Genomic DNA, 48,894 nt, shown 5'->3' with positions numbered 1-48,894 from the left:
TGCTATCATGAATATCAGGGTTATTACCATAAGATCTCTTGCTATCCTCTGGTTTGTGCCAAAAACTATCGGAAACGGGCCTATTACAAGGACTCCTCCTCCTTCTACCTTTCCTCCCTCTCTCAAGCTATGCAGAAAGAGGAGCAACATACCCACTGTTATCAGGAAAAAGGCAGCTATAATCAGAAGAAATGTTAGGACAGCTATCTCCATCTCACTTATTGATTCTTTCTCCCTTAAAAATCTTATGATCAGTTGAGAGTTCTCCGATGAAGCTTAAAATTCTAGAAAAATAAATGCAATTTTCTTTCCTTATATTAAAGTATTAGATTGAGCCGAAGATATATTCCAATAAAGCCAATCTCTCCGCGATCCTTATGCAAAATATTTTTAAAGAAGGATGAAAGTGCCGGCATCTGATGATAGATCCCGTCCTCAGCTTCGCTATATCTATAGCCTTACTCATAGGACTTCTGATAGCGAAGCAGGAAGTTCATATAGCTGTCCTGGCCTCAGCAATATCATTTGGAGTCCTAACGCTTGGAATATCGTTTCTTGAATCAACTTTCAGGGGTATATTCTCGAGAAGCACTCTCTCCCTCATAACAGCTTTCTCATCTGCCCTCTTTCTCTCATATATGATGAAGGTAAGTGGGATACTTGATAGAATCACAAATTTTGCCGTCAGCTTGGGCCCCAGGTTTGCCTCTATATTCATTCCAATCCTGATAGGTCTCATACCGATGCCTGGAGGAGCGCTGGTATCAGCAATGATGATGAAGGAGCACTATATGGAGAAGCAGAAGTTAGATAGCGACTTTGCTACTTTCATAAATTACTGGTTCAGACATGTAACTATACCAGTATGGCCTATATTCCAATCTATAATAATAGCATCAGTGATTCTCAAGACATCTGTAGTTAGGATAATAGAGGCCACATATCCTGCTGCTATAGCATCGTATGTTGCTGGTCTTCTCCTCTTTGCCTTGGGGATCAGGAAATTCAGCAGCTCATTTGAAAGAGAGAAGGTTAGCTACAGAGCTTTGATGAATCTCTGGCCCTTCTTGATTTTAGTGATCCTCATCTTCATAATCAGACTCTCAGTAGATCTATCTCTCCTTATATCCGCATTAATAGTGACCATATATACCAGGCCCTCGAAAAAGGAGGTAAAAGAGGGGCTGAAATTTGCCCTCTCCTTCAAGATATTAGCTGTGGTAGTTGCTGTGACTATGTTCACTCAATATGTGTACGATAGTAACGCTGCTCTAGCTCTATACAACTTCATGGTATCGAGGAGCATACCAGCTCTCTCGCTCTGCTTTCTGATAACCTTCATAATAGGGATAACAACTGCTGGAGAATACGTTTACACAGGCACAGCATTCCCATTGCTGAGCGAGATAATAGGAACTTCCTCTAATATAAAGGATATCTTTCTGCTGATAAGCTATACTGGTGGCTATCTCGGAGTTATGCTCTCTCCAGTTCATCTATGCCTTGTTCTAACGTTGGAGTATTATAAGGCGAGGTATTCCGGAGTGTACAAGTACTTAGTGCCTGCAGTGGCCATAAGCTTGATCCTCACTATCCTTATATCCCTACTGTAGCTCGTCCTAGGATGAATATAGTAAATCAAGTCTTTCTGGAGAATTTTTCGAGAGATCTAATGAATATCATTCAATAGCTCTAAGCTTAACAGCAAGTTTAATATCCTAGATAAGAGGAAAGCGAGGGTGAATTCGTGAGCTTAAGATCTTTAATTTCAATTTACATAGTTGTGTCATTTGGACTTGCTCTTATCTTGGATCTAATTCTCTACAACTCATTAATGACAGGAGGCCCTTATAATCCCCAGAATGCCCTTATGAGCAGCTTGGCTGCAATGGTATGGGGTCTCCTGAGGATGTATGCTCCCACTGCTGCAACAGCTTTATGTCTGCATCTCGAAGGACGAAGCATCAGGGAATCCATTAAAAGATATGTAAATTTCAGCAGGAGGACGATAAAGCACTTTCTTCTAGCCCCTCTTATAGTATATCTTGCATTTGGAATATTCCTCCTGCTATCGGCAGTTCTTGGCGTGCTATCCATCGAGAAATTTGTGAGAATAGCCGTAAAGGAAAGCGGAGGGCTTATAAATGAGGATTTTGCGAGGATTTTACTAATAGCACAGCTTATTGTTGGCTATCCAGCGGCTATCACGATAAACTCCATATATGCCCTGGGTGAGGAGATAGGATGGAGGGGCTATCTCTTCGACCTCATGGGCAGAAAAGATGACCTCAGGAGCACTGTTGTTATAGGATTCATATGGGGCCTCTGGCACTCAACAGCCATAGTTCTGCTAGGGCACAACTATCCCTCTATTAGAGCTGCTGGAATTCCCCTCTTCACCATCATGTGCATAGTTTTCACAACATCCATGCTCAGACTCACAGCCATATCCTCAAGCATCCTTCCTGCTGTCTCCCTTCACGGAGCTATAAATGCGATATGGGGAATGACGTTGTTCGTTGCCTTTCCCGGCGAGATGGTACCAAATTCCTTGGATGAGATCTATGGAGGTCTTGGATTAATTGGAATATTTTCATGGTTGATAACAGCAGCGATAGTGCTTCTAGCTACAAAAAAGAGATGAACAGAAAACATTCATCAAGATTTTTATATAACTTCTTTCTTTAAGGAAGGATGGAAAGCAAGCAGAAACTGAGAAGGGAGTTCATAGAGCTCCTAAGGACAGATGAGGAGTTTAGACTGGCAGTTAGAGGGCTAGTAGGACTAGATGAAATATTAAGCAGGCTTGAGAATATTGAAAAGAGGATAGAGGAGCATTCAAAAGTAATAGAGGAGCATTCAAAGGCGATAAAGACCCTATCGGAGAGAGTTGAGGAACTTGCTGTTGCAATCGGGGAGCTAAAGGTTGCAGTTGGGTTCCTTGGGAGGAGGTGGGGAACGGATCTTGAGAAGACTATCCTGAGAATATACAAACATGCTCTTCAGGAGAGGGGAATAGAGCCGGGAGAAGTGCAGAAGTTCACATACAAGGACATAGATGGCAGATATTGCAGAAAGGGCACGAGGCTCGACCTAGATGTTTATATACATGATGAAAAAACATACTTCATAGAAGTTAAATCTCATGCGCAGCTAGATGATGTCGAGTGGTTCAAGGAGAAATCCGAGATAGTTAAGAAAATACTGAGCAGAGAGCCTGAGAAGCTTATCCTGGTTGCTGTTAATCTGGACAGAGATGCTTATGAGAGGGCGAGGGAACTGGGGATTGATACAATATATGGCGGATTAGTAGAGTAGTCATAAGATAGAAATATTTATAAAGGAATTAAAATAAGCGTCAATTTTATTAAAAAGAACTCATAGTTCTGCTCCATAACCAGTTCATGGGGATGAACCTGTGCACTTTACGATAGTAGGCGATTTTCCAAGCTTTATGACTCCTGTCATAGATATACCGCTGAAAAAGCTGGAGAAGGTGGCTGATAAAGGCATTTTACCGCTGTGACATCTCCTCAGTTTAGCCATGACAGGTTTCACGGCTGCTAAATGCTCATCAACCGATGAAGTTCACTGGGATCCACCTTTCCGAGAACAGCGAATCTAATCAGGATTTTTGAGATTCAAGCAGGATTATGCAGTTGTTATTTTTACAAGCTGTTTCTAAACGAAAAGAATTTAAGGAAGTGCACTGAATTTCTGTAGATAATATGATGATGATTTCCAAGGCAACAAAATTTGCTATCCTCCTTCTTGTGATGATTCCGACAATTCTGGTTTACTCTCCAGATCTTAGCGGCAAAAACATAGTGCCACTTCCGGGGAAGGGATTTTACCTGCAGACAGGCCTGATAGATCTGCATGATGGAGCTGATGTAAAGATACCATGGCCCGGGTTCTCCCTCCATGTGCTGAAGGTGAACACCTCTCATGGCATGGGATATGCTCTTGTCAGAATGGATGGCCCAGGAGGAGCAGTTGCCTACATGAACATCTCAAGAGGGTTTGTGTTCAACGGAAGTCAGTATGGCAGCACCGGAAGTTTATATGTAATAATCACCGGAGATGTCAGAATAAGGGTGGGAGATCACCGGGGGATCCCTTACTTCAGAGTCGTGGACAGCAGCAATAACTGGATAAAACTGCCTGATAGAATACTTGCAAACATAACATCAGCTAATTTCACGGCAAATGCCACAACAGATGAGATAGCTTCATCCTACCCTTATTTCATTGCAAAGACAGGGGCGGCTGCTAGGCTTAACTCAACCACCTATCCTGTGAGAGCATGGGGTGTCTGGAATGTCTCTGGGGACTCAAGAGGATATGCATACATATGGTCCCCTGAGATATTCCCTTGGTTCAATGGGAGCGTTGTCTCCTATTTTCTCCCCAGTTATGACCAGATATATGTGTTCGGCTCATTTGAGAAGGCAGCTGAAGCAGTGGAGCTGCCATGCACATCAATTCTCAACTCGCCTTATTTTACAGTATTCTCTGCAGTTGATGCTAACAGCGCCAGGACGTACTTTCAATCACCTGCATTCTCACCGACTGGAAATGTGATAGTTGGAGGACCATTTGTCAATTATCTCAGTGCCAATGCTGCTTCATCATCGGGAGTTAGCTTTACAAAGGATAAGATGATCGTGAATGGATCTGTTTACGAGAGCAAATGGCAGAAGACAGATTATGCAATCATACTGCTGAAGAATGGGAGGATATATGCCATGGGAACACATAGGTATGGGACAAAAGCTGCCCTTCTTCTTTTATCGGAGAAGCCAGTTTTCAATTCCTACATTATTATTAAGTGGGAGGACTTAAACGGAAATGCGGATGTCGAGAGGAATGAGATAACCTTGATTGCCAAGGTCTGACATTAAGTAAATTTATATCTTAATTTACAATGCTTTTATCAAGAAGCATTGATAAAAGTTATTAAGTTGATCTAGAAGTTTCTTACCACCTACTAATTTTGAGAAGTTCAAGGAAGACCTACAGAAATAATTTAAAAATGCTAAAGAGCTTTATATAGAAATTGCTGTGTAAATTTAGCGTTGATTGGAGGAAGGCTTCTCATAGGCATTCTAGTGGGTTTTGTCCTGAACTCCCTCCTAGAGAGCGCACTTCCAGTGATCGGCAACTTTATCGCAGGATTCGTGGCTGGGTATATTGCAATCAGACCTATAAGGGGATTAATAGCAGGTTTTATCTCGGGAATACTAAAAGGCCTGATAATTGGACTTATCTTCGCTTTTGCCTTTCGATTGATATCTTTCATCCTGCCCTTTTTGGCACCATTTTTCGAAATGCTACAATATGTCTCTTTAATAGGTTTTGTCTCAGAGAGCCTGAGAAGCGCCCTGTTAAGCGCTATTGGTGGATTTATAGGCGGATTAATACGATCAAAGTATCCTTTATACATCCCCAAGATGAGGAGGTAGCGTTATTTTCGAGCGACTAAAGAATTTATTCGTAATATTTAATCGAATAATGTGAATTATTTCCCGAATAAATTTCCCCCTTAAAGGGTAAACTTTTAATTATAGTTTCCCCCTATATGGTACAATGGATCTGAAAAGATACATGCTAACTAAGAAGGAGAGCATAAGGGATCTGAGAGTTGAGAACAGAGATATAGAGGCTAAGGAGAACAAAAACTTCATAATATCGGTGATAGGGCCGAGAAGAGCTGGAAAAACCTACTTTCTTTACAACTTGATCGGAAGAAGAGAGCTCAGCGATGAGGACTTTGTCTTCCTGAACTTCGAGGAGCCTATAGAGATTAAGGAGCTCGATGAAGCAATAATTTCACATTATGAAATATATGGAAGGGAGCCTTCTTATATATTCTTGGATGAAATTCAGGGACTCAGAGACTGGGAGAGGCATGTTTACTCCCTTTATGAGAGAAAGAGGTATTACATCTTTGTCACCGGGTCATCGTCCAAGCTCTTGGGAAGGGAGATATCAACTCAGCTCAGGGGGAGGGCTCTACCTCTCTACGTATTTCCATTTTCAATATCTGAGGTATTAAGAATAAATGGAATAAAGATAAGAAAGCACTACAGCTCATATGATGTGGCTAAAGTTAGGCATATCCTATCCTCATGTCTGAGGAGGGGATTCTTTCCAGATATAGTTCTCGGAAACGTGGATCCTCTTAGGTTCTTCAGGGAATACATAGACCTCGTAATTTACAAGGACATAATAGAGAGGTTTGGTATAAGGAATAGACATGCGCTGGAGTTCTTCCTGAGGTCCTGCATTTCCTCCAATGCCTCCACATTCTCTGTGCACAAGGTTTTCAATTCTTTGAAATCTCAGGGAGAGAAAATCAGCAAGAAAACCCTGTATGCATTTCAGAGGATTGTTGAGGATGTGAACTTTGGCTTCTTCCTGAAGAAATTCGGGTGGAGCAGGAGGAAAATAGAGTTGAGCATGCCAAAATTTTACCTAGTTGACAACGGAATTTACTCCTTCATGGAGCGAGAGGAACTTGGTAAGCTTCTTGAGAACGTTGTGTTCCTCGAGCTCCTGAAGAGAGGGCTTTTTCCGAATGAAAACATATTTTACCTCAGCTTCAGAGGATATGAGGTGGACTTCTTGGTGAAGGAAGGGGGAATAAAACTGATGCAGGTCACTTATGCCTCAGGAAGGGATGAGATAGATAAAAAGGATGTTGAGGCCTTGATAAAGGCTGGAAGCATATTTAAATCGAATGAGCTGCTTTTTGTGACATGGGACTATGAGGATGAGCTCCTTCACGAGAACAGGAGGATAAGGCTTGTGCCGCTTCGGAAATGGGTTTCAGAAATTTGATGTGTACATTCCATGTTTTATCTAGAAAGTTTAGTCAAGAGTGCTCCTGTTGAACACCCTGGCCGATAAGAACGTAAATATTGTTGTGAGCAGCAGGAGCACTGAAAGGCTTACATATATGGGCAGCGATGAGATCCCAGTCATGAAGTATCTTGTCAGGTCCACGGAGTACGTAAGCGGATTTATGTAAAATATAGGCTTCACGACAGCTGGGAGGTTGTTTATTGGGTAGAAAGCACCGCTCAGGAATATCAAGGGGAATATGAGGATATTTGCTATCAGCTGAAAGCCCTCAGGACTCCTCATCTTTGATGCTATTGCTATTCCCAAGCTGTTGAACATTAGTGAAGTTATAAAGCACGATCCAAGTGCAAAGAGAAGTCCTTCTATTTTCAGCGATGGCACAATAGCATACATTAATATTATTATTAAAAATGATTGAATAACTGATGTTATTGAATCCCCTAGGGCTCTGCCCAGTATTGCATAAGTCCTGGATGCAGGAGCGACCAGAACTTCCTTCAGAAAGCCGAACTCCTTGTCCCATATCACTGATATTCCCCCTATGAAGCTTGAGGAGAAAGCCGTCATCACAGCTATTCCAGGCGCTAGAAAAGCAAGGTAGTCAACTCCTATCGCTGCTGACATCCCCCTCATAGAGGCGCTGAATCCCATCCCGAGGAAAAGGAAGAACATCAGCGGATTTATTATTGTGCCTAGAACCCTTGATCTAGCCCTAAAATATCTTCTCAACTGCCTGTACAGCATGGCATAAACTATGTTTCTCTCATTCATTCAGATCACCTCATCCTGTGCCTCATCCTGATTCCCTCTCTCCAATCGGCCTCCTCATCCCTTATCTCTCTTCCCGTGTAGTGAAGGAATACATCGCTCAGCGAGGGCTGGGTGTACTTTATCTCCTCTATTCTAATTCCCATCATGCTTGCTGCCTCAAAGACTGTTGGTATAACCTTGGAGGCATTGTTAACGCTGAGAGCTAAGACCCCATTCAGCTCCCTGTGACTTATTATCATTCCATTATTTTGAAGTCCTTCTAGCAGTCTTGCAGCACTGCTGTGATCCCCAACCCTTATGTAGATTACATCCCCTCCAATTTCCTGCTTCAGCTCATCAGGGCTACCAATTGCCACTATTTTTCCATGATCTATTATAGCTACCCTGTCGCAGAGCCTTTCAGCTTCCTCTATGTAGTGAGTGGTGAGAAAAACGGTGACTCCTGCCTCTTCCCTGAGCCTCTCCACGTACTCCCATATCTTCGCCCTGGTCTGGGGATCTAATCCTATTGTCGGCTCATCCAGAAAGAGTATCTCAGGCTTGTGCATAAGGCCTCTTGCTATCTCAAGCCTCCTTATCATCCCTCCACTGTAATTCTTGACCTCAACATCCCTGAACTTGGTGAGCTCGGCAAACTCCAAGCTCTCCTCAACCCTTCTCCTCAGCTCCTCTCCTTTCAGCCCATATATCAGGCCATGTATGTAGAGATTTTCCCATCCAGTGAGGTTCCTGTCCACAGAGGGATCCTGAAAGACTATTCCTATCTTTTCCCTGACCCTCACGGGATCTTCAACCACATTATAGCCGGCAACATATGCCTCACCGCTTGTCGGCCTCATTAAAGTCACCAGTATGTTTATCGTTGTGGTCTTTCCAGCTCCATTTGGCCCTAGAAATCCGAATATCTCTCCCTTTCTCACATCAAAGCTTATCCCATCGACAGCTGTCAAGTTGCCGAACTTCTTAACCAGATTCCTGACTGAGATGGCACTCATCTTACATCACCCAGTATCCTGCTGAGATCTTGGATAAGCCTCCAGAATGCCCTTTTCACCTCATCCCTCTGCTCCTCCGTCATCCTGTCGTACTTCGAGGCAAGCTCCTCGAGAAGAGGAAATATATCATGAGGGACCATCTTTTTCACTATCTTCATCCTACCAGCTTTCTCCATGAAGCACCTAAGCTTATCCTCATTTTCCTCAAGATACCTGATCCCCTCCTCTGTTATACTATAGATAGTCCTCTTTCCAGCTTTCCCCGATCTCACAAATCCCTTGTTCTCCAGAAATTGAAGAGTAGGATAAACAATTCCAGGACTTGGGGGATTACCTCCAAGCACATCCCCTATCCTCTTCATGATCTCATATCCATGAAGAGGCTCCTCTTTTATTGCATCAAGCACTAGAAGCCTGAAGAAACCCTTAACGGGAGGCTTGTGAAACATGATATCTACCGATACATCTGAAGACACACTTTGTATAAAAACCTTTTGTGGAGCATTAAGGGACTCAAGCCTAGCAAGAAGTCAGAGGCATAGTTCTACATGTAACACATAAAGGTATCTTTTGAGCTACCTATTACATAAAATATAAATATACGCTGATACAGTAGCCACAGGGTTAATGGTATGTTCAAGGGATTTTTATCAATAAAGCAGCTGCCACATCTCAAATGTGAAACAGGGTTAAAAGCCAGACTTTTACTGGAAAATGACGAGGCTGTAGAGGGCTGTGGCTTTGGAGCTAAAGGTGTTAAAGTGGGCGAGGTTGTCTTCTCAACAAGTATGACGGGATATACAGAGGCCTTGACGGATCCAAGCTATGCAGGTCAGATACTGGTTTGGACGCACCCCATGGTTGGTTGTTATGGTGTTCCAGCAGAAGATCATAGCTATTGTGGTGTTCCACTGAATTATGAATCAGATAGGATCCAAGTTGATGGCTTTATCGTAGCAGAGCTTCCACCGCCCAACCACCACCTTAGTGTTTGTGATTTGAACAAATGGCTTGCAAAAAGCAATATACCGGGAATGTACAGAGTTGATACTAGGGCACTTGTCAAGAAAATTAGAGAGAGAGGAGTTATGATGGGCGTTCTAGCGGTATTCAGTGAAAGAGATGAAGTAGGATGGGATGTTCTGGAGAAGAAGCTAAGAACTGCTGAAAGATATGACTCAAAGGACTTCACATGCAGGGTCTCACCAAAGACCGCTGTGGTACATGAGCCCCTGTCAAAGCCTGTGGCAACGATATCAGTCTTGGACTGTGGATTAAAGTATGGAATTTTAAGGTGGCTTCTGAGATATGGATTTAGAATAGTTAGATTTCCCTGCTGGGCCAGACCGGATCAGCTATTGGATGGTTTTCAGGGTATAGTAATAAGCAATGGACCCGGAAATCCAGCACTCCTGGTAAATCAGATAAAGACCGTGAGGGAAGTAGCGGAGTCAGGAGTACCCGTACTTGGAATATGCCTTGGGATGCAGTTGCTATCCATTGCGTTTGGTGCAGAGACATATAAGTTGAGATATGGCCACAGAGGACCAAACAAAGGAGTTGTTGATATGACCACGGGTAGAAGTTACATAACTACGCAAAATCATGGTTATGCAGTTGATGAGCAAAGCCTTAACGAGGCAGCTTTTATGCTATGGTTCAAAAATATAGATGATAAATCTGTTGAAGGGGTTATACATAAAAAACTGCCTATCATTGCAACACAGTTTCATCCGGAGGGTGGAGCAGGGCCTCATGACACAGCGTGGGTTTTTGAACTATTCAAAAAACTGGTGCAGAACCATGGAAACAGTTAGAAAGGTTCTTGTCATAGGTTCCGGTCCCATCAAGATCGCCGAGGCAGCAGAATTCGATTACAGTGGTAACCAGGCACTAAAAGCACTGAAGGAGGAGGATATTGAGGCTATATTAATAAATCCAAATATAGCAACTATTCAAACTAGTTATAAGTTTGCCGAAAAGATCTACTTGGTGCCGCTTAGGCCAGAGTTCGTGGCTAGGGTGATAGAGGCTGAGAGGCCTGATGGAATCATGATTGGGTTTGGTGGGCAGACAGCATTAACTATTGGTGTAAAGCTACATGATAATGGTATTTTGAATAAGTATGATATCAAAGTTCTAGGAACACCCATAGAGGGCATTAGGAGGGCTCTGTCTAGATCTTTATTCAGGGAGACTATGACCAAGAATGGTATACCAGTACCTCCAAGCAGCGCCGCTACCTCAATAGATGGAGCTCTAGAAATTGCCGAGAAGATAGGCTATCCTGTCATGGTTAGAGTAAGCTTTAACTTAGGAGGAGCTGGGAGTTTTGTTGCATGGGGGAAAGAAGAGCTTGTAAAGAGACTTAGAGCTGCATTTTCCCAGTCCGAAGTCGGAGAAGTTCTCATTGAGAAATATCTGCATCACTGGAAGGAAATAGAATTTGAAATTGTCAGGGATTCCCATGACAATGCGGCTGCAGTTGCATGCCTCGAGAACTTGGATCCCATGGGCGTCCACACAGGAGAATCGGTGGTAGTTGCACCCTGCCAAACTCTCACAGACTTTGAATATCAGCTCTCAAGAAATTTGTCTATAGCTACAGGGAGAGCGATTTTTCTAGTTGGTGAGGGCAATGTTCAGGTAGCCCTAAACCCTCAGAATAGCGAGGAAGTTTATGTGATCGAGACAAATCCAAGGATGTCGAGGAGTAGTGCTTTAGCCAGTAAAGCAACTGGATACCCTCTAGCTTACATAGCTGCGAAACTTGCCCTCGGTTATAAGCTATATGAAGTCCTGAATAGGGTTACGGGCAGGACATCTGCATGCTTTGAGCCAAGCTTGGACTACATTACTGTAAAGATATCCAGATGGGACCTGGATAAGTTCTCCTGCATAGATAGATCCCTAGGGACTGAGATGAAGAGTGTTGGTGAGGTCATGGCGGTGGGCAGGACATTTCTAGAGGCTGTGCAGAAAGGCCTGAGAATGCTCGACATAGGAGAGCCGGGTCTGGTAGGTGGGGAGATATATGAAGATGATTCCATCTCACTCAATTATGTCTTGGAGAAGATACAGAGGAGAGAACCCTACTGGCCTATTTGGATAGCTAAAGCAATGAAATATAATGTTGATATCGATACACTCTACAATATGACGGGCATTGACAAACATTTTCTAAAGCAGATAAAGATTGCAGTACAATTCTATGAAAATTTAAAGAGACTTAGAAAGCATCCCAGCAAAGTGAATGAAGATCTGCTCAAGCAGTTAATCGCCGAAGGAAAGAGGATGGGGTTCAGCGATGAGCAGCTGGCAAATGCCCTAGGTGTTGATGTAGACAGGCTTAGAAGGATGAGGAAAGAATTCAGCATAATACCTGTAGTCAAGCAGATAGATACGCTTGCGGCCGAATGGCCCGCCCAGACAAACTATCTCTATATGACATACAATGGCTGGGAACATGATGTAAGCTCGGTAAGCGAAAAGCCCAAAATAGTTGTACTTGGCGCTGGAGGTTTTAGAATTGGCGTAAGTGTGGAGTTTGACTGGAGCACTGTGGCGTTCGCTGATGAAGCGAGAATGCTAAATTACAAAGTTGTAGTGGTTAATTGCAATCCCGAGACCGTCTCAACGGACTGGGACATGAATGAAAGATTGTATTTTGATGAAATAACTATGGAGAGAGTCCTAGATATATGCGAGTTTGAGAGACCTTTTGGCGTTGTCGCATTCCTAGGTGGGCAAGTATCAAACAATATTGCATGGGAATTAGAAAAGAGAGGTGTCAGATTGCTGGGCACAGCCGGTTACAGTGTTCACAGGGCTGAAAACAGGGTGCTTTTCAGCAAGTTACTGGATGAGCTCGGGATAAAGCAGCCTCCATGGACAGAAGCATCAAACATCGATGAAATTCTGAAGTTCACTGAAGAGGTAGGCTTTCCTGTGCTTGTGAGACCAAGCTATGTGCTTAGCGGTTCTGCTATGGGTATTGCATGGAGCAGGAAGGATCTCTTGGACTATATAACTAAGGCCACTAAGATATCACCGAAATATCCTGCAGTTGTGTCAAAGTTCATTAATGACGCAATAGAGTTTGAGATAGATGCTGTAGGAGACGGCAGGACAGCTATAGGAACTATTATCGAGCACATTGAGCATACTGGAGTGCATAGTGGTGACGCAACTATGTCAATACCGTTCAGAACCCTGCCTAAAGAGGCAGCTAAAAGGGCCTGCGAGATAGCCATGAGGTTGAATGAGGTTCTGAAAATCAAAGGTCCCTACAATCTGCAGATGCTTTACAGGGATGGTGAGGTGCTTGTCATCGAGCTTAATCTAAGAGCCAGTAGATCGATGCCGTTTACCAGCAAGGTCACAGGATACAGCTTGATGAGAGCTGCTGCTGAGGCCTCGCTTATGGATAAACTAAGCAGTGTACCATTTGTAGGGAAGTTTAACTTGCTACTACCGAATTGGTTTGGAGTAAAGTCACCACAGTTCTCATGGACCAGACTTAGAGGTGCATATCCATTCTTAGGACCTGAAATGAGAAGTGTAGGTGAGGCATCGGCTCTTGCCAGTACATTTGAAGAATCGCTGGTACTAAGTTGGCTTAGTGTTTCAGGAAATAGGTTGCCATCTAGAAATAGCCATATTCTTATCTATAATCCATTGAAGAATAATATAGCTGAATTAAATGAGGCTACACGTATACTTATCAATGCAGATTATAAAGTTATTACAATAGAAGGCATGGAGGTTAAAGGCGCAGATGCACTTCCTGAGGCCAAGATCCTTGAAAACCTTGTGAATAACAAGGTGGATATGATCGTTACCACGGGTTATGCGCCGGAAAAAGACTATAAGATCAGACGTTATGGTGCTGATTTAGCAATACCGCTAGTTTTGGATCATAGACTGGGGCTAGAATTGGCAAGAGCTCTGACCAAGCTTGACATAAATAAAATTGAAATCAAAGAGATGAAGAAGTTCTGGAGAAACATAACAGATATAACTGTGACTATTTAAGTGCTCCTAGGAGGCTTTTTAAAATATGCGAACTATACGTACTCCTCTTAAGCCAGGTTTTAACAACAGTTATTCCAATTCTATAAAGGAAATTACGGGCACTCTAAGCTCCTCCTCAAGTTTCGCGCACATCTTTCTGAGAGATATAACCGTAAATATCCCTGAAACATTAGCTTTAGCCTTATTACAGAGGTTTATCAGCGCTTTTATCGTTGCACCGGTTCTTATTATATCATCTGCTAGGAGCACGTAATCCCCTCTTTTTATCGTGTTCTTGGGCAGGTAGATGTACCGGTACATCCCGGAGTTGAAGACCTGCTTTATCTCTATGAACTCCCTTACACCTATCTCCTTCGTTTTCTTGGCTACTGCGACTTCTTTGCCAAGTATAGAAGCTATCTGGTATGCCACAGGTATTCCGTCTGTCTCAAATGTTAGCACCTTATCCACCTTCACGGAGTTTATCCTCTCATATTCTGAGAGAATGATATATTTTAAGAGAACTGGGTCATATATTATAAGGCTGTTATTTAACACACCGAATTCATCAAATATAATTCTATTCTTTACTTCCATTATCAAGTATTTCTTCTTGAATATATTGAGAATCAAGCGGGCTGTCTCAAGGCTCGGGATAACATGCCCATTGACATACCTACTCAAGGCGGTCGGTGGCATGTTCAGCATGGATGAGAGTTCGTTGTATGACATCGTCTTCTTTAGTATCCTCAGAGCTTCAATTGAATGGAGCCTATAGGCTAGCTCCTCAAACTTTTTCATGGACTCAGGCCCCTGTAATCACTAGAGATTCTCAGATATAAAGCTGTAGTGAAGCCATAAAATGCCTAGTTTAAGCTCCCTTATTTGCCATAAATACCGAAAACCCTTTTTGTTTATCTCTGCATATAGAATCTTTTCCTTCTCTTAGAGAATCTGCGTCAACTAGAATTAAGGGAGAATTCCCTCCTGAATTTCCTATGAGGTTTCTCTATCTCATTAAGGTGCTTCAGGCTAAGCTCTCTCAGTTTTCTGAAGGATTCTTCCCTTCTTACCCGAATGACTTCATTAATAATTTTAAAAATGCATGCTTCTGCTTAGTAACCAAGACATGATTGTATATTATTATCAAAAAAGTCATTTTGTACTATATATAAGAAAAAGAAGGTAGGAGACAGCAATTCCTATGGACATGAGTATGAGGAAAGGTTCAACTATCGTTGAAAGCCAGAAATTAGAGTAAGGGTTCGGCGAATAAGGACCAGGAGGATTAGCAAGCATATAAAGATTAGCTGCGGCTGTAGCTCCCAGCATTCCTATAAGGGACAACCAACCAAATGCCGAGGCTAGCTTTGAGCGTACATCAGCTAGGTATATCAGGAGAAGCATAACACCCCATAGTACAACTATTATATGCCAATGGCCTATGTTGTAAGAGAGCTCTGCCCAATCCCAAAGCTCGTTTCTGAACTCAGGATTAAAGAATATAGGTTTTCTCAGGCTGATAGCAACAATAGCGCCTGGCAGAGCTATGAAGGCCCATGTCCAGATGTTGCCCAGCCTAAGTCCCCAGAAAAGAAGACTCTTTGGCTCTTTGAAGCTCTCCTTAAGTCCATAGCCATGCATTAGGAATGAAAGGATGAGCGTTGAAGCTATTAAGATCAGGGCGGCTGGAGTTATTATGAGATGGGCTATCTTCCCGAAGAACCAAACAGAATATGATGCTAAAGCCATTACAAGCTCCCCAAAAATTACTAAAAGTATAGATATTTTGGCTAATTTTCCGTTCAAATTTGCCAGTTTTCCATCCAGAATCCCTATTCTGTATATGCCTATTAAGAATGTCATTGTAGTAGCTAGAGCAACCATCGTATGGAGATGGCCGGTCATTGCCCTCCAAATCTCATTATCCTCACCGAGATCTGGATTGAATCTTGCTAATATCTTCGCTCTCTCGAAGCCCTCAGCCACCTCTGAGTTAATGTAGCTGCTTCCCACATAAGCTCCTATGGCTCCTCCACCTAACAGGAGTATTAATGCGACTATTAAAGCTAGATCAAGCATCTTAGACGGTTTAAATCTCAAAAGAGTTAATAAACCAGAGGAGAATAGAATTGCGAGACCGGAGATGAAGAGACCATGCCAGAAGAATGTTCTGCTGATGTAAGAGTAAACTATTGCCCCTGTTACAGTGAAAATAGTTCCTATTAAGGTTATGTTCAGAAGATCCACCCCTACTACGTCTTTTCTCATCGAGCCGAATGCTGCCAACATTCCATAAAGAAGGACAGCAAACAAAGCATGGTAATAGTGAGCTACTCTCGCCAAGAAGAACTTTGCTCCCTCCTCATCTTTACTTATTATTTCTGCTGCATTAACTTCTGGATTGAATCTTGCCCCTGGAAGGTCTGTTGGCAGACCTATTGATGCTCTCAGCCCTCTGAAGGGAGGTGATAGCAGGACTCCCCAGCCAATTAAGAGCACAGCTAAGGTTATAGCAAGGATCATGTGAACCCTTACTGGATCCGTATCAACTCCTCCCATACAAATATATGCCTGCAGCTATTAGGAATGCGGAGAGGAATAGCAAGGGATGCAGTAGGAATATCACAGTCTCAATAGGAAGAATTGGTTTTTGAGTCATTAAGGCAGCTAGAGCTAGACCACCTATGGATATTAACAGGCCACCTAATCCTATTAAGCTTGCAGCCGGAGGAGCTCTCTTCTTTACAACCATTATGAAGGGAAGAAATATTATTATCAGGCCAGAAATCGAGTGCAGAGCTACCTCAGCTCCTGTGAATACAGGTTTATAAAAGAGCTGACCCATTGCCATGAGAAACAGCATTAATATTATGAAGATAACATATTCCCTCCAGTGATCCTTTCCAAGGATCCCCGCTGCCATGAAAGCTGGATAAAGAGCTCCAATATATGGAGTTATCGGAAGGGAAAGAGCATCTAGCTTTAAGAGAGCCAAGGCAGCTGATATTATGAGAAATGCGAGAGCCGCTATTGACCACATTGCATAAGATATCTCTTTCCTCTTGAAGTATCTATAGAGAGAAATTGAGAGCAACAAAAGGGAGGAAAGAAATGTTAATAGTTCCTCTCCTGGGAACACAATCTCACCTAGAGATTCTAGAGGGATGGAAAAGATAATTAAGTACCCTAACATGTTAGGCATATGGGAAGTAAAGAGCCGCTTGGGATGATATTTAGAGTAAAAAATAGGGAATGTAAAGTCTCCAGATTACTTAAGGAGAATGGAGTGATGGAGTTCAAGATAATAGGAATCAAGCCTTACAATGATAAGATGATTCATGCTGTTGAGATCCATGAAGGAAATATCACCAAGATTAAGATGTTAGAATCCGAGGGATGTGAGTTATGCAGACTTCTCTCATCGGATAAAGCCTTTCTGATTTCAGCAAAAGTTGAAGATGATAACATGAGATGTGAGGTAATCTTATCAAGCAGACAGGCTTTCAGAAAAATTTCATCAGTTTTAAGGACATATAATGGATTTAAGATAATCTCTATTGTCAAAGGAGCTCCAATGCTCACTAAGAGGCAGGAAGAAGCTCTTATAGCTGCCGTGAGGATGGGATACTTTGATATCCCTAGGAGGATAAAAACTAAGGAATTGGCTAAGATGCTCGGGATAAGTCAAGCTAGCCTCACTGAGACTCTGAGAAAAGCAATGAAGAAGTTGATAATGGAGCACTATAGGGATCTATTGGTTGGAGAAAGATGATTCTTTTATTTTGATCACGAACTTGAGCTCTCAAATATATAAATATTTTTGTGAAAGTAGGTGTGCCTACTGGCAGGACAGAGACAGATACATAATTTTGTGTATTAACATCGAGAGAAATGTGAAATCCAAGATCACCAAGAGATCTCTGAGCTGCCTCTACTCCCATCCTGGTGTAGATCTTCTTATGAGAGCCCCCTGAGAAAGCGCTATTTTTCTAGGATCAAGCCATATTTCTCAAGTTTTTCGAAATGTTTATAGTTTCTAGTGAGCAGCTTCATTTTCTTGGCTATAGCTGTAGCACCTATTATGAGGTCTGCATCGCTCACGATCTCCCCTCTTGACCTCAGCTTCTCATAGAGCTCACAGTACTTCAATATTACACTATTATCTAATCCTATTATATCAAAGGATTCCTCCAGAAGCCTCTTCGCCTCTTCTCTCTCCTCCTCGGAAATCCCCCTGAGATACTCCAGAGCTGTAAGAACTGATATAGCATCGCCCAGCCTTTTTCCTTCTCTCAGGGAATCTATTAGAGCATCTGTGTCAACGAGAATCAAGGGAAAACTCCCTCCTGAATTTCCTATGGGATTCTTCTATCTCATTAAGGTGCTTCAGGCTGAGCTCTCTCAGTTTTCTGAAGGATTCCTCCCTTCTTACCCGAATGACTTCATTAATAAGATCGTTTAGAAAGCTGCTCCACTCCCTCTCACCTTTAAACTTCTCAAGCCTCTCCTTTATCTCTCTCTTCACGGGTATTGTTGTGTATGTCATCACGTAATTTTTTGTTAATCACTATATAACCATTGCGGAATTGCCATAATGATTGCTTGAATGAGCCTGCAACTCTTGGATATGCAGTAAAGTACTTAGTCAGAAAATAATATATTATTAGCAAAGAGGAAACTCATAAATAATGTAACACAGGAATCTCAGCTGAGGAAAGAGTTTTTGATCACAAGTTCTGAGTTCATAAGATGCACATATAAATAATGGGACACTACTACTTGTGATGAGCGTAGAAGTAAGAGTATACGTGACTCTCAGGGAGAAGCTCGGATGGAAGAGTAAAATGGTGGGCTTGAAAAGAGAAAGGATGAAGTTTTCAGAGCTTCTTGATGAATTGAAAGATCTGAAAAAAGTGCTCGAGGATTTTGGATATGAGAATTTCATGATATTGCTTAACGGGAGGAACATAAGGCTTCTCAACTGGCTGGATACAGAGATCAAGGAAGGTGATTTCATAGACATCTTTCCACCAGCCGGAGGAGGATAACAGGATTTGTTTTCGACTGCTGAAGTAAATAATCTCCACAAGAGTTCTAAAGGCGGAATCATATATCTATTCAGAGTAAATTGCTTCTGCTGTTATTTCTCAGATAGGACAGTAGGAGAGATAGTGGAGATAGGGACAGTGTGCACAGGAGGGATTATTACCCCAGCAGTCTGCTTCATTGCTTAAGGTGAGACTGCAGTAGTTTTGAAGCGTACAGTCGAGACAAGATGGCATATACGTGAAGAGGAGCCTGAAGAACATCCTAAGGTAAGGACCTCTCCACAGGTCTATCAGCTTGCTATTCCTTATGTTGCCAAGCACTACTTCCCTTATTTTTCTCTTCACACCAAACAGCTTTGTAGACCAATTTCTGGAGTAATAGATGCAGGGAGCCACAGCACCATCACATCTGATGAACAAAGCCCTATTTGACGCAAAGGGACATCTTCTCATTGTAGTAGGCATCAAGCTGGGCTGAACAACTCTTATCCCTGTCTCAAAGTATTTAAGAGCTGCCTTCTCCAGCTCTTTCCGCAGCTTCTCCCTGCACTCAGCAGAATTCATGCATTCAAGCTCCTCATGACCTCCGGGGTAGCTTATGTAGTAACTGAACATTATTTCATGAACACCGAAAGCCCTTGCATACTCCAAGGCCTTGCTTACCTCACCAATGTTAAGCTTGTTTACCGTGAATATCGACTTTATCTCAGGTTTTACGCCTCCATTTTGTAATTTCAGATTCCTAAGTTTCTCAAGTCCCTTGGAAACTGCGGAAAAGTCTCCCATCCTCCTTATCTGGCTGTAAAGCTTTACATCAAATGCATCAATGCTGACAAACACCTCATCTATCTCAAGGCTCACCAGATCCTCCGCTATTTCAAAAAGCCTAGATCCATTTGTGTTTAGCACAACATAAAAGCCATAATCCTTCATCTTCCTCAACATATCCATTATATCCGGATGAACTGTTGGCTCTCCCCATCCGGACAGAATAATCTTTTTCACGCCAGAGTTTGATGCCTCCTCAAGCAAATGAGTGAAAAGATCCAAGTCCATTGTACATCCTCTGAACCCAATTGCTGCATTTCTGAAACAATGTACACAGTTGTAATTGCACTCTGTTGACACCTCTACCACAAGTTCTCTGGGATGAGAGCTTGGATCCAGCTGAATTAACCAATCGCTGAATTTCAACATGTTTTCCATGCGAATCCCTTCTGGGCAATAAATTTATTAGTAAGACCTTTAAAATTTTCGAGGGTGTACCCCATGGCTGTTGGAGGATACATGGGGCAGATCCTTAGAGTGAACTTGACAGAAGGAAAGGTCTCAAAGGAGCCCCTTCCGCCTGAGGATGTCCTAAGGAAGTGGATTGGCGGCAGAGGACTTGGAGTCTACCTGATGTTGAAGGAGGTAAATCCAAAGGTCGATCCACTCAGCCCTGAAAACAAGGCTATAGTGGCCACAGGGCCTCTCACAGGCGTTACAGGGATACCCTCTGCTGGAAGGTGGTGCTCTGTAACAAAAGCACCCCTCACGGGCACGATTCATGATTCCCACAGTGGAGGAAAGGCGGGTCCTGAGCTTAAATTCGCCGGATTTGATGCCGTGATAATAGAGGGAGCATCGGATCATCCTGTCTACCTCTGGATTCATGATGGAAAAGCTGAGCTCAGGGATGCCAAGCATCTCTGGGGAAAGGACACTCACGCGACAACTGACTCAATAAAGGAGGAACTGGCTCCCGCTATAGGAAAGGATGAGGCTAAGGAGATAAAGGTGATAACAATAGGGCCGGCTGGAGAGAACCTTTCGAAAATAGCATGTCTCATAAACGACAAGAGCAGAGCTGCTGGTAGAGGAGGACATGGTGCTGTCTGGGGATCCAAGAAATTCAAAGCTATAGCAATAAGGGGCCATATGGTGCCAAAAGTTGCAAAGGAGGACAAACTTGAGGAGATATCCGAGAAATCCATGGATATAATAAAGAAATCCCCTGTCACATCACAATCACTGCCAAAATATGGAACTGCCGTTCTCATAAACATAATAAATGCTCACGGGGCTCTTCCAACGAGGAACTTCAGAACAGGAGTGTTTCCAACAGCAGAAAAGATAAGCGGAGAGAGGATAGCTGAGGAGATAGTGGACTGGAAGAAGCAGGAGGAGGAAATCTGCTGGGGCTGCCCGATGGGGTGTGCTAGGTACAGCAGAATAGACAAACCTCCATTCACAGGAGAAGGAGGAGGCCCTGAATACGAGACTGACTGGGCCTTCGGAGCTCAGACAGGGACAGATGATCTAGCTGCTATAACAAAGGCGAACTTTCTCTGCAATGAGCTGGGTTTGGACACGATATCAATGGGCCACACAATAGGCACGCTAATGGAGCTTGTTGAGCTCGGGAAAGTTCCTGAGGAGAAGTTAAGAGGATTAAAAGTGACCTGGGGGAACGGTGAAGCATTAGTTGAGCTGACTTGGCGCACTGCCTACAGATCTGGTATAGGGGATGATCTGGCTGAGGGAGCACTAAGGTTGGCAAAGAAGTACAATGCACCAGAGCTTGCAATGGTTGTGAGAGGACAGGAGTTGCCTGCTTATGATCCAAGAGGAGTGCAGGGACATGGACTGGCATATGCAACTAGCAACAGAGGTGGATGCCACCTTAGAGCTTATCTGATAGCTCCCGAGGTCCTTGGAGTTCCGGAGCTTATAGACAGGTTTGCAACTGCAGGAAAGGGAAGATGGGTCAAGAACTTCCAAGATGTTTTTGCAACATTAGACAGCCTAGTGGTATGCAAGTTTGTGACATTTGCCTACTGGACTGATGTGATGGCAGAGCAGCTATCTGTTGTGACCGGATGGGATATATCACCTGCTGAGTTTGAGAAAATAGGAGAGAGAATATACAACGCTGAAAGAGCCTTCAATATAATGTCCTTCGGTGATGGTGAGGAGTATGACACACTGCCAAAGAGATTGTTAGAGGAGCCGATGCCAGAAGGACCTTCAAAGGGATATACTGTTAAGCTGAGCGAGATGCTGCCTGAATACTACAAGGAGAGAGGGTGGATAAGAGGAAGACCCACAAGGGCAAAACTAGAGGAGCTTGACCTGAAGTGGGTCAGTGATATGCTGGAGAAAGAGGGGCTCCTCTACGGTTGATACCCCTTTTTATTTTTTATCATTAGATTTTCTGAGAGATAACAGTTATTGCCTTGCTCGGGCACATCGCTAAACATGCAGGCATCAAGCCCTCGTCTCTAAGAGGTTTGCATAAATCGCATTTAGCAGGAGCTCCTTCTGGACCTATACCCAGCTTAAATACGCGGAAGGGGCATGCATAGACGCAATCCAAGCATTTATTGCACTTTGAGTAGTCTATGTAGATTACTCCATCCTCCCCTCTTATTATCGCATCTTTCTTGCATATCTTCATGCACGGGGCATCACTACAATGAAAGCATGATACCGGTCTTTCAATCCCTATCTTAGTTTTTCTGGATTTCACAAGGGATTTTCCATCATGAACGAAGCTGCATACTCTCTCGCAGGTCTCGCAATCGATGCATTTCGTGTAGTCTATCATCTTCAGCAATTTACCCAGCTTGCCGCACTTCTCAGGATCAACTAAAAGGAACTCGCACATCTCATCTTGCTTCATATCAATCACCCAAGAGCTTACCTGTTGATATAAGCTCGTCTATTGTTCTTGCTGCGAATAAACCATGTTCAACAGCTCTTCCCACTTTAGATGGCCCTGTTGCCACATCCCCTGCGGCAAATATGTTTGTTCCGGGGATTCTGAAGCTTTGATCCACTGTTATGCGTCCATCCTCTCCAACATATTTGGCTAGATCACCTGATAGAGGGTGTGTGGGTCTTTCTCCCACCGCAATCACAATGGTATCTGCCTCCAAGGAGAACTCGCTTCCCGGTATTGGCACCGGTTTTGGCCTGCCTGTTTCATCAGGTTCACCAAGTTTCATCCTCTGGAACCTCACCTCTCTTGCTATATCATCCTCAGCTATTATGCTCACCGGAGCTGCCAGCTCAATCCACTTGACGCCCATTCCTATCAGCCTGTTTATCTCAAATTCTCCGGCAGGAGCCTCTTTTTTAGTTCTTCTGTAGACTAGATAAACCTCCTGAGCACCTCTGAGCAGGCTCTCTTCTGCAGCATCTATGGCACTGAGCCCGCCTCCTATCACAACAACTCTCCCCAGCTTGGGCAGGCTTCCCTCTGCCAAATGCATGTCATGAAGATGTAGGTCTAGAAGAAACCTGAGGGCAGATATAACATTACTGGAGTTTTCTCCGGCTATATTCAGCTTGTATGATCTCCATGTACCCGTTGCTATTAGGACAGCGTTGTATTCATTGCACAGCTCATGCAGATCTTTCCTTGTTTTTGATAACTCATCGCCCTCCTCATAATTCTCCCCGGAGCAGACCTTAACTGAGAGGTTGAACTTCACTCCGAAATTTTCCTCCAGATCCTTCACTCCCTCCTGTATGTTTTCTAGGGGTATCCTATATTTAGGTATGACGAAGGCCATGAGCCCTCCTGCCATCGGCAGCTTATCATATACATCCACTTCATATCCTCTGCATACCAGATATCCTGTGGCTGAGAGACCAGCAGGACCAGCTCCCACTACAGCGATTTTAAAACCTGTCCTGCTTGTTCTTTTATTACAGAGAAATGCATACTTCATTAAACCACCTCTATCCGAAATCATTATCAACGCAAAATCCATGTCTATCTAAAATACCTTTTTATTTAAAATGCAAGAATTCTAATAGAAAATAAAGCTATATTAGCTGCACTATTCATGAAAATTTTCAGTAAAACTAATATACTGAAATTAAATTTAACAGAAATTCTTATTGCTTAAGATCCCTGTTAGCAACGATTTATTTATATTGGATCACCTCAAGAAAAACTTGAATGCCTAGTAAGCTCACGCTCTTCGCACAGCTCTCCTCCAGATGCAGTATAGGATGTGCCTTGTGTCCATGGAAGGAGTTTCTAGACGGATCGGAGCTGGATATAACAAAATTCATCGATCTTCTCGATTCTAATAAGTTTGAGAGAGTTGTGATCACATGTCCTTGGAGCGATAGGCTGGAGGAATTCTCAAAAGAGGTGAGAAAAAGAGACATTAGTCTTGTATACCTGCTTCACTCGAGGTCTGTCAGACTGACAAAAAATCTTCTGAACGCAGATGAACTCTTCTTTCTCGTGGACTATGCTGAGGATATGGAGAAAATGAGGGATTGTGTAATGATATTACTATCCCACGGATATGAGAGGATAAACTTCATAATGCAGCTCATTCCTGGAGTAAACGACTCAGATCTCCAGTCAATTTTATCCACATGCAATAAATGGGGCTTGAGATTCTGGATCTCATCTCCAATCTTTAAATGCGATTCCAGCCTCAGACTTGAGAGGATGCTTAAGGCAAAGCTTAGTCAAAAATCCTTCTGTCTTCTCGGAGCTTTTTCAGCGACACCGGCTCTTGTGGGGGAGTCTCCTCTCTTCCTGATGGAGAGCAAAAGGGAGGAGTGCAATATACTCTTTCTAAATCCAGATGGACTTATAAGATGTCCTATGTCTCCAAATGTAATATCAGATATTCCAGACAGCATGAACTGCCCTATCAAGAGGAGAAATCCTTTTCTTCTCATCACAAGGATTTATCTGATAACCTCTAAGGGGGCTGAATTCGATGAAAGAGATCTCATGCTGCTGGATCTGATAGACAGGATGAAATCAATAAGAGGAGCTGCGAGACAATTGGGAATTCCTATATCAACGGCATGTGAGAGGATAAAAGCGATGGAGGATAGCATAGGAACTAGTTTAACCAGAACCTGTAGAGGAGGACATGAGAGAGGAAGCACTGTGCTCACGGAGGATGGGAGAAGAATAGTCGAAGAATACAGGAGGATAAAGATAAGGGAGAGAAGAGTGAAGTTTTAGGCCTTGCGGAGTAAGACATACTGGGATCTTGTCTCTATTCCCATTTTTCTCGCCCTTGTTGCATCTATTATGATCTCTCCTTTATTCTCCATTTCCTTTCTCTCCTCATTGTTGAGATCCAATTCTGCCGTGCAGAGATATTCAGCTACTTGAAGATATGCGGAAAAATGTCTAGTTTTCATCAGCATGGGATCTCCAGTTGCTATGCCGACCTCATATACCTCTACCATCAACCCTCTCTGTACACCTCCCCCTTAATCTTCTTCTCAGCAATCCCCTTTAGGAGGGATATAGCATGTATTATGGCTTCTGGCCTGGGAGGACAGCCCGGAACATATAGATCGACTGGAATAATATTTTCAACTCCTCCTCTAGTGGAATAGCTGTCGTAAAATATCCCACCACTACACGCACAAGAGCCTATTGCGACGACCACTTTCGGATGGGGCACTGCCTCATATGCTCTTCTTACAGCCTCTGCTGCTTTCACCGTCACAGGACCTGTGACCAAGATTACATCAGCATGTCTAGGTGATCCGACAAGCTTGACCCCGAGCCTTTCCACATCATGGAATGGCGTTAGAACATCGAGTATCTCTATATCACAGCCATTACAGCTACCAGTGTTCAAGTGAAACACCCATATAGATCTTTTATCCATAAGATCACCTCCTTGCTAGGGATTCCAGACCTGCACTCACTTTTTCCCTACACTCAGGGCATAAGTTCAGCTTCTCCACTTCCATTCCCTTTTTCTCTATCTCCTCCTTTACTTTTTTAAGCTCCCTTTCCGTGGCAAAGAATCTGCCGCAGATCTCACATCTCACCATTTTGAGTTCCAAGATCTGATACAAATCAATTTTCTCATCAGAGGAAAGCTCAAAATCTTCCGTAATTTTTATGGCTTTTTCTGGGCATACCTCTCCGCATCTAGCACAAAATATGCACCTTCCTGTGAAAAGAGATATCCTTCTGAATCCATCTTTCTCCTCCACTGTTATTGCATTGGGAGGACAGACTGATGCACATGCTCCACATCCAATGCAGAGATTGAAGTCTATTTTAGGCCTTCCTCTGAATCCAGGAGGAACCTCCGGTGCCACAAATGGATAGGGCCTCGTGACAACTCCTGTTTCAACTGCCATCTTTACAACTTTTCTCACAGTCTCCCCCTCCCTACAAGCTCCTCAAGCCTGTATCTCCTGCCTTCCTTCAGCACAATGCATCTATCGGTGCAAGAGAAGCAGGGATCTATGCTCCCTATTATCAGAGGGGCATCTGCTATCAAGTTGCCCTTTAACATCAGTGGTAGGGCTGGAAGGTTGTTGTATGTGGGCGATCTCACCCTCCACCTGTATACCTTGTTGTCCCTTCCTGTTATCACGAAGTGAATATCCTCTCCTCTTGGTGCCTCTCCCGCAGCTATAGACCTGATCAAAGGAGGTACATCCCTTGTTTCAGCCATTATCGGTCCCTTTGGCATTTCTCCAGCGATTTGTTCGAGAATAGAGATTGATTCCTTGATCTCCTCCAGCCTGACCATCACCCTAGATAGCACATCACCCTCCATGTACACTGGAACTCTGAAGGAGAGCTCCCCATATGCCTCATATGGGCTGTCCCTCCTCACATCTATGTCAATGCCGCTTGCCCTAGCAACAGGCCCAACAACACACATCTTTCTTGCATCCTGCCTTCCAAGAACTCCTATTCCCTCACACCTTCTTATAAGCAACCTGTTTTCCATAAGCATACTTACATACTCCTCTATATCTTTTTTAGAACTCTTGAGGAAATCCAGTGCAGCAATGTTGTCTATATCTCTCCTCACTCCTCCAACTAAGTTCATCCCGTATGTTTTCCTGTTTCCGGATATCCTTTCCGCAAGCCTCATGAAATTCTCCCTCAGCCTCCATGCATGCATGAATCCTGTGTCAAATCCTGCCATGTGACACACAACACCAACGAGAAGAAGGTGACTGTGAATTCTCTCCAGCTCCAGCATGAAGCTCCTTATCCATTTGGCCCTCTCAGGAACATCTATCCCTGCTGCTCTCTCAACTGCATTGCAATAGAGAGTGCTGTGGATGAAGCCGCATATACCGCATATCCTCTCAGCTATAAAAGGTATTTGATTGTAGGTAAGCCTTCCCTCCGCCACCTTCTCCACTCCTCTGTGGACCAGAAAGCCCACATATTCGGCATCTATTATCTCCTCTCCTCTTACATAGAGCCTGAAGGATTCCGGCTCGTGAAGAGCCGGATGATATGGACCTATGGGAAGCCCTTCGGCCTCTAAATCTGCTTTCTCAACAGGTCTGTACCTATAATCGAAGTCCTTTCTCAGAGGATGAAGATCCTCCGGCCAGTTTTCAGGAAGGATAAGCTTTCTCTTTTGCGGCAATCCTCTTATTTTTATCCCAACAAGTTCCATTGCCTCTTTCTCAGCCCATTCCACACCAGGAACAATATCTGTCAGGGTATCATGCTCCGGCATCTCAGAAGATAGTTTTGTTGTGAGAAGTACGTATCCGCGATCCTTTAGAAAGAGGATATAAGTATGAGAGAAGCAGGAGTTTATGGGCCTCTCATCCACAGCAACAGATGTGGAGAACCTAGCTCCAGCATCAACAAGCTCCTTCATCTTATCCCTGAGAGATCCCGGATCAACCTCAAGAAAGGAATAAATTTGGCTTCTCATCATCCTACACCTCCCAGAAATTCTTCTATTATGTGGAGAATAGGAATGGGGTAGAGGCCAGCCGCAATGGATATGGTAGATGAGATTACAGGAATTATCCAAGCCGAAAAGGACGATTTTTCAGCTAACATTTTTCCTAGACCTTTTTCCATTGCACTGTAGGAGAGCACTGAGAATGATACAAAGGTCGAGATCAGGTATAAAACTGCAACTGAGACATCCCTTACCACAGAAGTTAGTATTCCAAGTTCGCTCAGGAATATTCCGGCTGGTGGACATCCTCCAAGCAGTATAAATGACAGGACAAGAGAAAATGCTACTGATGGTGGAACTCCACCCATTTTATTTGATCTCTCAACTCCTCCCCAAGAGAGGAAAGCTGCAGACTTCAGGAGACCGTGGTTGAACACATGGAATATGGAGAACATTATTCCAATTCCCCCTGCTCCAAGGCCAATGCAGGCAATTCCCATGTTCTCCACAGAGCTGTATGCGAGAAGTCTCTTCATGTTGACCTGTCTTATCATGGCAATCGAGCCGAATATAGCCGAAATTATCCCAAAAAACATCAATAGAGAGGATACTATTCCAGAAGGAGAGAGGAGGTAAAACCTAGCTATTGCAAGGAAGGAGCAGTTTATCAGCACACCAGATAGAACCGAGCTCACTGGAGTGGGAGCTTCAGAATAAGCATCTGGAAGCCACCAGTGGAATGGGAAGAGCCCTGCTTTTACGCCATATCCCGCTATCAGGAAAATTACAGCTGTTTCCAGTACTCTTCCATCCAGAACACTTTTGTTCCTCATGAGCTCAGTCCAGAGTATTCCTGATTCACCTATTTTTTCTAGAGCATTTACATAGAGCATTACAGTTCCGAAGAGGGCAATGGAGAGACCCACTGTGCATAAAAGCACGTACTTCCATCCTGCCTCAAGGGATGTTGGATCCCCTCTCAGTGCAACGAGAAAGACCGATGATAGTGTTGTGGCCTCGACGAACACCCATATCAGAAATATGTTGTTTGATATGCATACAGAGAGCATTGTAAAGTCGAAGAGCTGGAGAAGGAAGTAGTACGTCCTGTGCTTCTTTTCATCCAAATTCATATAATATGGAGAGTAAACTGATGCAAGGAAAACTATTAGAGAGATCAGAAATGCTACAAGAGCACCTAGTCCGTCCAGAATCACCTCTCCTGACAGGAACGATTCGGGCTCAGCCCTTACTGAGATTAAAGCAGTTGTTGATAAAACAAGGGATATAAAAGAGGACAGAATACAGCATATCTCCCTGGGTCTTCTCCCAAGAACTAGAGATATAAGACTGCCAGCAAGAGGAGACAACAATATCAAGATGGGGATCATATTCACCACCTCAACAAAGATAGCTTGAATGTATCGAGAGTTCCTACGACACGCTTCAGCTGTATGGCCATGTAAAGCAGTATTACAACAGCGGCTATGGCATCAGTGAGAATTCCTATCTCCACTGTCATAGGAGATCTGTATGCAAGACTTGCCAAGAAGAGATGCACTCCATTCTCCATGTGACAAAGGCACAGGACTTGCTTCAGTGCACACTTTCTAGAGAGCATCCCAAATATTCCTATCATAAAGAGGACTAGGGATATTGGAATCGAGGATGGAAATCTGCTCTCAGCTGAGGGAAAAACAAAAGGAGCTACGAGGAAAAGGGATATTATTATGGCTCCCTCGAATCCAAAGGAGACCGTGAGAGGGAGAACTGGTTTCACTTCAATTCTCTCCCCAGTTTTTTCCGTGGCCCATATAAGAACTTTTGGAACAAGCAAAACTTTTGTCACCAAGGAGGACACAGTCCACAGATACATGTGCCACTCACTAGTCATCATGGCAATCAGGGAGAAATCCGCTGACAGGATTGCCGACTGCAGCATGTAGGCATAAGCGCTGCGTCTCAGATCTCTGAGCTCTATTATCGCCACTGATGTAATCACCATAATGCTGGATAGAAACCTGAAGAGGAATGCAAGATCCACATTCACACCCCCAAGAAGGCCAGAACTATGGAGAGGAATGAGATGCAGAGGAAGGGGACAAGCCCCTCTATTGCCATGCTGATCCTATATCTGGCAAGCGATGAGTCCACTATAGTGAAAATTAAAGTAAGGAGGAGTAGAAGAAGCAGCCATAAAATTATACTAATTATATAAAATGGAATCATATAGGAATCAGCCAGCCACCATGGGACAGCTAGATCTATCAACAACGTTGCCAGAACTGTCGACCTTATCATCATGCTATACTTTATTAGCCCAAGCTTTCTTCCTGAGAATTCGACAAGGATTCCCACTATCTCAGGCTCAGCTTCATGTATATCAAACGGAACTCTCTCCGATTCCAAGTATACGAAAACTGCAAGTGGGATGAGGGCAACTGCTGCCGCAAGACGGGGGCTTGTGGAGAGAAGCTCTGTTATCGATCCTATTCTCAAGGATCCAGCTATGACAGAGAATGTCACTATCGATCCTGCAAGCATCCCCTCTCCCAGCACTGTTAAGGACAGCATCCTGCTTGCCCCAATTCCAGAGAACGGATTTCCTGAAGCTGTGCTTCCGAAGGCAACAAGAAGGGATGAAGATGCCAGCAGGTAAACTAGGAGCAGCACATCTCCAGTAAAGCCAAGAGGTGGCTTCTTACAACCAATCGGGATTATTAGAGCAGCAACCAAGGAAAAGGCAAGGGACAAATAGGGAGAGATTAAGTAGAGCCTGCTTGAGACCTCCGCATCTATATCTTTCTTCTTGAATAGCTTTATTATATCATACCATGTCTGCAGGATAGGAGGACCTATCCTGCAATGTATTCTTGCTCTCACCTTCCTAGCAAACCCATCTAAAACAGGGGCTATCAGCATAACCAAGAAGAGATTTATCAAACCCCCTATGAGATCCATATAATCACCCCCACTATCAGGAGAAGAGCCAAGAACATCAGAGCAAGGTAGAGCTGAACGTATCCCATTGCTGGAGCAAGAATTGCTCTGGAGATCTTTCCAAATGCTTTCACAATCGGCTTCACCAGAAATCTGTCGGTATCAGGTTCCTCATACTTTCTTAGGGTGATCCTTGGAATCTTTATGTAGGCAGGCCTCATTGCCTCCTCAAGGTTCCTGTAGTAGGATGACGCCTGAAACCTAAGGGCTGATGGTCTTGTTCCGCAGAACCATGGCTCAGCTTTGATTCCGGATGGCCTGAGAAAAACAAAGGTCAGCAGAAGGAAAAGGGAGAGGAAAGAGAAAACAGCTATTAGGGAGATAGTGGATATTGTCACAGGTCCTATGAGAAATGGCCCCAGAAAGAGCTGTTCTCTTATAATAGAAGCTTTTATCCCGAGATCCTCTGATACTTTTACTATTGGAAGAAGAGCCAGCATAGGATAAACCCCTAGAATGAAGCAAAAAACTGCGAGAATCGCCTCTCCTGCTATCATAAGCCTAGGACACTCTTTAACCTCCTCTGATGGCCTTCCAGTGAAGATAGAAGACCAGTATTTCAGAAGAAATGCTCCAGTTATTGCACTGATCATCACAGCGACAGCAGCACAAACTGGAAGAATCGGTATCTTCCATGAGGAAGCGGTAACCGAGTATATAAGCCATTTTGATACAAATCCATTCAGAACAGGTACTCCTGATGCTGAGAGAGATCCTATCAAGGCTAGAGATGAGGTCATCCCCATGTACTTGCCGAGTCCTCCAAGGACATCCATGTTCCTCTTTCCAGTTCTATAGATAACTGAGCCTGCAGAGAGGAACAACAATGCCTTGAACATTGCATGGTTAACTGTATGAAGAATTCCGGCAGAAAGAGCTATAGATCCAAGAATAAGATTTCCTGTTGCCAGTAGAGATAGACCTGCCCCAATTCCAAGGAGGATATATCCCATGTTCTCCACAGAGCTGTATGCGAGAAGCCTCTTCGAATCCACTTGCTTAAGTGCATAAATGCCACCGAAGAACATGCTGAGGAGGCCTGATGCAATAAGCAGTATGCCGCACCAGAATTCCATCGGAAGAACAAAGAAGAACATTCTAATTATAGCATAGACAGCTGTTTTTATCATGAATCCAGATAGAAGAGCACTTATGTTGCTTGGGGCTGCAGGATGGGCATCAGGAAGCCATGAATGCAGAGGAACTGCTCCAGTTTTCACCAAGAATCCAACTAAAAGGAGGAGGTAGCAAAGATGAAGAACCGATGAGGGCATTGATCTGCTTGCCTCAGATAGAGATGAAAAGGACATATCAGGCACTCCTATGAGATATGTCTGCTGATAGAGCAGAAGAACAGCTGCTATAATGCATGCAACTCCTATGTGAGTCATCACAAAGTACTTAAAGCCAGCTCTTCTAACCTCCTCTTTCTCATCCTCATATACGACCAACAGGTAGGAGGAGAGGGTCATAAGTTCCCAGAAGAAGATGAACCAGAACGCATTTCTGACTATGAGGATGAGATACATGGCCAGAATGAAGGATGTATAGGATACACCATAATATCTCATTCTGCCATAAATTTCCATGTATTTTATGGAGTAGGTGGAAACGGAGAAACCAACAATTCCAAGAACAACACAGAAGACTGATGAGAGGGAATCTAATCCCATCTCAAGGCCAAGAGGAAGGGATAGCACAATTCTGCTGAGAATTCCTCCGACTCCTACTACTATAATTAGAAGACACGAGATAGCAGAAATACCGTTGATTAATATGTTACAGATTTTGCTGTTCCTAATCAGAAGCGAGAGGATAGCTCCTAAGATGAGCAAAATGCAGGGAACAATCACCACGGCCAGACCTCCCTAGGAAGGAATTCCATCGCTATATACTGGGATATGAAGCAGAAGATTGAGAGGAGAAGAAGGGATGCTGACATGCTCAACCTCATCCTGCTGGACGACCTTATTACATCTGATTCCTCCCCCATAACACACTTTTGAAGCCATCTGAGGAACCATATAAAGCATAGAACTGATTCCACTATCGCCATAACTCCAAGAACAGTAAATATCCCTCCTGAGAGGAATCCCGCTGATATTATTGTGAATTTGCTGAAAAAGCAGTTGAAAGGAGGCACTCCGGCTATGGATATTGTTGCTATGACAAAAGATGCTCCCAAGAGCCTGTTCCTTCTGAATATCCCGGAATAATCCGTGAGAAATCTGCTCCCAGTGGAGGCAGCTAGAGCTCCTGCTACGAGAAAGAAGAGCCCCTTTGAAAATGCATGATTGAACAGGTGCATTATAGCTCCAGAATATCCCTGGGCTGATCCAAGCATTGCAAAGGAGAGGCCCAAGAACATGTAGGAAAGCTGAGTTATTGTTGAATATGCGAGAAGCCTTTTCATATCAACCTGAGGGAAGTAAAGAAGGAGACCCCATATCATCGTGGCAGCTGAGAATATCCCGGCTATTAGAGGGACAGTTGGAGGAAGGGGCAGGGATGATGGAATTGTCCTCGCCAGCAGATATACTCCAACTTTCACCATGGCTGCTGCATGCAGATAAGCTGAGACGGGAGTTGGGGCTATCATAGCATCGGGAAGCCAGGAGTAGAAGGGAATCTGAGCGGATTTTGCCCATGCAGCTACCAAGATAAGAAGCATCACCATTCCTCTCATTCCCTCATCCAGCAACTTGAGCGAGCTCACTGATAGATCACCTGTGTTTGCTATAGTCAATGCAGCTGCGGCTACCAAGAAAATTTCCCCTGCATGGGTGAAGAGCAGCGCTTTTGTCGCTTTCACTCTGCTCTCCTTTTCCTCATGCCAAAAAGCTATGAGGATCCAAGAACAGATTCCGGTCATTTCAAAGAAAAGAATTAAACCAAGGAAAGTTCCTGAAAACACGAAGCCAAGCATGGAGCCCATGAATATTTGCATCATCCCATAGTACCTTTGGAATCCCCTATTCACAGGATGTTCCCTGTTATCCGGGCTCATGTATCCGAATGAAAAAATAATTATCAGAAGTCCGACAAGGGAGACTGCGATAGCCACGAGAACACTTAAATAATCAACTATTATGCCGTAGAGCCTGATGCTGCCAAAGGAAACCATTATTTCCTCAGAAGATCCCTCCATAAGAAGAGATGCAGCTGTTAACAACACGAGAGCAAATGTTGCTGATGATGAGAGTCCTGCTATGAGCTCGCACTCTCTTTTTCCTCCGGCAAGAAAGGTCACAAGTCCTGATAAAAGCGGCAAAGCTGTGGCCATGATGGCAAAGAGATTTGCCAACTCTATCCCTCCACAACTACATACACCTCGTGCCTCAGCATATCAACTCTGAGCTCCTTCACCCCCTCTATCTCCTTCTTCACACCATCCTCATTGAGCAGGACTAGCTTCTTTCCAGATAGAACTACTGAGACTACCTCATCAAGAATCCTCTTTTTATCCCCATTCAAAATGTATGCAACACCCTCGCACATTCAGATCACCTCCCGAAAAGAAGGTCAAACATCCTCCTGACTCCGACGACAACAGGGCTGTTTTTCGGATATCTCTCCACACTTAGCCCTTCCTCCTCATAGGAGGACATCTCGGGATCATAGCCTACGAAGAAGCTTCTTACACCAGGAACAACTCTTTTGACAAGCCTTATCGCCCTTTCCTCATCAACAACTTTGTTCACCACCAGAACATTGTTCCTTATCCCGAGCTCATCGGCCATCCTGATCAGATTCTTGGATATCTCAAGGGATCTGAGAGTTGGCTCTGACATGCAGAGCATGTAATCAAAATCCTCAGCCAACCCCCTACCGAAAACTTCTGCTCCCGCCTCAGCATCAACTATAACTATCTGGTCATTCTTCAGGAGGATATGCTTCAGCAAAGATCTTGCAAGGGCTATTGCTGGACAAAGACAGCCCTGCTTTGCTGAATCTATGCTCCCTACGACCAGCAAGCTCAGCTTATCCTTTATCTTTATACCATATTTTTCAACTATATCTTCCACTTCAGGAGATAGATTGAAGAAAACACCCCAAGACTCGCCAGGTCTTGCCCCAGTCCTCTCCTCCACAAGATCCTCGTTTTTAACTAAAGGAACTATGGATTTAGATATATCAGGGGAAACTCCAATTGACATTGCCAGATTTGGAGTTGAATCTGTATCTAATGCGAGTACATCATGGCCTGAGCTGCAGAAAAAATGGGAGAGGAGAGCAGATACGGTTGTCTTTCCAGTTCCTCCCTTCCCAGCCACCAGTATCTTCATGGATCTCATTGAAACACCTTAGAGAGCCCAGTGAAGTCTCTTTCTCTTCTCCATTATGTGCTCAAATATAGTGTTTGCCGCCTTTTCAGGATCGGGTTCAACGTAGAACTTGCCCCCGACTAGGCCTTCAGCCTCCTCTATCAGTATCTTCACCACTTCCTGGCTGCCGAGGACCGGAGGTATTGTGCCCAGATGTGTGAAGACGCCGCTTGCCACAAAATAAGTCCCTATTGAGACTGCTTTCTCGCTCATCCACTCAGGAGCTGAGCCTGCTGCAGGAAGCTCAGATATATCAAGGCCCGTTGCCTCGGATAAAGCTGATAGGGCAATCAATATCCTTGAGTTGTCAACACAGCTTCCCATGTGAAGGCACGGAGGTATCTTAAGGGCCTCGCATATCTTTCTAAGGCCAGGTCCTGCTTCCTTTGCTGCCTCTGGTCTCAGAAGACCGTTCTTGGCTGCAGCTATTGCCCAGCATCCAGTTCCAACTATCAGGATGTCCTTCTCTATCAGCCTTCTTGCGAGAGTTACATGGCTGAAGTCTTGTTTTACCTTCACATTGTTGCATCCAACTATACCAACAATTCCCTTTATTGTCCCATCCCTTAAAGCCCCTATCAGAGGATCTAAAGTGCCTCCTAGGGCCTCAACTATTGCCTCAACACTGAAGCCGGCCCATGCCTCCATCTTCTCCTTCGGTATGTTCACCTTCTCCTTCACCCTCCTCGGGAAGTTCTCAATTGCTGTTTTAACAATCTCCTTTGCTTTTTCATCCGCCTTCTCCTTGTCGAACTCGATGTGAACAGCTCCGGGTATATGGGCCTTTGGCTCCGTCGTTATTAGCTTTGTGTGATAGCATGCAGCCACGTCCGCCAAAGCAGGCATTATGCACTGATAATCGACGACAACAGCCTCAACAGCTCCCGTTATTATGGCCAATTCCTGCTGGAGGAAGTTTCCAGCAATCGGGATACCGAGCCTCATCAACATCTCATTTCCAGTGCAGCACATCCCAGCAAGAGTTATCCCATCTGCCCCAACTGATTTTGCAAGATCCTGCATCTCCTTGCTTCTCACGGCTTCAGCAATCTTCATAGAAAGCACAGGATTGTGACCATGGCATATTATGTTCACAGTGTTCTCCCTCAGAACACCAAGATTTGCCACGAATTTTATAGGCTTTGGCGTCCCAAAAAGCACATCTGAGAATTGAGTTGCCATGAGAGAACCGCTCCATCCATCAGCTAGAGCACATCTCAATCCCTGTGCGATCAGGCTGAGGGGATCGGCATCAACACCTATATGCGTCCTATGCATCAGCTCAGTTACCTCTCTGTCTATTGCCCTAGGCAGTATTCCAAGCTTCTTCCACAAAGATATCCTCTTCTTAGGAGCATATGCCATCAAAAAGGCAAGAGGCTCCTCTCCAGGCTTCCCAAACTCCATTCTAGCTACATTCAGGACATCCTTTGCTATAGCATTTATCTTCCTCTCCTCTGTCTTTATTCCCAAGGCTTTCGCTATTGATATGAGCTTCTTCTCGTCTGCTATCTTATAATAGGGGTTCTTTCCCTCGGCAACCGACTCAAACACATCTACTATATCCCTTGCATGGTCGCTGTGGGCTGCTGCTCCTGCTGCTATCATCCTATCCAGATTTCTAGCAACTATAGTATCAGCCGTCGCGCCACATACACCTCTTTTCGGCCCATATCCAAAGGGATCTATCCTGCATGGCCCTAGGTTGCAGTTTCTGCAACAGGTTCCGAGCAAGCCGAAACCGCACTGAGGCTGCTGTGCCAGATATCTATGCCATGCAGTCTCAATTCCCTCCTTCTCTGCTTTTTCAAGAAGATCCGGAACTGTTGGATCTATTGATACAGCCTTGTAGAACTCCCTTCTTGCATACTTCATTAACCTCTCGTATATCCTCTCCTCAGGCATCACCACCACCTCACAGATCCATACATCTCCTTTATCTTCTGAACGGGGGATTCAGGAGCCGGCTTCTCGGAAACCATTGCTTTGTACAGGACTTTCCCCTTCCCCAGACCTGAGACAAGCTCCTTGGCTTTTTTGGCAGCAGTTTCCTCAAGAATTTCCTCCACCCTGCCATATCTCAGAGCTCCTGTTGGGCAGGCCTCAACACATGCAGGAGGAAGTCCTTCTTTCATTCTATCAGGACAGTGATCGCACTTTATCACGATCTTGGATGAGGGATCGTACACCGGATGCCCAAAGGGGCAGGCTATCATGCACATCCTGCAGCCTATACACCTCAGAGGATTGACAACAACAAATCCCTCTGCTGTTTTCTCCATTGCACCTGTCGGACAAACAGCAACGCAGGGAGCATCATCACAGTGCATACACCTCATTGGAACTATGAAATCGTCAGCTGGAATAACTCTGACTCTCTTTCTTGGGAGAGGTCTCTCAGTTATCGATAAAAACAGGTTCTTCGAGAGGGAGTGTTCAACAGCACAGGCTATCTCACAGCTCCTGCACCCCACGCACTTGGAAGGGTCTACGTATATCAACTCATATGACTCCTCCAATATCCCCCCTAGAAAAACTCAAAGAAAATTAAAAAGCATTTCGTGATTAAATAATAGATCAGCAAACGATCGATTTTCTGAGCACGGTTGTCAGCTTCCCTTAATTAGTATAAGGATTTAGATCTTGTAATTGGATGAGTTACGAGATGTTAAGTTTCAACTGTTGTGTTGAGGATCTCATTTAGAGATCTGACGGATGAATAATGCCACTTGGAAATAGATGCAAATTTCAAACCTTGAGAAGAGTCACCTTTACAACAGGATAGGAATTCCAGCCTTCTTCCACAGAGTAATTTCTGAACATATTCCCCTCTTCTCCCAGAATCCTCATCACTTCCTCTACTGTGATTGAGGAGTGTGCTTTTACAATACTATACATTATTAGACCTGCTGTGATGCTATAGCCGCATTCCCTCAGCTTCTCCTTCAGCAACTTCTTTGGAGCATCCCTCCAGAGATCATATATCAGTGCTTTCTTCCCGAATTTCAACACTCTGTATATCTCGTTTATCACTCTTACCGGGTTCTTCCAGTGGTGAAGGGATCCTGTGCTCACCACTAGGTCAAATGTCTCATTTCCAAAAGACATCCTATTTGCATCCTCCAGTAGAAACCTTACGTTTCTTGCTCCTGCCCTTTCAGCATTCCTTCTAGCTATTTTTATCATATCCTTGGAGATATCCACTCCAATAACCTCAGATTCGGGGATCATTCTGGATATTTGGAGAGGAAGATATCCCGGTCCAGTGCCCACATCAAGTATCCTCCCTCTTTCAACCTCTCTAGTTACATCAAGAGCTACATCTCTGTAGAATGTCTGCATTATCCTGCTTCTGGCGAAGAAGGAGTAGGATCTAGTTCCAGGAAAGGGTATCCCTTCTGGAAGAATTCTCTCTAATGCTTCCACAGATCAATGAACTTTTGAAGCTTTTAAGACTTCCGGACTCTTTACTAAATTGTTTAATTATCATCTCCAAAAGTAAATTCTCTACGAAGCATTCTCTAAGCTTCTCCGAGAATTAGAAAAAGGCAGTACAAGTCTGTGTCTCCAGACGAAATTCAAGATAACCATTAACATTAAATAAAAAATATGAAAAAGTTTAATTTAGTTAACTGCAGTAAGCTTCATGACTTAAGCTGCTCAACAAGCCCCTTTACCTCATCTGAGAGCAGATCATACACTTCTTTTGCCCTGTCAAGCCACACCGGAGCCTCCTTCTTCAGCTGGTCCGGATTTGCTGAAATAGCCTTTAGAACAGCTGATACCACCTCAGCTCCCATGCTGAACAGCTTCTCCCTCATCAACCAAGCCTTGTCAAAATCCTTCATGGCTTCATCGTATTTATTTAGGTTTAGAAATGCTATTCCTCTGTTGTAGTAAGCTCTTGCTAGATCTGGCTCGAGCTCTATCGCCTTGCTTAAGGCTTCCACAGCGTCCTCATACTTCCTGTAGTTTATGAAAGTCACACCTCTGTTGTAATAAACCTCAGCAGACTCCCCTCCCATGACCTCACCTCGCTAACTTGGAAAAGAATAACATAAAGGTGAGCATGGAAAAATGGAAAAACTAGAAGAAGGTCGGATGAAAGGTGATATATACATGATCTTGTTAATTTTCTAAGTGCCTGTCAGTTAATTTTATAAGAAAAATCAATATCTTACTTCTATGGCTAAGAAGAGCTCTGCATATTTAAGAGGTCACCGAAAACGGCATTAGAAGGAGGATTGGATGATCTTCAGAGGGTGAAGCATGGAACCCTTAGTAAGGATGGTGGGCATAAGAAAGACTTTCCCGGGAATTGTGGCAAATGATAATGTTGATTTCGAGTTAATGCCAGGGGAAATTCATGCACTTCTTGGGGAGAATGGGGCAGGAAAGACTACTCTGATGAACATACTCTATGGAATATATAGGCCTGATTCAGGCAGAATTTACGTCAAAGGCAAAGAGGTTTCTATAAACAGCCCGGCTGATGCTATAAAACTTGGAATCGGGATGGTCCACCAGAACTTTCTCCTGATAGACAGTTTTACCGTTGCCGAGAATGTAGCTCTTGGATTTGCTAAAAAGCAGATAAGGCCTGATATAGAGGTGAAAAGGAGAATAATAGAACTTGGAGAGAGATATGGCCTAAAAGTTGATCCAGATGCCTATGTATGGCAGCTATCAGCGGGAGAGAAGCAGAGAGTGGAGATAATAAAGGCTTTGTACAGGGAGAGCGATGTGCTTATACTTGACGAGCCCACGTCTGTTCTCACGCCAATAGAGGTAAATGAACTTTTTTCCACGCTAAAAAAGCTAAAATCTGAGGGAAAGGGGATAGTTTTCATAACACACAAGCTAGAGGAAGTGTTTCAGGTAGCTGACAGGGTAACTGTCATGAGGAAGGGAAGAGTTGTCGGAGTTAAGAGAAGAGATGAGACAAGCAAAGAGGAGCTGGCAAGGATGATGGTCGGCAGGGAGATATTATTCAGAGTGGAGAAGAAGGAGGGGGAGAAGGGGCCTGTGATCCTCGAGGTTGTTGATTTAAAGGCATTGAACGACAAAGGTGTTCTGGCATTAAAGGGTGTTAGCTTCAAGGTTCATAGTGGGGAGATATTTGGGATAGCTGGAGTAGCTGGAAATGGACAGAGAGAGCTAATTGAGGTGATAACAGGGCTTAGGAAGGCAATTTCAGGAAAGGTGTTGATAAATGGAATAGACATGACAAACAGATCCCCTAGAGAGATAGGGCTTCTGGGAACTGCACACATACCAGAGGAGAGGGTTAAGATGGGTATAATGCCCGGAATGGATCTAGCTGAGAACCTGATTTTGAAAAAATATTTCCTTCCTCCCTTCTGCAGAAAAGGAATTCTCGATTTAAAGAGCATAAGATCTAATGCAGAGAAGCTGAAAACGGAATATGACATAGTAGCTCCAAGCATAAGGGTAAAGGCAAAGTTCCTTTCAGGAGGCAATATACAGAGACTTATACTGGCAAGAGAGCTATCATCAGATCCAAAGCTTGTGATAGCGGCGCATCCCACATATGGGTTGGATGTGGGAGCTACTGAATACATAAGGAGAAAGCTTGTAGAGGAGAGGGACAAGGGTGCTGCTGTGCTCCTCGTATCAGAGGATCTTGAGGAGATTCTCTCACTAAGCGATACGATAGCTGTCATGTATCAGGGAGAGATAATGGGAATTGGAAGACCAGATGAGTTCAGCATGGAGGAGATAGGCCTTATGATGGCTGGATCAAGGAGGATGAAGGTGATCTCATGAGGATAGCCTTTGTGAAGAGGGAGAAAGCTGGCTTTAGAAGGATGATAGCTGTGAGAACAACAGCAATGCTTCTTGCTCTAGCCTCTGTCGGCATGATATTCTGGTTTTACGGAGCAGATCCAGTTGAAGTATACAGGGAGATATTTCTGGGTGCTTTTGGGACTAAAACAGGAGTTTCTGAGGTAATAGTGAAGCTTATACCCCTGCTTTTATGTGGAGTAGGTCTTTCCCTTGTTTTCAAAGGCCAGATATGGAATATAGGAGCTGAGGGACAGCTGATACTGGGGGCAATAGCCGCCACTGGAGTGGGTTTATGGGTTCCATTGCCAAGCTATCTTGTTATTCCGGCTATGTTTCTATCCGGATTTCTAGCAGGAGCCCTCTGGGCCCTAATACCAGCTGTTTTGAGGGCAAAAATGAATGTGAATGAGGTTATAACAACCCTTCTTATGAATTATGTTGCAATAAGGCTTCTTTACTACCTAGTTTATGGACCTTGGAGAGCGAAAGAGCAGTGGGGAAACATGACATGGTCCGGTTTCGCTCAGACAGCAATACTTCCTGATCATGCCACCCTTCAGACAATTCCAGGCACAAGAATACACTACATTACGCTTATAATAGCTCTTACCAGCCTAATTTTTGTTTATCTGCTGATGAACAGGACCTCATTCGGCTACGAGCTCAAGGTAGTTGGGGACAACTTGATGGCAGCAAGATTTGCCGGGATAAACATATCGAGAGTTATATTAATATCTATGATTATAAGCGGTGGACTTGCCGGCATAGCGGGAGTTGGGGAGATAGCTGGAATACAGCACAGGCTCAGGCCAGGATTCTCAGTGGGTTATGGATATACAGCAATAATAATAGCGTGGCTTGGAGGCCTCAATCCCCTAGCTGTTCTGGTATCGACTGTTTTCTTCAGCGGGATACTTGTAGGCGGAAGCTACATACAGATATCATTTGGTATGCCTGTTGGAGTGATAAACATGTTCAACGGGATAATTCTCTTGTTCCTTCTGGCGTCGGAAGTATTCCTAAATTACAGCATAAAGTTGAGGAGGTGATTTGATGAATATGACATTTTACGAAAGTATAATATCAACAATACTTGTTTCGGGAACTCCCCTGCTCTATTCTACTCTCGGGGAGATATATGCAGAGAGATCTGGTGTGATGAACCTTGGCGTGGAGGGAATGATGATAATGGGAGCTGTAACTGCATTTATTGTTGGAAAGATAACCGGAAATCTCCTTTTAGCAGTTCTGACAGCAATTTTGGTGGGGATAGCTCTCTCATTAATTCATGCTTTTGTATCCATAACAATGAGAGGAAATCAGACAGTTTCAGGCCTTGCCTTGACGATGTTTGGACTTGGATTGAGCAGCGTCATCGGGATAAAATATGTGGGATCTCCAGGGATAAGCTTCAATCCGATAAGGATACCGTTTTTGAGCCAGATACCCCTGCTTGGTCCTTTATTCAGAATGGATGCACTTTTCTACCTCTCTATAATATTAGCTGTAGTGATGTGGTACATCCTTTTCAGGACAAAAATAGGCATAAGAATAAGGGCTTGCGGTGAGAATCCAGCTGTTGCTGATGCTCTTGGAGTAAATGTAAGCCTAATAAGGTATGCTTGCACAGCAATCGGAGGAGGACTTGCAGGACTTGGAGGTGCATATTTGACCACAGTTTCAGCCCCATTCTGGGGCGATGTTATGACTACGGCCGGAAGAGGATGGATAGCAATAGCCCTGGTGATATTCTCCTTCTGGAGCCCTCTAAGGGCAATAGTGGGAGCATATCTTTTCGGTGGGATAGAGGCAATCCAGTTCAATTTGCAGGCATACGGAATACCGACTGATATACTTGGCATGATGCCTTATATAGCAACAATAGTCGTTATGATCTTCTCGATGAGTGGAATGAAAAGGAGATTCGGTGCACCTGCCGCACTAGGAGTTCCGTTTGTGAGAGAGGAGAGGTAAAAATAGTAAGCCGATGAGTTGTCAGCAGAGAACTATATACACGAACAAGTAAAATTTACACCAACAGTTAAGCAAGGTTTATCTTATCCTCTACAATAAATTGCAGGGGATACCCCATGAAGACAAGTATTTGGATAGTGGTTCTAGTTGTTGCGGCCATTCTGGCAGGCATAGTAGGGTATTATGCAAAGATCTGTCCTCCAACTTCTTGTCCTCCGTGCCCTCCAGCACCAACATGCCCTCCCCCGCCTCAATGGGGAAAGAACCTTACAGCAGGCTTCATCTATATAGGACCGATAGGTGACTATGGATGGACTCACGCTCACGACCAGGGAAGAAAGTATGTCGAGAAAGAATTTCCATGGCTAAAGACGATGTATGCTGAGTCCGTTGCTGAAGCTGACGCGGCAAAATATATAGAGGATATGCTTGCAAAGGGAGCAGATGTGATATTCACAACAAGCTTCGGTTACATGGACCCAACTTTAGAGGAGGCGAAGAAGCATCCAGACAAGATATTCTTCCACTGTTCAGGTTACAAGAGAGCTGCAAACATGGGAACATACTTCGCTGAGTTCTACCAGCTGTACTATCTTAATGGACTTATGGCTGGAGCCTTGACGAAGACGAACAAGGTAGGATATGTTGCAGCCTTCACAATACCCGAGGTTGTCAGACACATAAATGCGTTTGCAATAGGAGTAAAGGAAGTCAATCCCAACGCTAAGGTATATGTGAGGGAAATTCACGCTTGGTATGATCCTACAAGAGCAAGGGAGGCTGCAGAAGCACTTATAGCCGAGGGAGTTGATGTCTTAGCATTCACAGAGGACTCGCCGACAGTTGTTCAGGTAGCGGAGGAGCATTACAAGAAGGGACAGCCCATTTATGCCTTCGGTCACTACAGCCCGATGAAGGCATACGGGCCAGATGTGTGCGTGAGCGGGCAGATAGTACACTGGGAGAAGATATACGAAGATATATTGGCTAAGATATACCTAGGCATATACACAAACACAAACCTCCAGAATGTGGATTACTGGTGGATGCTACGCGAGGGAGCAGTCGAGCTTGGATGCTCACCAGGAGAACCGATAAACCCAGCTATAGCGGATAAACTTAAGGCTGTGAAAGTTAAGGAGAAGATAACGGGGAAGGAGATGTCTGTGTACGATCTGGTTATGCTGAGACTTGCTCAGATGAGCGAAGAAGTTCCAACATTTGATCCGTTCACAGGCCCGCTTTACGACAACAAGGGCAACCTGATGGCGGCTTCTGGCGAGAGACTTGGACATGATGCCCTGTGGAATATGCAGTGGTGGATGGATAACGTTATACCTCCGCCTGCTGGCTGACCTTTTTCCTCTTTTCTTTTTTATATAAAAGCAATAGTTATAGCGGGGGCTAAATTTAGAAGAGATCATTTAATAATATTTCACACTTTCCCCTTTCTGCACATAACGCATACCCAAGGATGATTTCCCACGAGAAATCTGGTTACTCCATCGATATCAATGAAAAGATCTGAAAAGGCATTTCTGAGGTCACTAGGTATATCATAAAGCTCATACCACATGCATACCCCTCTTTTGTTGTCATACTTTCTACAGGAGTCCCTTATTCTTTCCCCTAGGATATCCGCAACTATGTGCATTGCCTCAGCTATGCCCGCTTCTGCTGGAATTTCAACCTGTTTTTTGCTAAAATCTTCTTTCTCAGGTTTTATTGGTCTTTGTGCTGGGATATAAGGTTTCATATTCTCTTTCTCAACAGAATCCATAAGGTATTTTAAAACTTCATCTAAAGAAACAGGTTTTCCTGTTTTCCTTGTAAGTTCCTCCTGAAGTTTTCTAAGCCTGTTAAGGACATCCTCCTGAATAACTATGCCCTTCTTGGACATCCAGTAGAAACTGCTTAATGCAGAATAAAAACATATATGAAGGTGATATCCGGGCCGCAGATGAAAAAGCTTTACAGTAAAAAGAGCAGTATGACCAGGGAGATGAGAAACATGCCAATGAAATGAAAGGGAAATTTGTAAGCGCAGAACAAATAGAATAGATTTCGTTGGTTATAAATAGATGAAAACTCTGAATTTATATTTTGGATCATAGGATCCTCCTCTCCTCCTGCTCCTTCATGTACTCCTGAGGGGACTGAGGCTTGTCGTGCGTCAGGTTAAACCAGCCGGAGTTTGAGTGGGAGAAGAACACCCTGCTGCACACAAATCCCTTGTACAGAAGAAAGGTCCCCAGTGCACCTGCTTGTATTTTGAAATCGCTGGGGAGCTCGTCTATTTTGATCAACTTCCCCTTGAACTGCTCAAACTCCTGTTTAATTTCATCAGGAGAATTTAAGACATCAAGAAGGAGGACATAAAAATCAGCCAGCCTCTTCTTTGGCTCGATCAGCCAGCTTCTGATGGTCCTATATTTTGTGTTCTCCCAACTATATTTCTCCATCTTATACTCCTTATCCAGCAGAACTCCTCTTATATAGTCTATTAATTTAAATAATGAGGACGCATCTACATAACAGCTCGTGGTCTTGTCCCTGTGCTCCTCAACCCATAGTAGGCCTTCTTGAACGGAGGAGAAGAGTATAGCAAGACCCTTCCAGTCACATACCCTTATTATAGCGCTTATCAGGGAACCTGCTTTTTCCATCTCCTCATCTGATAGCTTCCTGTCAACAGGAGCTAGATAATCGACCAGAGGCATCATTAATCCCTATAATCAAACCGTAGAAATTCGAGCAAAACTGGGAATCTAATCCACCTGCAGAGTGAACAAGGTTTGACGGGCAGAATCTGTCAACTACATATTATATATTTATCATTTTGTATTTGAGTAAATTATGCATTAACTTTTTCCCCTCTTAGCGCACAGCTAGTTATGCAGATAGAGGGAAGCAAGGCTATTGTTACAGGAGGGGGAAGAGGAATAGGAAGAGCCATATCAATTGCTCTAGCGGAAAAAGGAGCTGATGTTATGGTAAACTACGTATCGGACGAGAGATCGGCTGAGGAAACAGCGTCAGCAATAAGGAGGATGGGGAGAAAAGCTGTAGCAGTCAGGGCAGATATATCAAAGTACAGCGATTGTATAAAGCTATTCGAACAGGCTCTCCTGAACTTCGGCTCAGTGGATATACTGGTAAACAATGCAGGAGTCCTTCCTAAGTATTATAAAATAGAGGAGATAACGGAGGAGGAGTGGAACAGGATAATAGGTGTCAACTTGACGGGCACATTCTTCATGTGCAAACTGGTGGCAAAGCACATGATGGGAAGAAGAAGGGGGAAGATAGTGAACATATCCTCGATAGCTGGAAAGGAAGGAGGAACTGTTGGCGTAGCTTATGCAGCATCAAAGGCTGGAGTTATAGGACTTACAAGGGCCTTGGCAAGAGAGCTAGCTCCATTCAACATAACTGTTAATGCTGTTGCCCCTGGACCTGTGGATACATCCGCTCTCTCGGATGAGGTGAAGAGGAGAGGAATAGAGCTCTCCCCTCAGGGAAGAATAGCAAGGCCTGAGGAAATAGCTCATGCTGTCATATTCCTGATAGAAAATGACCATGTAAATGGAGAGGTGATAAACATAAACGGAGGTAGATACATGGATTGAGTTGCAGAAGCAGATCGGTTGCAACAGCCGGAATAATGGCCTCTCTTTCCATAGCTATGAGGCTCATGAAGCATCTGGTAATAGGAGCAACTCAGGTGATAAACTTCCCCTTCATGTTCACCCTGATAGCATCAGCTGAATCCCCATGTGCAGGCCTCCTAGCCGGGATTATGAGCTATGCTGTATCGGATATCTTCTTCGGAATAGGTCCATGGACAGCTGTTAACTCAGCTCTTTGTGGCCTCATAGGCTTTCTATGGGGGTATATGAAGAGCAACAATCCCAATTTTTTGTTCTCTCTCTCCCTGATATCAGAGTTTCTGTTCGATGTGGCGAATTCATCAATACTCTACATGCTCCTAGGCCTTAAGCCGATGGAGGCCATCATCACAGGGGTAATAGGGCTATTTCTCCCTGTTATGGGAGGAACCATGGTGGCAATTGGCCCGATAACCGAGATAAGCACCTCCCTCGGCGTTGCGATGATAAGGCCAAAAATCCGCAGAATTATTAATTCATAAGAATAACATCACGACAAAGTAAGAATTATAAGTTGAACATTGTCAATTACTCATGCCCACAACCATCACTGTGAGCAGGGAGACAAAGGAGCTTCTAGCCAAGCTAAAAGGAGATAAAACTTGGGATAAATTTTTATTTGAACTTGCAGAGAATTATAGAAGGGAAAGAACTAAAAAGGCATTAGAAGAGCTGAGAAAAATAGAATTTGACTCTTCCTATGAGGAGGTGAGGTTAAAATTAAGGCTAGGGGAATCCTAATAGATACAAGTGTTTTGATTGATATAGACAGAGGAAAGGAGGATCTACCGGATCTTCCGTGCTATATCTCCATAGTAACTTTATATGAGTTCATCAGGGGAAAAGCTGATCCGATAAAGGCAAAAGCTCTAGCAGAGGATATATTTGGGGTGATACCACTGGACAATAAGGTGATAGAAGAGGCCTCCATCATCTGGAGAAAGCTCAGGAGCAAAGGAGAACTTATAGATGAGAGAGATCTTCTGATAGGAGCTACCTCTATCTCAAGGATGCTTCCCCTCTGGACCAGAAATAAAAAACACTTCTCAAAGCTGGAAGAGCATGGCTTGACGCTTTGGAGGTAGAGGTGCTCAGTTGCCGGATATATTCATGGGGATAGATCTGGCTGCTTATGAAAGAAGACCTTCCGGGATCTGCATAATTGAGGAAAAACTCGCATCAACAACAAGGCTTTACAGAGATGAGGAAATAGTGGAGTTTGCAATAAGGAGAAAGCCGTCTATCATAGCAATAGATGCCCCGCTGACATCCCAGCCAAAGCTCAGGAAATGTGATCTTGATCTGATAAAATTGGGCTTCAGGGTTTTTCCTCCCAATTTCAGCCACATGAGAATGCTATCTTTAAGGGCTTTCTCCCTTAAGAAAAAGCTCCACAACTTCGAGGTAATAGAGACATTTCCTACAGCCATATACAGAATAATGGGAATTAAGAGACCGAGGAGAAAGAGGGAGATGCCAGAAGCTGTCAAAGCTCTGGAGGTTGTGACTGGCATATCCTTCAGAAAGATTCCTGAAAGCATTGATGAAATTGACTCCTTTGTCTGCGCTGTAGTTGCAATGAGAAAGAAAGAGGGAAGAGCTGTTTCATATGGGAATAGCTCAGGGGTTATATATCTTCCGATATCAGAGTAGACCTGAGAATTCTTTTTCTTAGCTCATTTGAGTGGCCTTGGAAAGCTCAATTCAAGTTCATGATTCCTCTCCATTAGAAGTTCCTAGTAATTATGTGCAAAAAATTTTTAAGTAAGTTCTTTAATGTATTATGCTGTGAGAAAGCTTCTGAGTAGGATATTGAAAGTTCTGGCAATAATTTTGGTGCTTTTTATCCTATATGCAGTATCTACTGAGGGGAACATTTTCTTCTTGCATTAAGGTTGTAACAAGTGATGTAGAAAATGCAATAATTGGAATAAAAATTCATTCTAGATGGCTAATTCTTTACTACAAACAGCTCCTAATAATGTAAATATTGCCTGAAACAAAAGAGAAATCTGAAAGAGGAAGTCATAAAGCAACATTGAGTTTTGTGCAGTGGCTGTAATGCAGAAAAATGAAGAGGATTATCATGAAAACTAACTGGATCGTGAATTTTCATTTACCACCCTCCAAGAAGCAGCTTTGAGTATGCCCATTATCGCTCTTCCTATTCCGGGCTCATTGAAGGGCTCAGCAAGCACTACCTCTGGGTTCAGATCTCTTAGGATCCTGAACACCCTATATATGCTCTTGGCAACCGTGTGAAGATTGTCCCTTCTTCCCAGTATTACAGGCACTTTGTACAGGTGAGCTCCATCCTCCGTCGTTATAACAGGTTTATTTCCTGCTACTTTTGATATCTCCTCTCTTGCCCTTTTCAGATCCATATCGTAGAGTATCAACTTGAAGCCTAGATCTATCTTCTTTCCCCTTTCCTCAACTATGAAATCAAGACCTGTTTTTCTCAGCTCATCAACGGGTATTATGCCCTCCCTTGTCACTCTTGCAGGTGATATGGTCAGATCGACTATTGTAGATTCTATGCCGAAATAGGAATCTCCACAGTCCAGCAGCAGATCTATAAGCCCATTAAGCTCGGATATCACATCGCTGGCAGATATTGGACTTATTCTTCCCGATATATTCGCACTAGGCCCTGTTATCGGAGAATCCAGCTCTTTCATTATCGCAATTGGTACTGGATGTCCCGGAACCCTCACTGCGACAAAGGGCCATTTTCCAGTGAGCTCGTTGAAAACCCC

51 protein-coding genes are annotated in these 48,894 nt (G+C 43.8%); 21 read left to right on the top strand and 30 right to left on the bottom strand.

All coding sequences use genetic code 11. The features are described from left to right. Positions 1-213: TIGR00304 family membrane protein (locus tag D6D85_RS05610; protein WP_125671089.1), on the bottom strand; the 213-nt coding region annotated here is incomplete at its 3' end. Positions 214-419: 206 nt separating this feature from the next. On the opposite strand from D6D85_RS05610, the gene D6D85_RS05605 reads away from it, so the two are divergent. The 6 genes from D6D85_RS05605 (at position 420) to D6D85_RS05580 (ending at position 6,843) form a co-directional block, all read left to right on the top strand. Next, positions 420-1,613, top strand: coding sequence for a DUF401 family protein (locus tag D6D85_RS05605; protein ID WP_125671088.1), 1,194 nt, complete (start codon positions 420-422; stop codon positions 1,611-1,613). A 134-nt stretch (positions 1,614-1,747) separates the two neighbouring features. Continuing rightward, positions 1,748-2,644 carry a CPBP family intramembrane glutamic endopeptidase gene (locus D6D85_RS05600; protein ID WP_125671087.1) on the top strand — a complete coding sequence of 299 codons (897 nt, stop codon included), beginning with the start codon at positions 1,748-1,750 and terminating at the stop codon, positions 2,642-2,644. 50 nt (positions 2,645-2,694) lie between these two features. Next, positions 2,695-3,318, top strand: a complete 624-nt coding sequence (locus D6D85_RS05595) for a DUF3782 domain-containing protein (RefSeq protein WP_125671086.1) — start codon at positions 2,695-2,697, stop codon at positions 3,316-3,318. A gap of 413 nt (positions 3,319-3,731) precedes the next feature. Continuing rightward, the gene (locus tag D6D85_RS05590; protein ID WP_125671085.1) at positions 3,732-4,898 is read left to right on the top strand and encodes a hypothetical protein; all 1,167 of its coding nucleotides are present in this window, start codon (positions 3,732-3,734) and stop codon (positions 4,896-4,898) included. A gap of 180 nt (positions 4,899-5,078) precedes the next feature. Then, complete coding sequence (locus tag D6D85_RS05585; RefSeq protein ID WP_125671084.1) at positions 5,079-5,465, top strand: DUF5518 domain-containing protein; 387 nt, start codon at positions 5,079-5,081, stop codon at positions 5,463-5,465. 124 nt (positions 5,466-5,589) lie between these two features. Next, positions 5,590-6,843 carry an ATP-binding protein gene (locus tag D6D85_RS05580; RefSeq protein WP_125671083.1) on the top strand — a complete coding sequence of 418 codons (1,254 nt, stop codon included), beginning with the start codon at positions 5,590-5,592 and terminating at the stop codon, positions 6,841-6,843. 30 nt (positions 6,844-6,873) lie between these two features. Here the strand turns inward: D6D85_RS05580 and D6D85_RS05575 are convergent, their stop codons facing one another. Genes D6D85_RS05575 through D6D85_RS05565 form a run of 3 tightly spaced genes read right to left on the bottom strand, consistent with a single transcriptional unit; the run spans position 6,874 to position 9,109 of the window. After that, the gene (locus D6D85_RS05575; RefSeq protein WP_125671082.1) at positions 6,874-7,638 is read right to left on the bottom strand and encodes an ABC transporter permease; all 765 of its coding nucleotides are present in this window, start codon (positions 7,636-7,638) and stop codon (positions 6,874-6,876) included. Between the two features lie 5 nt (positions 7,639-7,643). After that, on the bottom strand, positions 7,644-8,633 hold the full coding sequence (locus D6D85_RS05570; protein ID WP_125671081.1) for an ATP-binding cassette domain-containing protein: 990 nt from the start codon (positions 8,631-8,633) through the stop codon (positions 7,644-7,646). Continuing rightward, positions 8,630-9,109, bottom strand: a complete 480-nt coding sequence (locus tag D6D85_RS05565) for a PadR family transcriptional regulator (protein WP_125671080.1) — start codon at positions 9,107-9,109, stop codon at positions 8,630-8,632. Before D6D85_RS05565 ends, D6D85_RS05570 begins: the two co-directional genes overlap by 4 nt. A gap of 156 nt (positions 9,110-9,265) precedes the next feature. Between D6D85_RS05565 and carA the strand changes: the two genes are divergently transcribed. Continuing rightward, entirely contained in the window at positions 9,266-10,450 is a 1,185-nt protein-coding gene (carA, locus tag D6D85_RS05560) for a glutamine-hydrolyzing carbamoyl-phosphate synthase small subunit (protein WP_125671079.1), read from the top strand. Next, positions 10,437-13,667 carry a carbamoyl-phosphate synthase (glutamine-hydrolyzing) large subunit gene (carB, locus tag D6D85_RS05555; RefSeq protein WP_125671078.1) on the top strand — a complete coding sequence of 1,077 codons (3,231 nt, stop codon included), beginning with the start codon at positions 10,437-10,439 and terminating at the stop codon, positions 13,665-13,667. The genes carA and carB overlap by 14 nt, the downstream gene beginning before the upstream one ends. Before the next feature lie 69 nt (positions 13,668-13,736). On the opposite strand, the gene D6D85_RS05550 is transcribed toward carB, so the two are convergent. From D6D85_RS05550 to D6D85_RS05540, 3 genes are all read right to left on the bottom strand, one after another. Continuing rightward, positions 13,737-14,447 carry a helix-turn-helix domain-containing protein gene (locus tag D6D85_RS05550; protein ID WP_125671077.1) on the bottom strand — a complete coding sequence of 237 codons (711 nt, stop codon included), beginning with the start codon at positions 14,445-14,447 and terminating at the stop codon, positions 13,737-13,739. 354 nt (positions 14,448-14,801) lie between these two features. Next, positions 14,802-16,208 (bottom strand): hypothetical protein, encoded by a 1,407-nt coding sequence (locus D6D85_RS05545; RefSeq protein ID WP_125671076.1) that lies wholly within the window; start codon positions 16,206-16,208, stop codon positions 14,802-14,804. Beyond that, positions 16,195-16,788 carry a hypothetical protein gene (locus tag D6D85_RS05540; RefSeq protein WP_125671075.1) on the bottom strand — a complete coding sequence of 198 codons (594 nt, stop codon included), beginning with the start codon at positions 16,786-16,788 and terminating at the stop codon, positions 16,195-16,197. The genes D6D85_RS05545 and D6D85_RS05540 overlap by 14 nt, the downstream gene beginning before the upstream one ends. A 63-nt stretch (positions 16,789-16,851) precedes the next feature. Here D6D85_RS05540 and D6D85_RS05535 point away from each other — a divergent pair, with 63 nt between their 5' ends. Beyond that, positions 16,852-17,421 carry a helix-turn-helix domain-containing protein gene (locus D6D85_RS05535; RefSeq protein ID WP_125671074.1) on the top strand — a complete coding sequence of 190 codons (570 nt, stop codon included), beginning with the start codon at positions 16,852-16,854 and terminating at the stop codon, positions 17,419-17,421. Between the two features lie 209 nt (positions 17,422-17,630). Here D6D85_RS05535 and D6D85_RS05530 read toward each other — a convergent pair whose 3' ends face one another. Beyond that, positions 17,631-17,981, bottom strand: a complete 351-nt coding sequence (locus D6D85_RS05530; RefSeq protein ID WP_125671073.1) for a type II toxin-antitoxin system VapC family toxin — start codon at positions 17,979-17,981, stop codon at positions 17,631-17,633. Continuing rightward, on the bottom strand, positions 17,968-18,195 hold the full coding sequence (locus D6D85_RS05525; protein ID WP_125671072.1) for a hypothetical protein: 228 nt from the start codon (positions 18,193-18,195) through the stop codon (positions 17,968-17,970). Before D6D85_RS05525 ends, D6D85_RS05530 begins: the two co-directional genes overlap by 14 nt. Before the next feature lie 238 nt (positions 18,196-18,433). Here D6D85_RS05525 and D6D85_RS05520 point away from each other — a divergent pair, with 238 nt between their 5' ends. Further along, positions 18,434-18,697 carry a MoaD/ThiS family protein gene (locus D6D85_RS05520; RefSeq protein WP_237558766.1) on the top strand — a complete coding sequence of 88 codons (264 nt, stop codon included), beginning with the start codon at positions 18,434-18,436 and terminating at the stop codon, positions 18,695-18,697. A 99-nt stretch (positions 18,698-18,796) separates the two neighbouring features. Here the strand turns inward: D6D85_RS05520 and D6D85_RS05515 are convergent, their stop codons facing one another. Further along, entirely contained in the window at positions 18,797-19,903 is a 1,107-nt protein-coding gene (locus D6D85_RS05515) for a radical SAM protein (protein ID WP_125671070.1), read from the bottom strand. A gap of 63 nt (positions 19,904-19,966) precedes the next feature. On the opposite strand from D6D85_RS05515, the gene D6D85_RS05510 reads away from it, so the two are divergent. After that, positions 19,967-21,862: an aldehyde ferredoxin oxidoreductase family protein gene (locus D6D85_RS05510; protein WP_125671069.1), complete on the top strand. Its 1,896-nt coding sequence runs from the start codon at positions 19,967-19,969 to the stop codon at positions 21,860-21,862. A gap of 22 nt (positions 21,863-21,884) precedes the next feature. Here D6D85_RS05510 and D6D85_RS05505 read toward each other — a convergent pair whose 3' ends face one another. Then, positions 21,885-22,361, bottom strand: a complete 477-nt coding sequence (locus D6D85_RS05505) for a 4Fe-4S dicluster domain-containing protein (protein ID WP_125671068.1) — start codon at positions 22,359-22,361, stop codon at positions 21,885-21,887. A gap of 1 nt (position 22,362) precedes the next feature. Next, the gene (locus D6D85_RS05500) at positions 22,363-23,457 is read right to left on the bottom strand and encodes an FAD-dependent oxidoreductase (RefSeq protein ID WP_237558765.1); all 1,095 of its coding nucleotides are present in this window, start codon (positions 23,455-23,457) and stop codon (positions 22,363-22,365) included. A 191-nt stretch (positions 23,458-23,648) separates the two neighbouring features. Between D6D85_RS05500 and D6D85_RS05495 the strand changes: the two genes are divergently transcribed. Then, a complete protein-coding gene (locus D6D85_RS05495) occupies positions 23,649-24,686 on the top strand; it encodes a winged helix-turn-helix domain-containing protein (RefSeq protein ID WP_125671066.1) in 1,038 nt (345 codons plus the stop codon). Here the strand turns inward: D6D85_RS05495 and D6D85_RS05490 are convergent. The 15 genes from D6D85_RS05490 to D6D85_RS05420 form a co-directional block, all read right to left on the bottom strand. Next, positions 24,683-24,919 carry a hypothetical protein gene (locus D6D85_RS05490; protein ID WP_125671065.1) on the bottom strand — a complete coding sequence of 79 codons (237 nt, stop codon included), beginning with the start codon at positions 24,917-24,919 and terminating at the stop codon, positions 24,683-24,685. The genes D6D85_RS05495 and D6D85_RS05490 overlap by 4 nt on opposite strands. Continuing rightward, positions 24,916-25,347, bottom strand: coding sequence for an NADH-quinone oxidoreductase subunit B family protein (locus tag D6D85_RS05485; RefSeq protein ID WP_125671064.1), 432 nt, complete (start codon positions 25,345-25,347; stop codon positions 24,916-24,918). The genes D6D85_RS05490 and D6D85_RS05485 overlap by 4 nt, the downstream gene beginning before the upstream one ends. A gap of 4 nt (positions 25,348-25,351) precedes the next feature. Continuing rightward, positions 25,352-25,849 carry a 4Fe-4S dicluster domain-containing protein gene (locus D6D85_RS05480; RefSeq protein WP_237558764.1) on the bottom strand — a complete coding sequence of 166 codons (498 nt, stop codon included), beginning with the start codon at positions 25,847-25,849 and terminating at the stop codon, positions 25,352-25,354. Continuing rightward, a complete protein-coding gene (locus tag D6D85_RS05475; RefSeq protein WP_161969703.1) occupies positions 25,846-27,387 on the bottom strand; it encodes a hydrogenase large subunit in 1,542 nt (513 codons plus the stop codon). The genes D6D85_RS05480 and D6D85_RS05475 overlap by 4 nt, the downstream gene beginning before the upstream one ends. Continuing rightward, positions 27,387-28,751, bottom strand: a complete 1,365-nt coding sequence (locus tag D6D85_RS05470; RefSeq protein ID WP_125671062.1) for a proton-conducting transporter transmembrane domain-containing protein — start codon at positions 28,749-28,751, stop codon at positions 27,387-27,389. The genes D6D85_RS05475 and D6D85_RS05470 overlap by 1 nt, the downstream gene beginning before the upstream one ends. Before the next feature lie 2 nt (positions 28,752-28,753). Further along, the gene (hyfE, locus tag D6D85_RS05465; protein ID WP_125671061.1) at positions 28,754-29,404 is read right to left on the bottom strand and encodes a hydrogenase 4 membrane subunit; all 651 of its coding nucleotides are present in this window, start codon (positions 29,402-29,404) and stop codon (positions 28,754-28,756) included. 2 nt (positions 29,405-29,406) lie between these two features. Continuing rightward, positions 29,407-30,321: a respiratory chain complex I subunit 1 family protein gene (locus tag D6D85_RS05460; RefSeq protein WP_125671060.1), complete on the bottom strand. Its 915-nt coding sequence runs from the start codon at positions 30,319-30,321 to the stop codon at positions 29,407-29,409. Further along, positions 30,309-32,216: a proton-conducting transporter transmembrane domain-containing protein gene (locus D6D85_RS05455; protein ID WP_125671059.1), complete on the bottom strand. Its 1,908-nt coding sequence runs from the start codon at positions 32,214-32,216 to the stop codon at positions 30,309-30,311. Before D6D85_RS05455 ends, D6D85_RS05460 begins: the two co-directional genes overlap by 13 nt. Further along, on the bottom strand, positions 32,210-33,664 hold the full coding sequence (locus tag D6D85_RS05450; protein ID WP_125671058.1) for a hydrogenase 4 subunit D: 1,455 nt from the start codon (positions 33,662-33,664) through the stop codon (positions 32,210-32,212). Before D6D85_RS05450 ends, D6D85_RS05455 begins: the two co-directional genes overlap by 7 nt. Before the next feature lie 2 nt (positions 33,665-33,666). Next, complete coding sequence (locus tag D6D85_RS05445; protein ID WP_125671057.1) at positions 33,667-33,858, bottom strand: CooT family nickel-binding protein; 192 nt, start codon at positions 33,856-33,858, stop codon at positions 33,667-33,669. A gap of 5 nt (positions 33,859-33,863) precedes the next feature. Then, positions 33,864-34,655: an ATP-binding protein gene (locus tag D6D85_RS05440; protein ID WP_237558763.1), complete on the bottom strand. Its 792-nt coding sequence runs from the start codon at positions 34,653-34,655 to the stop codon at positions 33,864-33,866. Positions 34,656-34,664: 9 nt separating this feature from the next. Next, complete coding sequence (gene cooS, locus D6D85_RS05435; RefSeq protein WP_373695742.1) at positions 34,665-36,590, bottom strand: anaerobic carbon-monoxide dehydrogenase catalytic subunit; 1,926 nt, start codon at positions 36,588-36,590, stop codon at positions 34,665-34,667. Next, the gene (locus tag D6D85_RS05430) at positions 36,590-37,204 is read right to left on the bottom strand and encodes a 4Fe-4S dicluster domain-containing protein (protein ID WP_237558762.1); all 615 of its coding nucleotides are present in this window, start codon (positions 37,202-37,204) and stop codon (positions 36,590-36,592) included. Before D6D85_RS05430 ends, cooS begins: the two co-directional genes overlap by 1 nt. A gap of 229 nt (positions 37,205-37,433) precedes the next feature. Beyond that, positions 37,434-38,111 carry a class I SAM-dependent methyltransferase gene (locus D6D85_RS05425; protein WP_125671055.1) on the bottom strand — a complete coding sequence of 226 codons (678 nt, stop codon included), beginning with the start codon at positions 38,109-38,111 and terminating at the stop codon, positions 37,434-37,436. Positions 38,112-38,329: 218 nt separating this feature from the next. Then, entirely contained in the window at positions 38,330-38,710 is a 381-nt protein-coding gene (locus tag D6D85_RS05420) for a tetratricopeptide repeat protein (protein WP_125671054.1), read from the bottom strand. A gap of 244 nt (positions 38,711-38,954) precedes the next feature. On the opposite strand from D6D85_RS05420, the gene D6D85_RS05415 reads away from it, so the two are divergent. The 4 genes from D6D85_RS05415 to D6D85_RS05400 all read left to right on the top strand — a co-directional run bounded on the left by D6D85_RS05415 (position 38,955) and on the right by D6D85_RS05400 (position 43,822). After that, complete coding sequence (locus tag D6D85_RS05415; protein WP_125671053.1) at positions 38,955-40,472, top strand: ABC transporter ATP-binding protein; 1,518 nt, start codon at positions 38,955-38,957, stop codon at positions 40,470-40,472. Further along, positions 40,469-41,542 (top strand): ABC transporter permease, encoded by a 1,074-nt coding sequence (locus tag D6D85_RS05410; protein ID WP_125671052.1) that lies wholly within the window; start codon positions 40,469-40,471, stop codon positions 41,540-41,542. Before D6D85_RS05415 ends, D6D85_RS05410 begins: the two co-directional genes overlap by 4 nt. 4 nt (positions 41,543-41,546) lie before the next feature. Beyond that, on the top strand, positions 41,547-42,467 hold the full coding sequence (locus D6D85_RS05405) for an ABC transporter permease (protein WP_125671051.1): 921 nt from the start codon (positions 41,547-41,549) through the stop codon (positions 42,465-42,467). Between the two features lie 116 nt (positions 42,468-42,583). Then, the gene (locus D6D85_RS05400) at positions 42,584-43,822 is read left to right on the top strand and encodes a BMP family ABC transporter substrate-binding protein (RefSeq protein ID WP_125671050.1); all 1,239 of its coding nucleotides are present in this window, start codon (positions 42,584-42,586) and stop codon (positions 43,820-43,822) included. An 80-nt stretch (positions 43,823-43,902) separates the two neighbouring features. On the opposite strand, the gene D6D85_RS05395 is transcribed toward D6D85_RS05400, so the two are convergent. Together D6D85_RS05395 and D6D85_RS05390 are read right to left on the bottom strand one after the other, a co-directional pair. Beyond that, entirely contained in the window at positions 43,903-44,367 is a 465-nt protein-coding gene (locus D6D85_RS05395; protein WP_125671049.1) for a hypothetical protein, read from the bottom strand. A 208-nt stretch (positions 44,368-44,575) separates the two neighbouring features. Further along, complete coding sequence (locus D6D85_RS05390) at positions 44,576-45,187, bottom strand: hypothetical protein (protein WP_125671048.1); 612 nt, start codon at positions 45,185-45,187, stop codon at positions 44,576-44,578. 174 nt (positions 45,188-45,361) lie between these two features. On the opposite strand from D6D85_RS05390, the gene D6D85_RS05385 reads away from it, so the two are divergent. Genes D6D85_RS05385 through D6D85_RS05365 form a run of 5 tightly spaced genes read left to right on the top strand, consistent with a single transcriptional unit; the run spans position 45,362 to position 47,788 of the window. Beyond that, positions 45,362-46,096, top strand: coding sequence for an SDR family NAD(P)-dependent oxidoreductase (locus D6D85_RS05385; RefSeq protein WP_125671047.1), 735 nt, complete (start codon positions 45,362-45,364; stop codon positions 46,094-46,096). Then, positions 46,093-46,617, top strand: coding sequence for a hypothetical protein (locus tag D6D85_RS05380; RefSeq protein WP_125671046.1), 525 nt, complete (start codon positions 46,093-46,095; stop codon positions 46,615-46,617). Before D6D85_RS05385 ends, D6D85_RS05380 begins: the two co-directional genes overlap by 4 nt. 52 nt (positions 46,618-46,669) lie before the next feature. Then, complete coding sequence (locus D6D85_RS16670; protein WP_125671045.1) at positions 46,670-46,876, top strand: hypothetical protein; 207 nt, start codon at positions 46,670-46,672, stop codon at positions 46,874-46,876. Between the two features lie 14 nt (positions 46,877-46,890). Next, complete coding sequence (locus D6D85_RS05370; protein WP_161969702.1) at positions 46,891-47,220, top strand: type II toxin-antitoxin system VapC family toxin; 330 nt, start codon at positions 46,891-46,893, stop codon at positions 47,218-47,220. A 10-nt stretch (positions 47,221-47,230) separates the two neighbouring features. Further along, positions 47,231-47,788, top strand: a complete 558-nt coding sequence (locus D6D85_RS05365) for a DUF429 domain-containing protein (protein WP_125671043.1) — start codon at positions 47,231-47,233, stop codon at positions 47,786-47,788. Positions 47,789-48,228: 440 nt separating this feature from the next. Here D6D85_RS05365 and D6D85_RS05360 read toward each other — a convergent pair. Further along, the coding region (locus D6D85_RS05360; RefSeq protein ID WP_202617267.1) for an L-threonylcarbamoyladenylate synthase at positions 48,229-48,894 on the bottom strand (666 nt) is incomplete at its 5' end.

Origin of the sequence: Candidatus Methanodesulfokora washburnensis (assembly GCF_003947435.1) — an archaeon.
GTDB classification, from domain to species: domain Archaea; phylum Korarchaeota; class Korarchaeia; order Korarchaeales; family Korarchaeaceae; genus Methanodesulfokora; species Methanodesulfokora washburnensis.
This window is presented reverse-complemented; position numbering and strand designations above follow the sequence as displayed.

Coding starts and splice junctions, on each gene's coding strand:
- D6D85_RS05605 (WP_125671088.1), top strand. CDS start 420: ATGATAGATCCCGTCCTCAGCTTCGCTATATCTATAGCCTTACTCATA.
- D6D85_RS05595 (WP_125671086.1), top strand. CDS start 2,695: ATGGAAAGCAAGCAGAAACTGAGAAGGGAGTTCATAGAGCTCCTAAGG.
- D6D85_RS05590 (WP_125671085.1), top strand. CDS start 3,732: ATGATGATTTCCAAGGCAACAAAATTTGCTATCCTCCTTCTTGTGATG.
- D6D85_RS05580 (WP_125671083.1), top strand. CDS start 5,590: ATGGATCTGAAAAGATACATGCTAACTAAGAAGGAGAGCATAAGGGAT.
- D6D85_RS05575 (WP_125671082.1), bottom strand. CDS start 7,638: ATGAATGAGAGAAACATAGTTTATGCCATGCTGTACAGGCAGTTGAGA.
- D6D85_RS05570 (WP_125671081.1), bottom strand. CDS start 8,633: ATGAGTGCCATCTCAGTCAGGAATCTGGTTAAGAAGTTCGGCAACTTG.
- carA (WP_125671079.1), top strand. CDS start 9,266: ATGTTCAAGGGATTTTTATCAATAAAGCAGCTGCCACATCTCAAATGT.
- carB (WP_125671078.1), top strand. CDS start 10,437: ATGGAAACAGTTAGAAAGGTTCTTGTCATAGGTTCCGGTCCCATCAAG.
- D6D85_RS05550 (WP_125671077.1), bottom strand. CDS start 14,447: ATGAAAAAGTTTGAGGAGCTAGCCTATAGGCTCCATTCAATTGAAGCT.
- D6D85_RS05545 (WP_125671076.1), bottom strand. CDS start 16,208: ATGGGAGGAGTTGATACGGATCCAGTAAGGGTTCACATGATCCTTGCT.
- D6D85_RS05535 (WP_125671074.1), top strand. CDS start 16,852: ATGGGAAGTAAAGAGCCGCTTGGGATGATATTTAGAGTAAAAAATAGG.
- D6D85_RS05525 (WP_125671072.1), bottom strand. CDS start 18,195: ATGACATACACAACAATACCCGTGAAGAGAGAGATAAAGGAGAGGCTT.
- D6D85_RS05520 (WP_237558766.1), top strand. CDS start 18,434: ATGAGCGTAGAAGTAAGAGTATACGTGACTCTCAGGGAGAAGCTCGGA.
- D6D85_RS05515 (WP_125671070.1), bottom strand. CDS start 19,903: ATGGAAAACATGTTGAAATTCAGCGATTGGTTAATTCAGCTGGATCCA.
- D6D85_RS05510 (WP_125671069.1), top strand. CDS start 19,967: ATGGCTGTTGGAGGATACATGGGGCAGATCCTTAGAGTGAACTTGACA.
- D6D85_RS05505 (WP_125671068.1), bottom strand. CDS start 22,361: ATGAAGCAAGATGAGATGTGCGAGTTCCTTTTAGTTGATCCTGAGAAG.
- D6D85_RS05500 (WP_237558765.1), bottom strand. CDS start 23,457: ATGGATTTTGCGTTGATAATGATTTCGGATAGAGGTGGTTTAATGAAG.
- D6D85_RS05495 (WP_125671066.1), top strand. CDS start 23,649: ATGCCTAGTAAGCTCACGCTCTTCGCACAGCTCTCCTCCAGATGCAGT.
- D6D85_RS05485 (WP_125671064.1), bottom strand. CDS start 25,347: ATGGATAAAAGATCTATATGGGTGTTTCACTTGAACACTGGTAGCTGT.
- D6D85_RS05475 (WP_161969703.1), bottom strand. CDS start 27,387: ATGAGAAGCCAAATTTATTCCTTTCTTGAGGTTGATCCGGGATCTCTC.
- D6D85_RS05470 (WP_125671062.1), bottom strand. CDS start 28,751: ATGATCCCCATCTTGATATTGTTGTCTCCTCTTGCTGGCAGTCTTATA.
- D6D85_RS05460 (WP_125671060.1), bottom strand. CDS start 30,321: ATGGATCTCATAGGGGGTTTGATAAATCTCTTCTTGGTTATGCTGATA.
- D6D85_RS05445 (WP_125671057.1), bottom strand. CDS start 33,858: ATGTGCGAGGGTGTTGCATACATTTTGAATGGGGATAAAAAGAGGATT.
- D6D85_RS05440 (WP_237558763.1), bottom strand. CDS start 34,655: ATGAGATCCATGAAGATACTGGTGGCTGGGAAGGGAGGAACTGGAAAG.
- cooS (WP_373695742.1), bottom strand. CDS start 36,590: ATGCCTGAGGAGAGGATATACGAGAGGTTAATGAAGTATGCAAGAAGG.
- D6D85_RS05420 (WP_125671054.1), bottom strand. CDS start 38,710: ATGGGAGGGGAGTCTGCTGAGGTTTATTACAACAGAGGTGTGACTTTC.
- D6D85_RS05415 (WP_125671053.1), top strand. CDS start 38,955: ATGGAACCCTTAGTAAGGATGGTGGGCATAAGAAAGACTTTCCCGGGA.
- D6D85_RS05410 (WP_125671052.1), top strand. CDS start 40,469: ATGAGGATAGCCTTTGTGAAGAGGGAGAAAGCTGGCTTTAGAAGGATG.
- D6D85_RS05405 (WP_125671051.1), top strand. CDS start 41,547: ATGAATATGACATTTTACGAAAGTATAATATCAACAATACTTGTTTCG.
- D6D85_RS05400 (WP_125671050.1), top strand. CDS start 42,584: ATGAAGACAAGTATTTGGATAGTGGTTCTAGTTGTTGCGGCCATTCTG.
- D6D85_RS05395 (WP_125671049.1), bottom strand. CDS start 44,367: ATGTCCAAGAAGGGCATAGTTATTCAGGAGGATGTCCTTAACAGGCTT.
- D6D85_RS05390 (WP_125671048.1), bottom strand. CDS start 45,187: ATGCCTCTGGTCGATTATCTAGCTCCTGTTGACAGGAAGCTATCAGAT.
- D6D85_RS05385 (WP_125671047.1), top strand. CDS start 45,362: ATGCAGATAGAGGGAAGCAAGGCTATTGTTACAGGAGGGGGAAGAGGA.
- D6D85_RS16670 (WP_125671045.1), top strand. CDS start 46,670: ATGCCCACAACCATCACTGTGAGCAGGGAGACAAAGGAGCTTCTAGCC.